This window comes from Psychrobacter sp. PAMC 21119, assembly GCF_000247495.1.
In the GTDB taxonomy this organism is placed as follows: Bacteria; Pseudomonadota; Gammaproteobacteria; order Pseudomonadales; family Moraxellaceae; genus Psychrobacter; species Psychrobacter glaciei.
The window spans coordinates 57,672-115,342 of the sequence record NZ_AHVZ01000022.1; the positions used below are offsets into that span (position 1 = coordinate 57,672).

Annotated in this window: 42 protein-coding genes, 1 tRNA gene and 3 pseudogenes (2 of these 46 cut by a window edge); 22 read left to right on the forward strand and 24 right to left on the reverse strand. The window is 42.4% G+C overall.

Features of this window, described 5'->3' with window-relative positions; all coding sequences use genetic code 11:
- The 4 genes in view from tssC to RH96_RS08885 are tightly spaced (at most 27 nt apart) and all read right to left on the reverse strand, a layout consistent with a single transcriptional unit that may run on beyond the window.
- Positions 1-1,111, reverse strand: the 5' portion of a protein-coding gene (gene tssC, locus RH96_RS08870) for a type VI secretion system contractile sheath large subunit (RefSeq protein WP_010199976.1). The gene continues 380 nt to the left of window position 1, outside the view; only the first 1,111 of its 1,491 coding nucleotides appear in the window; its start codon is at positions 1,109-1,111; its stop codon lies beyond the left edge, outside the window.
- 3 nt (positions 1,112-1,114) lie between these two features.
- Entirely contained in the window at positions 1,115-1,627 is a 513-nt protein-coding gene (gene tssB / locus RH96_RS08875; protein ID WP_010199981.1) for a type VI secretion system contractile sheath small subunit, read from the reverse strand.
- 27 nt (positions 1,628-1,654) lie between these two features.
- Complete coding sequence (locus RH96_RS08880) at positions 1,655-2,443, reverse strand: hypothetical protein (protein WP_010199983.1); 789 nt, start codon at positions 2,441-2,443, stop codon at positions 1,655-1,657.
- A gap of 18 nt (positions 2,444-2,461) precedes the next feature.
- Positions 2,462-2,932, reverse strand: coding sequence for a hypothetical protein (locus RH96_RS08885; protein ID WP_010199984.1), 471 nt, complete (start codon positions 2,930-2,932; stop codon positions 2,462-2,464).
- 227 nt (positions 2,933-3,159) lie between these two features.
- On the opposite strand from RH96_RS08885, the gene RH96_RS08890 reads away from it, so the two are divergent.
- The 6 genes and pseudogenes from RH96_RS08890 to RH96_RS08920 all read left to right on the forward strand — a co-directional run.
- Entirely contained in the window at positions 3,160-6,651 is a 3,492-nt protein-coding gene (locus tag RH96_RS08890; protein ID WP_010199985.1) for a contractile injection system protein, VgrG/Pvc8 family, read from the forward strand.
- Positions 6,652-6,711: 60 nt separating this feature from the next.
- The gene (locus RH96_RS08895; RefSeq protein ID WP_010199987.1) at positions 6,712-7,395 is read left to right on the forward strand and encodes a hypothetical protein; all 684 of its coding nucleotides are present in this window, start codon (positions 6,712-6,714) and stop codon (positions 7,393-7,395) included.
- A gap of 90 nt (positions 7,396-7,485) precedes the next feature.
- Entirely contained in the window at positions 7,486-9,738 is a 2,253-nt protein-coding gene (locus tag RH96_RS14595; RefSeq protein ID WP_010199988.1) for a DUF5675 family protein, read from the forward strand.
- Complete coding sequence (locus RH96_RS08905) at positions 9,739-10,968, forward strand: SH3 domain-containing protein (protein ID WP_010199989.1); 1,230 nt, start codon at positions 9,739-9,741, stop codon at positions 10,966-10,968.
- Positions 10,969-11,209: 241 nt separating this feature from the next.
- Positions 11,210-12,523, forward strand: a complete 1,314-nt coding sequence (locus RH96_RS14600) for a toxin-antitoxin system YwqK family antitoxin (protein WP_010199994.1) — start codon at positions 11,210-11,212, stop codon at positions 12,521-12,523.
- Between the two features lie 124 nt (positions 12,524-12,647).
- Positions 12,648-12,767 (forward strand): annotated as a pseudogene (locus RH96_RS08920) (transposase); the annotation flags it as partial.
- A 129-nt stretch (positions 12,768-12,896) separates the two neighbouring features.
- On the opposite strand, the gene RH96_RS08925 reads toward RH96_RS08920, so the two are convergent.
- Both RH96_RS08925 and uvrB read right to left on the reverse strand, forming a co-directional pair.
- On the reverse strand, positions 12,897-13,949 hold the full coding sequence (locus RH96_RS08925) for a pyridoxal phosphate-dependent aminotransferase (protein WP_010199998.1): 1,053 nt from the start codon (positions 13,947-13,949) through the stop codon (positions 12,897-12,899).
- 249 nt (positions 13,950-14,198) lie between these two features.
- Positions 14,199-16,310, reverse strand: coding sequence for an excinuclease ABC subunit UvrB (uvrB, locus tag RH96_RS08930; RefSeq protein WP_010200002.1), 2,112 nt, complete (start codon positions 16,308-16,310; stop codon positions 14,199-14,201).
- A gap of 408 nt (positions 16,311-16,718) precedes the next feature.
- Between uvrB and dps the strand changes: the two genes are divergently transcribed.
- On the forward strand, positions 16,719-17,201 hold the full coding sequence (gene dps / locus RH96_RS08935) for a DNA starvation/stationary phase protection protein Dps (RefSeq protein ID WP_010200004.1): 483 nt from the start codon (positions 16,719-16,721) through the stop codon (positions 17,199-17,201).
- Positions 17,202-17,484: 283 nt separating this feature from the next.
- Here the strand turns inward: dps and RH96_RS08940 are convergent, their stop codons facing one another.
- The 3 genes from RH96_RS08940 to RH96_RS08950 all read right to left on the reverse strand — a co-directional run bounded on the left by RH96_RS08940 (position 17,485) and on the right by RH96_RS08950 (position 19,612).
- Entirely contained in the window at positions 17,485-17,757 is a 273-nt protein-coding gene (locus RH96_RS08940) for a DUF2059 domain-containing protein (protein ID WP_010200008.1), read from the reverse strand.
- A 98-nt stretch (positions 17,758-17,855) separates the two neighbouring features.
- A complete protein-coding gene (locus RH96_RS08945; RefSeq protein ID WP_010200009.1) occupies positions 17,856-18,992 on the reverse strand; it encodes a cation diffusion facilitator family transporter in 1,137 nt (378 codons plus the stop codon).
- 65 nt (positions 18,993-19,057) lie between these two features.
- Entirely contained in the window at positions 19,058-19,612 is a 555-nt protein-coding gene (locus tag RH96_RS08950) for an acyl-CoA thioesterase (RefSeq protein WP_010200010.1), read from the reverse strand.
- Positions 19,613-20,099: 487 nt separating this feature from the next.
- Between RH96_RS08950 and ampC the strand changes: the two genes are divergently transcribed.
- The 4 genes and pseudogenes from ampC to RH96_RS08970 all read left to right on the forward strand — a co-directional run.
- Positions 20,100-21,275 carry a class C beta-lactamase gene (gene ampC / locus RH96_RS08955; RefSeq protein WP_010200011.1) on the forward strand — a complete coding sequence of 392 codons (1,176 nt, stop codon included), beginning with the start codon at positions 20,100-20,102 and terminating at the stop codon, positions 21,273-21,275.
- Positions 21,276-21,929: 654 nt separating this feature from the next.
- Positions 21,930-22,658, forward strand: coding sequence for a class I SAM-dependent methyltransferase (locus tag RH96_RS08960; RefSeq protein WP_010200012.1), 729 nt, complete (start codon positions 21,930-21,932; stop codon positions 22,656-22,658).
- 74 nt (positions 22,659-22,732) lie between these two features.
- Positions 22,733-23,092 (forward strand): annotated as a pseudogene (locus tag RH96_RS08965) (transposase); the annotation flags it as partial.
- A 37-nt stretch (positions 23,093-23,129) separates the two neighbouring features.
- A pseudogene (locus RH96_RS08970) lies at positions 23,130-23,369 on the forward strand (serine hydrolase); the annotation flags it as partial.
- Between the two features lie 84 nt (positions 23,370-23,453).
- On the opposite strand, the gene RH96_RS08975 reads toward RH96_RS08970, so the two are convergent.
- The 7 genes from RH96_RS08975 to RH96_RS09005 form a co-directional block, all read right to left on the reverse strand.
- Positions 23,454-24,320 (reverse strand): hypothetical protein, encoded by an 867-nt coding sequence (locus tag RH96_RS08975; protein WP_010200015.1) that lies wholly within the window; start codon positions 24,318-24,320, stop codon positions 23,454-23,456.
- 201 nt (positions 24,321-24,521) lie between these two features.
- Positions 24,522-25,307, reverse strand: a complete 786-nt coding sequence (gene truC, locus RH96_RS08980; protein WP_010200016.1) for a tRNA pseudouridine(65) synthase TruC — start codon at positions 25,305-25,307, stop codon at positions 24,522-24,524.
- Between the two features lie 146 nt (positions 25,308-25,453).
- Positions 25,454-25,864 (reverse strand): DUF2177 family protein, encoded by a 411-nt coding sequence (locus tag RH96_RS08985; RefSeq protein ID WP_010200017.1) that lies wholly within the window; start codon positions 25,862-25,864, stop codon positions 25,454-25,456.
- Positions 25,865-25,940: 76 nt separating this feature from the next.
- Positions 25,941-27,335 (reverse strand): SAM-dependent methyltransferase, encoded by a 1,395-nt coding sequence (locus RH96_RS08990; protein WP_010200018.1) that lies wholly within the window; start codon positions 27,333-27,335, stop codon positions 25,941-25,943.
- Positions 27,336-27,467: 132 nt separating this feature from the next.
- Positions 27,468-28,526 (reverse strand): DUF1365 domain-containing protein, encoded by a 1,059-nt coding sequence (locus RH96_RS08995; protein ID WP_051000731.1) that lies wholly within the window; start codon positions 28,524-28,526, stop codon positions 27,468-27,470.
- Between the two features lie 16 nt (positions 28,527-28,542).
- Positions 28,543-30,306 (reverse strand): NAD(P)/FAD-dependent oxidoreductase, encoded by a 1,764-nt coding sequence (locus RH96_RS09000; RefSeq protein ID WP_010200020.1) that lies wholly within the window; start codon positions 30,304-30,306, stop codon positions 28,543-28,545.
- A 67-nt stretch (positions 30,307-30,373) separates the two neighbouring features.
- Positions 30,374-31,111, reverse strand: coding sequence for an SDR family NAD(P)-dependent oxidoreductase (locus RH96_RS09005; protein WP_010200023.1), 738 nt, complete (start codon positions 31,109-31,111; stop codon positions 30,374-30,376).
- A 519-nt stretch (positions 31,112-31,630) separates the two neighbouring features.
- Here RH96_RS09005 and RH96_RS09010 point away from each other — a divergent pair.
- Both RH96_RS09010 and RH96_RS09015 read left to right on the forward strand, forming a co-directional pair.
- Positions 31,631-32,833 (forward strand): pyridoxal phosphate-dependent aminotransferase, encoded by a 1,203-nt coding sequence (locus RH96_RS09010; protein WP_010200026.1) that lies wholly within the window; start codon positions 31,631-31,633, stop codon positions 32,831-32,833.
- A 289-nt stretch (positions 32,834-33,122) separates the two neighbouring features.
- A tRNA-Asn gene (locus RH96_RS09015) sits at positions 33,123-33,198 on the forward strand.
- Positions 33,199-33,650: 452 nt separating this feature from the next.
- On the opposite strand, the gene icmH is transcribed toward RH96_RS09015, so the two are convergent.
- From icmH to RH96_RS15145, 4 genes are read right to left on the reverse strand one after another with little or no spacing between them, the layout of a single operon-like run.
- On the reverse strand, positions 33,651-34,463 hold the full coding sequence (gene icmH, locus RH96_RS09020; protein WP_010200033.1) for a type IVB secretion system protein IcmH/DotU: 813 nt from the start codon (positions 34,461-34,463) through the stop codon (positions 33,651-33,653).
- A gap of 57 nt (positions 34,464-34,520) precedes the next feature.
- Positions 34,521-35,867, reverse strand: a complete 1,347-nt coding sequence (gene tssK / locus RH96_RS09025; protein WP_026037248.1) for a type VI secretion system baseplate subunit TssK — start codon at positions 35,865-35,867, stop codon at positions 34,521-34,523.
- A 9-nt stretch (positions 35,868-35,876) separates the two neighbouring features.
- A complete protein-coding gene (locus RH96_RS09030; RefSeq protein WP_010200047.1) occupies positions 35,877-36,575 on the reverse strand; it encodes a hypothetical protein in 699 nt (232 codons plus the stop codon).
- A 43-nt stretch (positions 36,576-36,618) separates the two neighbouring features.
- A complete protein-coding gene (locus RH96_RS15145; RefSeq protein ID WP_051000732.1) occupies positions 36,619-37,575 on the reverse strand; it encodes a M15 family metallopeptidase in 957 nt (318 codons plus the stop codon).
- A 541-nt stretch (positions 37,576-38,116) separates the two neighbouring features.
- Here RH96_RS15145 and RH96_RS09040 point away from each other — a divergent pair.
- From RH96_RS09040 to RH96_RS09080, 9 genes are all read left to right on the forward strand, one after another.
- Positions 38,117-39,634 (forward strand): hypothetical protein, encoded by a 1,518-nt coding sequence (locus RH96_RS09040; protein WP_141629725.1) that lies wholly within the window; start codon positions 38,117-38,119, stop codon positions 39,632-39,634.
- A gap of 106 nt (positions 39,635-39,740) precedes the next feature.
- Positions 39,741-43,811: a type VI secretion system membrane subunit TssM gene (gene tssM / locus RH96_RS09045; protein ID WP_010200051.1), complete on the forward strand. Its 4,071-nt coding sequence runs from the start codon at positions 39,741-39,743 to the stop codon at positions 43,809-43,811.
- Positions 43,808-44,797, forward strand: a complete 990-nt coding sequence (gene tagF / locus RH96_RS09050) for a type VI secretion system-associated protein TagF (RefSeq protein WP_010200052.1) — start codon at positions 43,808-43,810, stop codon at positions 44,795-44,797. Before tssM ends, tagF begins: the two co-directional genes overlap by 4 nt.
- Before the next feature lie 65 nt (positions 44,798-44,862).
- Positions 44,863-45,696 (forward strand): OmpA family protein, encoded by an 834-nt coding sequence (locus tag RH96_RS09055; protein WP_010200072.1) that lies wholly within the window; start codon positions 44,863-44,865, stop codon positions 45,694-45,696.
- 78 nt (positions 45,697-45,774) lie between these two features.
- Positions 45,775-48,468: a DUF2345 domain-containing protein gene (locus RH96_RS14610; RefSeq protein WP_010200073.1), complete on the forward strand. Its 2,694-nt coding sequence runs from the start codon at positions 45,775-45,777 to the stop codon at positions 48,466-48,468.
- Complete coding sequence (locus RH96_RS09065; protein ID WP_010200075.1) at positions 48,468-49,844, forward strand: hypothetical protein; 1,377 nt, start codon at positions 48,468-48,470, stop codon at positions 49,842-49,844. The genes RH96_RS14610 and RH96_RS09065 overlap by 1 nt, the downstream gene beginning before the upstream one ends.
- 9 nt (positions 49,845-49,853) lie before the next feature.
- Positions 49,854-50,552, forward strand: a complete 699-nt coding sequence (locus RH96_RS09070) for a hypothetical protein (RefSeq protein ID WP_010200077.1) — start codon at positions 49,854-49,856, stop codon at positions 50,550-50,552.
- A gap of 52 nt (positions 50,553-50,604) precedes the next feature.
- Positions 50,605-51,069, forward strand: coding sequence for a hypothetical protein (locus RH96_RS09075; RefSeq protein WP_141629726.1), 465 nt, complete (start codon positions 50,605-50,607; stop codon positions 51,067-51,069).
- Positions 51,066-51,857, forward strand: a complete 792-nt coding sequence (locus RH96_RS09080) for a hypothetical protein (protein ID WP_010200088.1) — start codon at positions 51,066-51,068, stop codon at positions 51,855-51,857. Before RH96_RS09075 ends, RH96_RS09080 begins: the two co-directional genes overlap by 4 nt.
- Positions 51,858-52,051: 194 nt before the next feature.
- Here the strand turns inward: RH96_RS09080 and RH96_RS09085 are convergent, their stop codons facing one another.
- The 4 genes from RH96_RS09085 to RH96_RS09100 form a co-directional block, all read right to left on the reverse strand.
- On the reverse strand, positions 52,052-52,486 hold the full coding sequence (locus RH96_RS09085; RefSeq protein ID WP_010200089.1) for an HIT domain-containing protein: 435 nt from the start codon (positions 52,484-52,486) through the stop codon (positions 52,052-52,054).
- A 283-nt stretch (positions 52,487-52,769) separates the two neighbouring features.
- Positions 52,770-56,507 carry a transcription-repair coupling factor gene (gene mfd, locus RH96_RS09090; RefSeq protein WP_010200091.1) on the reverse strand — a complete coding sequence of 1,246 codons (3,738 nt, stop codon included), beginning with the start codon at positions 56,505-56,507 and terminating at the stop codon, positions 52,770-52,772.
- Positions 56,508-56,745: 238 nt separating this feature from the next.
- Complete coding sequence (gene rraA, locus RH96_RS09095) at positions 56,746-57,261, reverse strand: ribonuclease E activity regulator RraA (RefSeq protein WP_026037251.1); 516 nt, start codon at positions 57,259-57,261, stop codon at positions 56,746-56,748.
- Between the two features lie 88 nt (positions 57,262-57,349).
- Positions 57,350-57,671: the final stretch of an NAD-dependent epimerase/dehydratase family protein gene (locus RH96_RS09100; protein ID WP_010200095.1), read on the reverse strand. Its footprint extends 380 nt past the window's final position; the window shows 322 of its 702 coding nt (coding positions 381-702); its start codon lies beyond the right edge, outside the window — the gene reads right to left on this strand; the stop codon is at positions 57,350-57,352.

The window sequence follows — 57,671 nt, forward strand, 5'->3', positions numbered from 1 at the left end:
TTTGAACTGATTGCGCACCAAAGAAGGCGGCATAATTGGTATTTTTGCAATGGACTAATGGAATGAAACCCAAGTCACTTAACTCTTTTTCACGGCGATCAGTGATAGAGATTTCTGTTGGGCATTTAAGCGCCAAGTCCCCTTCATCAGTCTTAAAGGTATGGACCGGTAAACCTTCAACCAGGCCCCCACCTTCCACACCGCGAATAGCCGCACACCAACGATAGTCAGAAAAGGCAGAAGTCAATCGCGAAGCAAAAGCATAAGCGGCATTCACCCATAGATAATCACTGTGATCATTACCAGAGACTTCTTCAGTGAAGTTAAAACCCTCTACCACTGTGCCATCTTTGGGATCATAAGGCAGACGACCTAAAAAGCTAGGCACTGTCAGCGCCACATAGCGAGCATCCTCTGACTGCCTAAAGGCGCGCCAACGTATATATTCAGCCGTTTCGAATATCTTTGATAAATCGCGTGGGCGGCCAATATCAGTAAAGGAATCGAGTCCGAACATCTCAGCGGAAGCCGCCGACACAAACGGTGCATGGGAAGCGGCCGCAACATGAGACAACTGCTCGAGCAGATACATATCAGAGTTTTGACGAGTAAATTCAAAGTCGCCAACGATTGCTGCATACGGTTCGCCACCGAAACTACCAAACTCTTCTTCATATATTTTTTTGAACAGCGTGCTTTGGTCAAAATCAATTGAAGACTGAAAGTCTTTGGTAAGCTCGCGCTTCGTGGTATTCATCATGCGTATCTTGAGCATGGATTCAGACGGGGTTTGGCTACATAGATAATGCAGACCGCGCCAGCTAGACTCTAGCTTCTGAAACTCAGGTGCGTGCATGACCGTCGTCAGTTGCTTAGAGATCAGCGCATCAATTTGGGCAATTCGCGCATCAATCGATGAGGCTAGATTGTCTGATAATGTCACCGTGCCTTGCATGACTTCATTGGCCAGCTCGGCGATTTGCGACTTCGCACGGTTTTTTTCATCATCGGACTTGGCAACATTGCTTTTATTAACGATTTCTTCGAGTAAGTCATAGCTTTCGCTATTCAATGGATCCGTTGCTATCTGCTGCTGGGCTTGAGCATTCATCGTTTAATCCTCACCGTCAGTTTGGTTTTGTTCCGCCATTTTCTTGACTTGTTCAGTGTTCTTAAGCACATCATCCAATAGGTCTTCAAGTTTTTCGTTGGCCGATATTTTGTTGCGTAAATCTGCCAAGCGATCTCGTGCTTGCACCAGTTGCTTTAATGGCTCAATTTGATCAGCAACCGCTTCAGGGCGAAAATCGTTGATACTATTGAATGCCAAATCAACCGCGAACTCACCGCCTTTGTCACTCAAGTCATTGCTTACTCGGAACGTCGCACGTGGTGCTAGACCTGACATCACCTCATCAAAGGTATCCAAATCCACTTCGACAAACTTTTTGTCTTTAAAGCGAGGTTGCTCAAGGGTAGAATCTCCTGAAAACTCTCCCAACACCCCAACGACGAACGGAATTTCTTTCGTTTCGATCGCATCGCCCACTTCAACGTCATAAGTCAAATGCACCCGAGGAGCACGTACTTTTGCGAGTTTCTTTTGCACACTATCTTGATTAGCCATAATAAGTTGCCTCAGCAGTTTCTGGTTTCAACGTAATATACTGAATGGATCAGTAGATTTGGTGTTGCTACTTCTAGGGGATGATGGTTTAGCCGGTCTCTGAACGGGCTTCGCTTTTGGCACTGGACGTGACTTTTGTTTCACTGCTGCTTTTCTTTTAACAGGGGCGGCTTGTCTTTTGACGGCTGCGCGGCGCTTCGTGTTGGACACGTTTTTGCTTCTAGTCGATCGAGCCTTCACCACAGGCGCAGGTGGTTTTGGCAAAGACTCATCATAGTTAAAACCATAGACTTCACCATATATCTTGCTAAGCGCGTGCTGATACTCAGTTAAAAATGCCGTATCCATATCATCCGTCAAGTAATCTGACTGTAATTGGCTCTGTGAGACAAGGGCACTGCTATTTATAAGGATGCTTTTGAGCGTGGCGGTGCTTTGACCTGAGTCAATTGCTTCGCTCGCAGCGTAGACAGCATAAGCATGATAGCCATTGTTGGCGTAAATCTGAGCCAACAGCTCCCATGCCAAAGAATCCTTCGGATTACGAGTTAGCCTCTGATTTAAGTCAGCAATCAATTGATGCAACTGCGGTGATTTTGCATCCGCATTCTTAAGGGCAGCATACTGATTAATGACACTTGACCCTGGATCTTTCTCTTGTATCGAAAGCTCACTATGAGCTGTACCCATAACCGATCCCATAATAAGTAGACCGGTCAAGATCGTCTTGGGTATTTTATTAGTGACTTTGATAGCGTTTTTAATACTTATCATCGTAAATCGGTGCTCGCTATTATTAATATGAGATGTATGCATCTGTTGACTCGATAATGGTTAATCAGCCGTACTAACCAAGGTCGTCATATTGGTTAAAGTGTCTTTGAATCTCGCTTTATCATTATCGTTCATCACCGCATTGTCACTATAAGCGTCAATATTACTCTCCGTTACTTTGACCGCAGAGAGCATAGCAAGTTGACGCGCTCCTACCAGCTGATCATCGAGACTCAATGCTTCGGTTGCCGCTCTTAATGAACGGGCGTACTTTTTTGATTGATAATTGCTTTGAGCAATGGTCAGCCATTGCTGGGCTGTCACTGCACGCCCATCATCGACTTTTATGGCATCAGAAAGATAAGAGAGTGAAGGCTCATCCAACTGCTTAGCCACTGTTGGCTTAGAAACCGTTAAGGGCTGTGTGTTTTTCTTCGCGGCGCCACCGCACGCTGTCAGTAACACACTGGCACTGAAAATCACAGATAGCAGACCTACCCCTTTCAGCTTAGTACAATCAATAGAATTCATAAGCAAATCATCATCATTAAAACAAAAAGAATAAGAGAAAGTATGACGTTATAATAGAATATATTTAGAACTAAAGTTCTTTAATGAAAAACTTATTGCAAATCGATTATACAGATACTTGACAATATTTCAATAAACTCTATACTTTTCTTAGTATATATTTTAGCAGTGCTTACTTTTAAGCGACCGACTGTACCCTTAAATCTGCAGTCACGGGAACCTCCCTTATGCCTTCGCAAACCGCTCGTCTACACCAGATTACCGTTGAAACCAAGAATATACCCATTACCACCTTATATCCTGCTGCATTCTCTTGGTCAAGTACCATTGATAAAGCAGCTACTAGTCAGCTATTGTTCTATTCGCATGCTTTTTTAGATTCGAACTCTTGTTTATCTTTGATAAATACATTTGTCTGCTTAAACACCCTTTCGGTTTCCCGTGAACCCAGTCATCGCACTGGGCTTATTAAAGCCGTCAACTACCAGCAGTCAGATGGCGCACTGCATTTTTACACTTTAGACATCGTCAGCCCCGATTGGCAGTTAACCCAGTGCATTCATACTCGTACTTTTATCAATCAATCTACGCTCGACATCGTCACTACCCTCTTTGCCGACTATGAATTTGATTGGCAGTTATCTGAGACTTTGCAGTCATCAGAGCGCTTGTCTTCTCAGCTTCCTATGCGCACCCAGTCGGATGTCAGTGATTGGGAGTTTATAACCGGGCTACTTGCTGATAGTGGTGTCAGTACCCTATGGATATCGGGTGATTCATTAGATAATTTAGGCTGTCTGATGCTACTAAGCAGTTTTGATGAGACAGAGTTACGACCATTAGACTATCGTTATGCCCAGTCTTCTATCCAGTCAGGACAAGATACGGTTAATGAGCTACAAATGAGGTCACAGCAACTGGGTAGTCAGACGGTGATAGTAAGAGCAGATGGCTTAAGCGCGGATACTATTTATGAAGGCCAAGCCGCTGATGAGTCAGCACTAGCAATAGACGACACGACTGTGCTCTTAGGTGCACCCTCACGTATCGATAGCGATAGCGCAGCGACGATGTTGGCTCAGCAATGGGTGAATGCCAATCGCTGTCAGCGTGAACATTACCAAGCGACTGGTGCGATGCGAGGCATGGTGGTCGGTAGTCCTGTGAGTATTCATAATTTACCTACTATCGGTCGTTTGACTAGCTACTGTATCAGTACGCAGATGGTTGGGATTGAGCCGGACAGCGACAGCGTGTCTTATCACAACCAAGCCTATATCAAAGCGTGGTTACAACGTACGACGCAACAGAGCGGGATGTTCATCCCCGATCATGGCTACGATATTGCTCGTGACACTGGGGTTTGGGTATCAGCGACGTTACTTGACGCTGCTATTCCTTATTGCCCTTATCCCAGTTCTTTATCCTTTGCCAGTAGCACTTACACGGGTCTCACCCAAGCGAGCACTGGTGACACCAGTTTATCAGCCTCCCCCAGCTATGACTCTAGTGTCAGCACTGACAACCTACAACAAACTATTACTGCGCCCGTCTGGTCAGGCATCAGCCCTCACGATGATGGCACTACCCCGCCCCTGCGCGCATTGCAACTGTCATCCGGTAGCAGTCATGGCTGGCAATTCGCCCCACGGCTTGGACAATCTGTCCTGCTTAACCATTGGTACGGCGATATCGACAGTCCAGTGATTAGCAGATCGCTCTATGACGGTATCGGTATGGGCGATGTAGATGAAAAAGACATCACCACTCGCGATGCGGGATTATCTAATAGACACAACCTACAAGGCGGCGCGTCTCCTAGATGGCATGGCGGTGGTATGGGTCACTCACAGATCAGTGACGATGACGGACACAGCGGCTGGCTATCGGGTATCGCCCAGTATGGGCTGACCTGCGACTCTGAAGTGGCCATGAGCTTTGATGACACGCCAAACAAGATCGGTCTGCAGTGGACGGTGAGTACTGGGGCGCGTGCCAATGCTGATATGCCAACGATTACAGATCAAGCGACCTTTGCCCCTGATGAGCATGTATTAGAGCTTGGCGTGCTGCGTCATCGCTTTAGCAATCATCAATCATCAACCAGTGGTCAAGGGATTAATCTAGCAACCGATCATGGCTTGCAAATCACAGGTGATACCGGTGTCCTACTCTCCACCTTTGATATCAGACACACGCAATCAGAGCATGAATCGGCATGGGTCAATGATGCAGGACAACGCCAGTTAAAAATGGGCACTGAGCTGAGTGAAACCTTTAAAGAGGCAAAGCAGGCACACTTGCAATCAACCGAGGCACTTAGTAATGCCCGACAGTCGATAGAAGGGTTTAAGAGTACAGCACAAATCATAGATGAGACGCTAAACACGGAGGTACTTGGCGCGGCGGATGTGCTACTGGTTAGCAAAGACAGCATCCTCGCATCGAGCAGTAATACCCTATGGACGGCGAAAACAATAGTCAGGCAATCAGGCAGCACCCAGTCGGATGTGGTGGCGGGTAGTTATACTTTGAGCGCAGATAGCATTGCGTCATTGGCTGGGGTGAGTGGTCAGGCAAGCGCATCAGGGCTGCATATGAGTGCGAATACCAAACCGCTTGCGATACAAGCCCAAGGTGGTGAGTTGCAGTTGAACAGTCAACAAGGTATGACGATTGGTAGTGAGTCGGGACAGGTGAATGTGTCGAGTCCGAAGCGTATTAAGCTGCAAACGTCAGCGGGTGCGTCGATTACCATCGATGACAGTGGTATTAAGCTGGTGTGTCCGGGGACGATTAAGGTTCAGGCGGTGAAGAAGAGTTTGGTGAATGGGGCGAGAGCTAACTATGCCCTACCGATGATGCCTAAGACTATCCCACTGTTTAGTAATAAGCTTGATGTTTATGATTTGTTTTATCAGTACAATTTTGATGACATTGAATTTCAGATGCTACGACCTGATGGGCAGCTGATAGAAGGGGTGTTAGATGCGCATGGACGCACCACCCCTGTGATTAGTGATAAAGAAGAAGAGGTTGAGGCTTATGTAGGATTTAAAGATGCCGAATGGGGCGTATCGTATATTTTTGAAGAGGAAAGTGCAGATGATTTAGCTATAGAGCAGACTGACGAACTAGACTTAAACAAAGTCTTTGAAGCAATTGTAAAAGAGGAAGGCTTCTACAATCACATGTATCTTGATAGTGCCGAACCTAAGAGCCTTGTAACCGTAGGCTATGGCAAAATGCTGTCGTCTGCGGATGAAGCGTCAAAACATCCTTTTTATATCGGAAATTTATCAGCAACCGATGCTCAAATAAGACAAGCGTGGCATACAGTTTACAATTCGGTTCAGGGTAGAAATAATAATCGAGCGTCTTACTTTGAATCTTTGACAACAATTCATATGCTAGAGAAAGATGCAAAAGCAATAACACTCGCTCATATTCAGGATAATCTCAATTCTGCTCGAGAAGCATTTTCAGAGTTTGATGATTATCCAGTCCCAGCTCAAGAAGCTATTTTAGATATGGCTTATAACTTAGGTATATCTAGCATGGGTGTTTCGAAATTTCCTAGTTTTAATAGACATCTTAAGAATAAAGATTTCGCATCTGCTGCTACTGAATCGAATAGACCACAACTTCGTAATTCTAGAAATGTGCATGTAAGAGAGCTTTTATTGCTAGCCAATCAACAACAGAAATCGAGACAGTAAATGAAACCTTTTTTAATTTTGATTGCCTCATCGTGTGTACTAACTTTTGGATCAGGATGTATGAAAATACAACCTGATAGTATTGAGCCTATTACTAATACTTTTACAAGCATAGAAGATTCTTTGTCTTCAAATTTAGATAGTGGCAATTCAATCGCAAATACTCCTATTTATAATATTAATGAACTTACAGCAGGATTCATAAAACCAATAAAAAAATATAATCAATTAATTTTTATTGACAAGTTCATTGATGGCGGATTCCAAGATATTGATTATTTAGACCGAAAGATTAAAATCAGTAATTGTAACGATCTGCTAACCTATGATCTAAGAGAGACATCAAACATTGCAAATAGTGATCGAAATATATTATTAACAAGAAAAAGATCTTGTATTCTAATCAAAGATATCACTAATGACTCAAATATTATTGCATTAAATGACAACTATAAAAATAGCAAGTTTATACCTATAGCAGACAAGCATTTAAAAAAAATAGTAGATAGCATTCCTTCTAGAGTTTCTGAAAATCGAAACGTCGACTGTTCTATTGATCAGTACGACAATGTTGCTTGTGTGGACGAATACGAGCCTAAAGAGTATTCCATATATATTAATCAAGTAGCTATTCATAATAATAAAAACTACTACTACCTCACAGTTAATGCAGCATTACCAACTTATTATTACTTGACGACCATTGACGGCGATAAAGTAGAAAGTCAATGGATTTACTATTAATAATCTTATAGTAGTGCTACTGATTAAAAAAATTTATCCACTATAGATTTACTAATTAATTTTCTATAAAAACTCGCAGGAGTCTAATGCGTGAGTAATACTAAAATTATAAAATTCAGAATAAAGTTTGTAGATTTGTATAAAGTGCCACTGGAAGGCTTGTACCATATAGTAACGATAAATGGACGAACCGCTTGTTCAGGAACGTCTATAGCTGGAGGATATACGGTATGGATAACCAGACCAGCAGGTACACTCGTTAATATATCTGTAAAAGATCCTCGTAATGGTTCAATGGTAAGTATCATAAAAGACCTTATCATACCTATTAAGACAATAACATTCGAAGTGCAAGCTCCTTTTGCAAAGCACAAATTTAAACTTAAAATGTTCGAAGGGTCTGCAGGAGACTATTTAAGAAAAACTCACGAAGTTGAAGCTAAAGAAACTTTATCCTCTATTGCCAAAATATATGGAGTGAAGTGGCAGCAAATAGCCCAACTTAATAGTTTAAAAGAGCCTTACAAAATACGACCAAAGGACATTTTAAAATTACCACCCGCAAAAGCAAGGCAAAAAATCTCCATAGATTCAAGCCCCCAAACTAGTTCTAAAGATGGTGATTTATCACTAAAAACCGAACATACCGTAGGAAAAAATGAAACTCTTTCAGGTATATCAGAAAGAAGTGGTGTATCGGTTGCAGATTTAAAACGACTCAATGGCATAACAGACCCGAGAACACTACAAGCTGGGCAGACAATTAAACTGCGTGATAGTAGTTCAGCCAGTTCTCCCGCTGCTCAAACAACAACGAAGCCCTCTACTCCTTCGAATTCATCTAATAGTGAAGGAAAAGGGTTGTTTGATAGAGCGCAAGAAGCTCTTAAAGATGCAGCTAGCAGTCTAAAAGAAGGGTTTGAAGATTTTAATGATGCTATTAGTGATACTAAAGAGGGTGAATCAGCTGATAGTTCTCGTTCTTTTCCAAGTAAATCAACCCAAAGAAAGAATAATGAAGAATCTGATAACTCTAACTCTGCTAATTCATCACAATCTAAGCAACCATCAAATCCTATTGAAACTCAAGCAAGTGATGACAGAGGTCAGACAGGAACACCTAAAGTTGATGTGACAACTGATGGTTGCCCAAGATGTCAAACGCTAACTATTAATGAACTTCATTCTATATTTTCACAAGACTCAGAAACAACTAAAAAATTGCAAATATGTATTGATGCTTTTAATTTTGCAAATTCAAATTTTCTGATGAACAACTGTTTAAATAAAGCATTTTTCTTTGCACATATAATGGAAGAAGTCGGAAATAAGTTTAATATAAAAGACGGAGAAAGTTTGAATTACAGTTGGGAAAATCTGTATAGAACTACAACTATTACGAAAAATGGCAAAAAACTTTTGAAGAGCCCGTTTAAAGCTTTCAGGGGTAACGAGTCGTTATCTAAAAAATATGGTAGATACGATGGAAATCCAGCAAATCAAGAAATGATAGCAAATATCGCATATGCAAATCGATTAGGTAATGGTGACAGGGACAGTGGAGATGGTTGGAAATATAGAGGTAGAGGCATAATTCAAATCACTGGAAAAGATAAATATGATCCAATTAACAAAAACATTAGGGAAAGATTTCCAGACTTTAATCTAGAGATTACTGCTGTTAATATTAATAATATTAAAGAGGGAACAATAGCTTCTATGGCTTACTGGTATGATAACAAAATTTATCAAATTGCTAATAAGGGCTCTACGATATCGAATTTTGAAAAGACTGTCGATATCGTCAACGAACATACGCCATCTCGGAAAGATAGAATAGATCACTTTAAAGAATGCTTAAAAGTGTTTCGAGTCAGTGAATGCCAAACAATACGCCCTCCTACTACGTCAGTTGAAAGTTCTACGGTTGATATAATCATTAATAGAACTAGTCAAAACTCTCAATCAACAGTAGGCACCCTTTCCATTCCAAGTCATAACTTCGACGGCTTTGTACTAGAAAGACCAGGTCCCGATACTACTACTAGGAATATGCGCAAAAGAGTTCCTACAGGAGTTTATAGAGTGAAATGGCATAAAACAACGCTAAATCGCTCTCTAGGGAAGGCTTTTGTTCTTTTTAATGATGATGTTCTTGCTGACAGGTATATATTGATTCATATTGGAAATTATCCAAAGGATACTGATGGCTGTATCTTACTAGGAAGTTCAAAGGGTGAAGACTTTGTGGGTAATAGCACCAATACTGTATTTGCTTTCTATAAATTATTTGAGAATTCTGACCTTAATAAAATTCGAATTAAAATAACTGAGAGCTACTAAATGAAAGCATTTGTATTATTAATTACCCTTGCCTTAGTATCCTGTGATAGTACGGGTAATACCAATCAACCTGAAACTAAGAGTTCTGTTGGTAGTATTACTACACCAAAGCAATCAGCGTCTGATACTCCATTACATTTTAAAAATGCTAATGAATTTAGGCTGTTTCTTGATACCAATCAGTACGGTGATGAAGAAAAAATAGATATGATTAATGACTTTTTCGATAGTATTTCTGATTATTCGACTAGTGAGTTAACTCTATCGTTTGCTAGTATAGGCGCTAATGTTAAATGGGACGTTGATTTAATATCTCAGTTCAAGCATAACATGCAAAAAGCCATTATTAATGACCCTAACTTACTGATAAGCATTAGTGAAAGTCTGAATAAAGATGAGCTTGAGCGTTTTGCAAAATTTTACTTTGGTAATGTTATTTGGAACGATGAATTTCCCAGCGAGCTGTATTACCTCAAGGCAAATAACTCACAGTCTTTTAAAGTATTTATTGACACTTTTTATGAGCGCTATCAAGCAATGTCATCTCGCATACTTAATACAAGCTATATCGTAGCCGATAAAGATGGTAATACTAATATCAGAGAACTACCTAGCTCTAATTCTAAACGTGTAGGTAAGTTTAACAATGGTAGTAAAGTTACTGCTTTATGGATAGAAGGCGATTGGCTTTTTGTTCATAACAAGTCAAATATTGGTTACGTTCATGTAAGTAATTTAAATGCAGCTGATTCAGCTATAAACAGGTTAAAATCTGATGATAACTTTAATAAGGTCATTTTAGAAAAAGAAGCTGACTTAGATATGGACGGCGATAGCGATTTCATAAGCGTTGTAAAGCCTAAAGAACAAGACGATAGAAACTTTGATCTTGAAATTTCCGTATATCGAATGGTCAATAAGGAAGTCTCTCTATGGCAACAGAACACGTTAATGTTTAAGGACCCACTCAATGGCTGCATGATGGACGGTTTGGAAGATATCAGTACAAGCTCAGGTAAGTTTACTCTTGAATATACGTCTTGCTACGATAACAAGTATGCTAAAAGGTTTGTGAGCTTTTCATATAGCCCTCAGTCAGATGATTTTAAAGTGACTAAAAATATAATAAGCTTCTTTAACTCTGAATCGAATGAGATGAACCAAACGTTCAATTGCAAAGATGATAGATATTTTTTTTCAACTTACAATGATGATTGTGATTGGTTGTAGCCATTTTTTTTGAATTTCTAGTAAGCCCAAATCAAATGAAAAATACGCTAAAAATATTTTTTTTATTAATAGTCCCGATTTCAATAGTCGCTTGTAATGCACAATCAACTTCTTCAGAACATCAACCAAGCAATGAAGAAACGATAACCACGGCTGAAGTAGATCTCTTGCATAAGTCATTGCTAGCCCTTGTAACTCCGTCAGTGGAAGTCAATGAACTGGTACTTCTGCAAGAGGTCTAGTGAATAACATTAACAGCGACATTAACGCTAAGAAAAATATCGTTCTGTATATGAGAGCTCACGATTTATCTGGTCTTGAAAAATTCTCTAAGTCAGATGCCCATTATTATAGAGTTCTCATTAAGGAACTACCTAATAACCGTTACTTAGTGCAGGACTTTTTTATCTCTGGAGAAAAGTTTACAAACCCATATATTTTAACAGATGGTAAGCTTGAATATACTGATAATGAGGACGCAGCTCATCCCAATAACTATTATTCAAGAGAAGGAGCAAGAATAGTATGGTTTGAGTCTGGTGACAAAAAAATAGAATCACTCTATAAAAATAATAAGCCGACAGGGACTTGGATTGAGTACTTCGAAAATGGTCAGAAAAAAAGTGAGATCCATTATATTGACGGGGTTTTACAAGGAATATCTAAAGGATGGAATGAGCAGGGTGATCTGATACATGAATGCACTTATAAGTATGGTGTCGAAAACGGTCGTTGTTACGTGAAATACTCGTCATATCCTAATATTTATATTTACGACTTTAAATATAAAAATGGTAATAGAATTGGTATTTCTAAATCATGGAATATAGATGGTACCATTGAAGATTTTGTATTTAATGAACCTCTATCTTTACAGGAAATTAAAAAGGACTTGGGAGAAGATCAGTTTAAGATATTTAATTTCGATGTTACTTCAGATGGTATAGACGATTTAGTGATTAGTCGTATCAATGATAATGCTAATCTATATCAGGGTAACGAGCTTTATATTCTTATTGGAGACAAAGGTGGTAAATACAAATTAAGCTTGGAGACTAGTAGTTTTACTGATGATGGAGGCTTTTTCTTAGCTGAAATATTACCAAGACCTAATAATAACGGTTTTTCTTTATCAACATATTTTTCAAGTAAAGGCTTTCCTTTTAAGGACTATTATTTTATTTTAAAGAATAACAAATGGCATATAAATTATTTTGCAACTGAAGGTTATTTGGCAAATGGTAAAGAATACTATTGTATTGATAATCAAGAATTTAGTTTACAAGGTTTAGATAGCCGAACCAGTAGTTTAGATAAAAGCGATAATGAAATATCGCAAGACTGTCCTCCACTTCCAATTAAGTACACAGTTAAAAAAGAAAAAGCAGAAATACTTGATGAAAGTTTTGAATCGAGAACTAAGCCAAATTATTATATCAAAGGTGATCTGATTGAAGCTTTTGACCAAAACGAAGACTGGGTCAAAGTTTCTTATAAGAATGCCACTAAGTTCGGCTGGATTGATAAGCGTGATTTGACGCCTGTTTCAGACTAAGTCAAAACTTAGCTATATTATTTTTTGGTGATGTTCTAAAAAGTATGCTGTCATCAGACTGAGCTATGCTGAAGAAACCGTAGAGATAAACTGGGTAAACTAACGACTTGATGAAGAGTTTATCATGACCAAGAAAGTAAGAACCTACAGTGACGAATTTAAGGCTGAAGCCGTTAAAAAGATCGCTGACAACAATGGCAATATCTCAGCGACCGCAAAGCAGCTTGGTATCGCCATGCAAACTGAACTGCCCCGAATATATCGGAGACAGATTTACTTGAGTCAGTCTGCAATGCCTAACAAAGTCAAATTCTCATAATACTGTCTTTCAAACTCAGCTAGTTTGAAACTTACCAATCTTTCAATACAGGCGCTAAACCCAACCTTTTTCACGAAATTCTTTTAACACCTTTATAAACACTTCCATCTCATCAGGCGTGCCAAGCGTCAAGCGATTGAAGCCTGTGACAGGTGGAAACTCGCGACCAACCTTAATGCCATTGTCTCGCATTCTATCGATATAAGTTTTTAAATCGCCTTTTATTTCATGAAAAATAAAGTTGGTCTGTGAGGGTAAATAGCGCAGCCCCAGATCGTCTAACACTGTTTCGATCATTTGACGTGATTGATTGGTATTGCGCAAACTTAGCTCTAAAAACTTGGCATCATTTAACGTCGCAATAGCAGCAACCGCACCTGACAAGTTGGTATTGTCCATAGACATAAATGCTTCGACAGTCTCAATAGCTTGCGGGTTAGAAATCGCGTAGCCCACTCGCATACCGGCTAAGGCACATAACTTTGAGAAAGTATGAATAACAATAAGATTGTCTGATAACCCTTGTTTTAACCACTCAATCCCACTCTCAAAGCTTGGATCTGACACGTACTCCAAGTAAGCTTGATCTAATAAAAAGTAATGGCTATCTGGTGCATTACTTACCCAATTTTTGAGCTTTTCCGTTGATGTAATGATGCCAGTTGGATTATTTGGATTGCAAATATAAAGTAGGCTGATGCCATCAAAATCGTCAGCAGCCCTTTGTAGTTCATCAAAATCATAATCATAGTTTTCAGCGGTCAATGGTATCTTAACTACCGGCACGCCAATAGAATTTGCATACATCTCTGCACAATCAAACGTTGGTACCGGAATGACCATCTGGAATGCTTTACCTTCTTTTAAGGCTTTGTGTTGCAGCATTTGTATGACCGCTCGCATATTTTCAGTCGAGCCATTGCCTAATGAGATTTGGTTTTCTGCCACACCATGGATGGTGGCAATTTTGCTAATGAGCGCAGCGCGTGGATTATCTGGATAACGAAAGCCCTCACCTAAAGACTCTATAATGGCTTGTTTGGCAGAGTCTGACATGCCTAGTGAGTTTTCATTCGCATTTAATTCTAAGAATTTGTTATTTTGCATGATGGATTATGTGCCTCAACGTCCGTTGTTATAAGTTCATATTGCTCATTGATATCATATTAAGGGGCATTTGGTATAAACACAAGTTTTGTTACAACCAAGTTTTAGTTATTAATAGCAATAGATAAAAACCATCTTTTTGCAGCTCTAAAAACCATAAAAAAAGGTGAGCTGCCCTACTTGCAACTCACCTTTTTGTCAAACATACGCTATTCAACACACATCATTCAATCACGTTCAAGTTGAACGCTAGATTAAATGCGCCTTTAACTCAAGCACTTTATCACGCGTTTTCGCGGCATCCTCAAACTTCAAATCACGAGACATCTGTTTCATAAGCTTTTCAAGACGATTGATTTCTTTGGCCAGCAAATCAGGACTGCGTAAGATACTAATATCCACATCAGGCAGATTGCTCTTGATGGGAATCACTTGATTGTCATTGGCATTCTGATCGTCACCCGTATCGATTTTATCGGTGATACTGCGACGTGCCCCTTTTGGTGTGATGTTGTGCTCAAGGTTAAATGCCACTTGTTTTTCACGGCGACGATCCGTCTCGTCTATCGCCTTTTGCATACTGTTGGTAATGCGATCTGCGTAAAGAATGGCTTTACCATTGATATGACGCGCAGCACGACCAATGGTCTGAATAAGCGCACGCTCAGAACGCAAAAAGCCTTCTTTATCGGCATCAAATATCGCGACCAATGATACTTCTGGCATATCTAACCCTTCACGCAATAGATTAATGCCGACCAACACATCATGCACGCCAGTGCGCAGTTCATGGATAATCTGCATACGCTCAACGGTATCAATGTCAGAATGCAGATAAGCAACTTTGACATCATATTCTTTTAGATAACTGGTCAAATCCTCTGACATGCGTTTGGTCAATGTGGTAATTAATACGCGCTCATCTTTTTCTCGGCGCTTGGTAATCTCTGATAACACATCATCAACTTGCGTCAATACAGGACGAATCTCAATCTCAGGATCAATCAAACCGGTTGGACGGACGACTTGCTCAACGACTTGCTCGCTGTGCTCAAGCTCATACAATGCAGGCGTGGCACTCACATAAATAGTCTTAGGCTTGATATGCTCCCACTCTTCAAACTTCATCGGACGATTATTCATGGCACTTGGCAAACGAAATCCATAATTGACCAAATTTTCTTTACGCGACCTATCACCTTTATACATTGCGCCAATCTGCGAAACGGTGACGTGTGATTCATCAAGGAACAGCAGTGCATCTTCTGGAATATAATCAAACAACGTCGGTGGTGCTTCCCCTGATGGACGACCAGAGAGATGCTGTGAGTAGTTTTCGATACCGTTACAGTAACCCAGCTGTTGAATCATCTCAAGGTCATACTGGGTACGCTCTTTGAGACGTTGCGCTTCAATCAGCTTATTGTTATCACGGAAATACTCCAAACGCGGCTCTAGCTCAGCGCGAATCGTATGACTGGCAGCTTCCAGCTTATTACGCGGCGTCACATAATGTGATTTTGGATAGATAGTAATACGCGGCACGCTACGTACTGTTTTGCCTGTTAAGGGATCAAACCAAGTGATTTTTTCCACTTCATTATCAAATAAATGCACACGTACAGCCAACTGTTCAGATTCAGCAGGATAGATATCGAGCAGCTCACCACGCAAGCGATACGTACCACGACCAAAATCTAGCTCGTTGCGTGTGTATTGCATTTCAACCAAACGTTTAATGGTAGCGGTACGATCTATCTGATCACCGACCACGACATGCAGTAGCATTTTTAGATAACTTTCAGGATCACCCAAACCATAAATACACGATACAGAAGCTACAATAATCGCATCACGGCGCTCTAATAGGGCACGCGTCGCTGACAGACGCATCTGATCGATATGATCATTGATGGCGCTGTCTTTTTCGATAAAAGTATCACTCGCTGCGACATAAGCTTCAGGTTGGTAATAGTCATAATAACTGACGAAGTACTCCACCGCATTATTCGGGAAAAAAGACTTAAATTCACCATACAGCTGAGCGGCAAGGGTTTTGTTGTGCGCCATGATAATCGTCGGACGCTGAGTCTCAGAGATAACCTTGGCCATGGTATAAGTCTTACCAGAACCCGTCACCCCCAACAGCAACTGCTCATTCATACCAGAATTAATACCATTGACCAGCTTTTTGATCGCTTGTGGCTGATCCCCTGCTGGTTCAAAATCGGTGACCATCTCAAAGGCACGACTCGATATTTGCGTCCCTGACGCATTAACACCACTAATTTCAGCTTCGCCTTGGAGCTGAGTGGCCAATTGGTTTAACTGACGCGATGAGCGCGGTTCGGGCATACGCATAATGGCTTTCTTCTTCTTGAGGTTTATAACAATATGGGGTCTGAGCAGCGGTTTTTAAAGGCTTTTTAACGGATAGTGACGAGGCCTATCTCATGATTACAGTGATATTTCACAGCCCAAAATGCAAGTGTATAAAGATATTTTTATCAAAGAATCAATTTTTTATTAGGTGATAAATCTTATATTGTTATAAAAAACTCACACAATCTTGAATAAATTTACAAAGATTTTCATGGTTAACAAACTCCTTACACGACCACCTCATAAAGCCTAACACTGAATGGTTCAATCACAGATTTAAGCTGTTATTATTCATAACGAATCAACAAGCACTACTAATACAAAAACCAAATAAGAAACGAGTGACCTATTTAATTCAATAAAACAAAATACATAATGGAGTAAGATATGAGAGAACGTTACGCAAGTGGAATTTCCGATGAAACTGCCAAAAAAATGATTGATGTGTTAAACGCTAACTTAGCAAATGTCATTGATTTAACTTTAGATGGCAAACAATGCCATTGGAATTTACAAGGTACTGGCTTTATCGGTGTGCATCAATTATTAGATGACACGTCAGACCGTATCCTTGAAGTATCAGATACTATCGCCGAACGTATCGTAATCTTAGGTGGTCAGCCAAACGGTTTGGCCAGTCGCGTGGTAAAAGAATCTATTTTAGACGATTACCCTACTGACATTACCGAAGTAGATCAGCATGTTCGCGAGCTGACGAGCCGCTACAAGAAAGTCGCGGAAGCTTTGAGAGAAGCGATCGCTACTGCTGGTGATGCAGGCGATGAAGACACAGCGGATCTATTTACAGAAGCCAGCCGTATTATTGATAAAGATGCATGGTTCATCGGTGCAAATGCGCCGAAGAAATAATACCGTTATAAGTTTAGTTGATTATTAACGTTATTATATTAAGTGAAAAGTATTATATGAAGTAAAAATAGAAAAGGTCACCTGATTGGGTGACCTTTTTTTATGCACGCATGTTCTATCATGTTCTATTTAAGGGCTTTTAGTTCTTCTATAGTCAGTTCAGAATAAAATCGATACATTACTAGTTAGGTGCGACTGGTATAAATTTTCCTTGCTTGCTACTATCATAGAGGCTACGAAAAATTCATCCCAGTCGCACTTTATCTGTTTTAAAGTGAATCCACTATATCATAATGGGCAAAGCTTTCTTTAGCTCGGCTGAAACATTCTGTATCATAATAGACTGTTTTTCTATTATGCTAGCCCCTAAGTCGCTTTCGTAAAAATCGATTTGAGCGTTAACTTCTTCTTGAGTAAAATACTTTTTTGCTACATTGATGCAAGCTTTAGTCAGCGTTTCAACATCTGTAACCTCATCAATGTGCAAGACTTTTATTGATTTGACAAGAGAGGCTTCAGTCGGAGCTAATAAATGATTGGCTTGATTATTAGACATAACCGCTTTACTGCTTTGGTTAGGCTCCCTTTATCACTAACTCAGCATTCACCGCTTTATAGCCACAGTAGTTGTTAATAGCACCGTCATCTAGACTGTCATGTAAACCCTTGTTCATTAGCCAAATAATTTTCCGGCAAAGATAATGTTGTGGCATTGGGCACAGACAGTGTCAAAATAGCTTCTTGAAAGATAGGATTACATCGAAACAAATTTTCAATGTCTTCAAATTTTTGCGCGATTTCTTTTTCTTTTTGATTGCCAGTGATGTCTACTGCCGCCACCATAAATATTTTCTTGGGTCCCACCCACTCTAGGTGTAAGTAAGAAACACTATCAATATCTGCATGATTGAGCAGCTCGCTCAACGCATAGGAATGCATCCTATCAGACACCTTGTAACCAATCAAAAAATCCCGATTACGGCTGATCAAAAAGATAGCGACCACGCCTAATAATAGCCCGACGACGATAGAACCTAGCGCATCCCAAAAGGGCTGTCCGGTATAAGCATGCATACCCATCGCAGCCGCAGCGATAACCAAGCCAACTACAGCCGCTAAATCTTCAAAAAATACACCGCGTAAAGTGGGGTTCGACGTATCGACCACATAACCAATAGCGCTGACATTAATCGCTTCACCATGTTTTTTACTTTGCAGGTACGCCTGCACCAACGAAAAGCCTTCTAGCACAAAGGCGACTGCTAATATAATAAAACCAATGGTATAGTCGGTCTCGCTCTCAGCCGCATTCCACTCGGTGATACCAGTATAAATGGAGACAATGGAACCCGCCATAAAGACGCCAAATGCCGCAATCATCGACCAGACGTATGACTCTTTACCGTAGCCGAGCGGATGACTTTCATCAGCAGGTTTGACGGATTTTTTTTCGGCGACAATTAATAAAGTGCCGTTACCTGCATCTGCCCAAGAGTGTGCTGACTCTGCAATCATAGAAGCAGAACCTGTCATAAACGCCGCTACAGTTTTGGCAATAGCAATGATGAGGTTGGCCCCGACGGCAATCAAAACCGTCGTCAATGAGGCAGAATGCTGTTCTTCTTTGTTGGTTGCTGACTTAGAACCATCAAAGCCGGAACGAGAATTACCATCAGAAGTGGCGTCGTTAATGAGCGTACCAGCACCTCGAGCACGACTATTGCGGCGTACTGACTGATTAGGAGTAAGAGTAGGAATATTTGAATGGGTTTTTGATGGCTTCAAACTCATAATAGTCTCAGTAAAATAGCGAATATTTAACCACTAAGCTGGAAACCCTTGGCTACTGTGTCATGTTACTTAGCTTGATTGTCATGACTGCTGGCTAGCTCACCAATCATATTCTCAATATCACAGCTAGGACGGTGTGAGCTTTGCATACGTAGGTTCTTACGTTCTAAGCCTGCATCAAAACGACACTGCTGCATCAAATTTTTGATATCAAGCGGCGGCGCAGGAGTTGGTTTGCCATTGTCATCGATGGCGACCATCGTAAAGTAGCAGCTATTGGTATGACGAACCGTACGCGCCCGCACATCTTCTGCTTCGACACGTATGCCCACTTCCATCGACGTTCTACCCACGTAGTTGACGCTCGCGGCAAAGGTCACCAGCTCACCCACATAGATTGGCTCACGGAACATCACCTGATCAACCGATAGCGTCACCACATAGTTGCCGCTATAGCGACTGGCACAGGCATAAGCGACCTGATCGAGCATTTTGAGTAAATCACCACCGTGTACATTGCCGATGAAATTTGCCATATCAGGGGTCATTAGCACCGTCATATATAGTTCATGGTTCAAAGGGGCTTTTTTGGCGGTGGAGGTAGTATTGTACTGGGGCATAACATTCCTTACGGTGTTCTAAAATTTATTGGCCTTGAGCGACCAAACGGGTTTTGATCACTTGCCTTCAGTAATTTTTTATAAAGATAACCATTCTCATAGTCTATTATAATAGTTTCCATTATAGCAGTCTATTTTGAGTGGTTTGTAAATAGGTTTAAAGGGTGAAATCACTGGTTCCACTTGGGTATACCTTAAAAGATCCAATCAACGGTACGGAATCGCCAAAATTGTCGGGGATTCCGTGCTCTGAGATATATTCAAAATACCTCAAAAACGCGACGATACTGCTGATATTAATTTTTCGTAGCCTCTGTCTGCACAGGCACAGCAAGCAAGAAAAATTGATATTAGCAGTGCGTGATGTATCGATACTGCTTTTCACTGACTATAATGTAAAACGGTATACCCGAACTGAAAGCAAAGCGCTATTTGCATAAGCATTAAATTATTAATACATCTATTAGAATAAATGAGAAACCCTATAATGAAACAACCCTTTCAAACCCTGTTAAATCAAGTCGGACTTACCGCTTTAGTGACAGCATCATTACTATCTGGAACCGTACAAGCAGCAGATAACAATGACCATCTAAAGAGCACAGTTGATCAACAAGCCAAATTACTAATGAATGAGCATAATATTTCAGGAATGGCTTTTGGTATTATTGTTGATGGTAAATCACATCTCTATCATTATGGTTTGGCTGACAAGAAAGCCAAAATACCTGTCTCAGAAAACACTATTTTTGAGCTAGGCTCAATTAGTAAGACGTTTGCTGCTACCTTAGCCAGTTATTCAGAATTAAATGGCACACTTGCATTAGAAGATACCGCTGACAAATATATTCCTTACCTAAAAAACAGCGCCATTGGCAACACCAAGCTTATAAACCTAGCCACCTATTCAGCTGGTGGTCTACCGCTACAAGTCCCTGATGACGTCAAAAACAATGAAGAGTTGCTCCGTTACTATAAATCTTGGCAGCCTGTATTCCCTATCAACTCAAAGCGTCTGTATTCCAACGCCAGTATCGGTCTGTTTGGCTATATATCGGCATTGAGCATGGACGCTGATTACACACAATTGATGGAAGAAAAAATACTGCCGTCACTCAATATGCCCAACACCTTTATCAATGTGCCTAGTGACAAGATGGCTGATTATGCATTTGGTTATAACGCTGCTGGCGATGCTATCCGAGTCAATCCTGGCATGTTAGACGCTGAAGCCTATGGCATTAAATCCACCATTAAAGATATGACGCATTTTATGGCGGCGAATATGGGGCTAGTACCGCTGGATAAAGATATTCAGCAAGCACTAAATAATAATAGAAAAGGTTACTATCAGGCGAGCACTTTTACACAAGGGTTAGGATGGGAGATGTACCCTTATCCTACTCAGCTAGATACCTTACTCGAAGGTAACTCAATGGATGTGGTGCTAAAGCCTCAAACCATTACAATAGACAATCATCCAACGGCTGTCTTAAATAACGTCTGGGTCAACAAAACAGGCGCTACTAATGGGTTCGGTGGCTATATCGCTTATATTCCTGCCAAAAAATCAGGCATTGTTATTCTGGCAAATAAAAACTATCCAAATGCAGATAGGGTCAAAGCAGCCTATACGATTTTAGAGAGTGCGATGACTCGTTAATTAATCTTGAGTCACAAAGCAACCTTATAGAAAACAGCCTTTCATTAATAATCCAGTCCGTAGGTTGGGTGGAGCTTGCGACACCCAACCTAATAGATTAAGATCAACTTTACCCTATCACTCGTAGAGTATCATGCAATATCGAAGGCACTATCATCAAGGAGCGAGTTATTTCTTCACTATCAATCTTGCGGGATCGGTTGTTGGATCACTATTACATGACGATAAAAGGTCAACATAGTCATAGAGTGTCGTTAGATATGATATAGAGCACCAATTGATGTTTTTCACTAAAGTCGTTAAAATAGTGTGTAAACACCCTTATTTTATTGGTTTATTATGCGAAATATGTACGATTCAGATCAGCTCGTTACCCGAGTGAACTCTAACAATTGCTTGCGATGAAGTATTGTTCAGAGCCTGATAAGGAGCTTTAGCTTCCTTACATTCATCGCCACATTACTTGTATGCCTCTTTTATAGGGATGGCGGCGGTTATTTATGTGGCGATTAAATCAGGACCGTGGATGATAATTCATCCACGGTCCTTTTCGTTTGAGTTGTCTAACGGCAGCTTAATAGAGCGAGCAGGGCTTCCCTTGCTCGCTTTTTTTTGCCTCGTTTTTAGGGGATCAAATTACTTTCGGAGTTTATTATGTCTCAAAATATTTACGATAATCAGGCTTTTTTCGATGGTTATGCTCAACTACCACGCTCTCAGTTTGGCTTAAAAGCTGCACCTGAATGGGAGACTGTTAAGACCCTACTTCCAGACATTTCCGGAAAACGAGTCATAGATCTCGGCTGTGGATACGGTTGGTTTTGTCGCAGTGCACGAGAATTAGGGGCTACCGAAGTTCTTGGTATCGATTTGTCCGAAAAAATGCTGGCACAGGCACAAGAGCTCACAAATGATAGTGGCATCAGCTACCAGTGCGAGGACCTCGAGCATCTTTCACTACCGAATCAGGCTATTGACTTGGTATATAGTCAAATGGCTTTACATTATCTGCCTGATCTCGCTCCGCTATTTTCTGTCATCTATCAATCACTGCAACCTGACGGTTGGTTTGTCTTTACTGCCGAACACCCAATTTATACTTGTTCGGTACGCCAAGGTTGGCTCACTGATGATGAAGGTCAGCGATCATGGGCAGTCAACAACTATCAAAATGAAAGTCAGCGCGTAAGCAACTGGCTAGCTGACGGGGTGGTAAAATATCACCGGACTTTGGGCACTATATTAAACGCGCTGATGGCTGCTGGTTTCACTATTCGCCATGTTAATGAGTGGGGCCCAACAGCGCAGCAGATAGCAGAAAACCCTGCGCTTGCTGAAGAAGCGGAGCGCCCAATGATGATATTAGTGTCTGCACAAAGATAAAACGACACCAAAGCGTTTTGGTGCGACTGCCTCCATTTAGGGCTTGATATCAAGTCCTAAATGGAGGCACTGATACGCTTGAGATAGCAGAGGCCAACCTTGAGCACTTTGATGAGGTGTGGGGTGATAAGTACCCGCATGTGGTCACCTCTTGGCGTAATAACTGGGAGGGCTTAACGGTGTTTTTCGAGTATCCTAAAGACATCAGAAAAACGATTTATACCACCAATACGATAGAGTCGCTAAACAGCGTCATTCGTACGGCGGTGAATAAGCGTAAGGTGTTCCCATCTGATCAGGCAGCATTCAAGGTGGTGTACTTAGCAACTCAGCAGGCATCAAAAAAGTGGTCAATGCCCATCCGTAACTGGACGTCTGCTCTTAATCGCTTTATGATTATGTTTGATGACCGCATCAGCAAGCATTTAATCTAAATGGCAGTTACACAGAATTTGGGATACCCTCCCCTACGAAGGTAACTCGATGGACGTGGTACTAAAGCCTCAAGCCATTAAAACAGACAATCATCCAACGGCTGTTTTAAATAACGTTTGGGTCAATAAAACAGGCGCTACTAATGGGTTTGGTGGCTATATCGCTTATATTCCTGCCGAAAAATCAGGCATTGTCATTTTGGCAAATAAAAACTATCCAAATGCAGATAGGGTCAAAGCAGCCTATACGATTTTAGAGAGTGCGATGACTCATTGATTAAGCATGAATCACAAAGCAACTTTATAGAAAATAGCCTTTCGTAAAAAACCCAGCTAGATGCTGGGTTATTACATTCAACTTTTAAGAGCACCCTTCGACCAAATAAATCGCTTCTGGTATACCGATATCTATGCTTTCTACCTTACCTTTTAATAGGTTTTTATTGCCTGCTGTCCACTCAGTCGCCTTAATTGTAGAATCACTCAGCTTTTGACCGCCCTTGATATGATATTCAATTTGTAGAGGCAGCTTGTCCTGTTTATCATTAAGCTCAATATTTTCGTCTTTTAATGATTCTCCAAGTGGGCTTTCTTTTATTACCTTGAAATTAACATTAGCAATCAGGCTATAGTAATCACCATCAACCGCATATTTATCGACCTCGTAGTCAAGCTCATCATTATGTGCTTTCATAACCGCTGTGGCTGAATCACCAACATTTATGTCTTTATAAAACGCTATGCTTGGATCCTGAATACTAATCAGGGCAACTTTACCATCTATGATTTGATATAGCACAGAAGCACGATCACCGTACTCTTTATCGATATAGCTCAATTTTGGATTACTGACGTAATAGCACTGTTCGTTATCACTCTTTGCTCTGGTCATTCCTAGGCTACTTAGCAGCTCAGGGGTAATAACCTGACCAAAGCTTAACTTTTGATACCCTGACGGGCTGACGATTTGCTCATCAGCTATATCTGCTACTTCGTTAGTTTGTGTCTTATCCATAACACTCGTATCTGTAGGCGCTGGATTGACAGACATCTCATCATTCTTAGCCATGTCTTTATCTACAGTATTCGTTTGCACAGTGCCGTTATTATTCGAAGATGAGGGCTGTGAGTCACAGCCTGTCATTAGTTGCACAGTACCGATTAATAAAGTAGAAATCACTGCCGTCTTAATTATTGTCAATGACGATGTTAAATGAAAAATCAACATGGCTGAACTCCATAATCTAAATTATACATATTAATATAAACTTCAATGGACTCAGTATAAACTGTTTTTTTATGCTCAATGTTATTCACAGTAATGTCTGACTATCTCAGGAAGTCAAACCATTGATATTTTAAGCTGCAGCGCCAGTATTTCGACTATTTTGAAATGATTTTATAAGACAGAACCTAAACTTTACGCGGCTCAAACTTCAGCGCTCTCTACCCAAGAAAACGCTTCCATGATACTCATCCATTGATCGTCTAATCCCGCCTTTAGCAATAATGGCTCGCCGGTGACCGGATGGCTGAGCGCTAAAGTTTGAGCATGTAGCAGCATACGTGCGCAGTCGTATTGAGTACGAAAAAATCGATTGTGCCGTCCGTCACCGTGGCTGGTATCGCCCACTATGTGATGGAATAGATGTCTCATGTGCCGACGCAGCTGATGCTTGCGACCGGTCTCGGGGGTTAAGCGCATTAGACTATAGCGGCTAGTTTCATGCTTTTTTGACACCGCAAATGGCAGCTCAATTTGAGCCAAGCTCTGCCAATGGGTCACCGCCTCTTGAGCGGGCTTGTCCAAGTTGGCAAACTTATCGGCAATGGCATCGGGCTTAAAACTTAATGCATAATCAACGGTGCCCTGCTCTGGCATAAAGCCACGCACCACGGCTAAGTATTGCTTGGAAACCTTATGCGCAGTAAAAGCCTCGGTAAGGCTGCGCGCCACGGCTGAGCTCTTGGCAAACAACAATACGCCTGATGTCGGCTTATCTAACCTATGTACCGGAAATACATGGCAACCTACCGCATCACGGGTGAGTTGCATGGCAAAGCGGGTCTCTCCTTTATCCAGCCAACTGCGATGCACTAATAGACCCGCCTCTTTATTAATCGCCACCAAAAACTCATCTTCATAGATAATTTCTATTGGGTTAGCGATTTGATTGGCGGTGTCACTTTCGATATCTATGTTTTCAATGCCCATACTTTAGTTACTATTATTTTAAATAATGTAATTATATATCTACTGTCTTTTATATATACCCTTTTTATTGCCCTTTTTGTTGCCCTTTGACTGGCCTAATAAATTTGGACTGTATTTCAGAGAAATAGGCGGTATATAAATAATGGTTAGCTCAACCAATGAAAACGGTACGCCAGCCAAGCAACGATAGCGCTCACTGAGCCAGTTAAAATTCCACCCCACGCAAAATCTACTAACGCGGTATCTAAAGTAAACCCTTTATACAAAGCTAAGTTGGTAAAGTCATAAGTTCCATATGCCATCAGTCCTATCAGACCACCCAGTAAGAAAATATGACCAACAGACGCTCCTGCCTTGATTTGCGGATACAGAACCAATATACAGAGTGCCAATATATAAAACATATAAAACACGCCAGCGGCCATCATATTTGGCTCATCAGCCAATAGATGACCGATACGCGACTCATAAAAAGCCCCTTTCATGGTCGTAAGCCAAACCGCATCAACGCCCAAAAATATGACAACAGCAGCCAGATAGATAAATACGTAAGCCATAATAATATCCTTTTATAAGGGTTGCTCAGCGTTAGACGCTTTTGCACCAACACGCAACCTCAGGTCAAACAATGCGTTAAGCGGATACCTTGTCTGCCGCTGGCAAATCAGAAAAATGCAGCGTATCGATGTTATTTGGTTTGACCGCTGTTACTTGTACCACGCCGATGGTGCGCTCCAAAAATCCGCCTTCACAGTAGCAGAAATAAAACTCCCACAAGCGGATAAAGGCTTCATCATAACCGAGTGCTTTGATTTCGTTGCGCTGTGCCATAAATGCTGTGCGCCAATCGCGCAACGTATACGCATAATCAAAACCATAATCATGCAATTGTTTGATAACCATATCGGTCTGCTCAGTAAACTGAGTATTGAGCTCTTGGTTGGACAACAGACAACCACCTGGGAAAATATGGGTCTGGATAAAGTCGACCGAATCGATATAGTCTTGATAGTTCTGATCATTAAAGGTAATCGCTTGCAGCACCATCAGCCCTGTTGGCTTAAGCAAACTATTACACTTAGCAAAAAACGTCGGCAAGAATTCATGCCCGACCGCTTCAATCATCTCGATACTGACCAATTTGTCATACTGCCCAGTCAGCTCACGATAATCCTGCTTGAGGAGGGTGATTTTATCAGACAGTCCAGCAGCTTCGACTCGCTGCTGTGCCTCATTATACTGCGCATCAGAAATGGTCGTTGTCGTTATATGACAGCCGTAATGCTTGGCGGCATAAATAGCGAAACCGCCCCAGCCAGTACCGATTTCAATGACATGGTCGTCAGCACTCAGTTGTAGACGTTGACAGATAAGCGCCAGCTTATGCTGCTGGGCATCGCTCAGTGTCGTATCAGGCGACTGATATACTGCCGATGAGTACATCATAGTATCGTCCAAAAACCGCTCATACATATCATTGCCCAAATCATAATGCGCTAAGATATTAGACTTGGAGCCAGATTTATCATTACTACGTAGTCGGTGCTTGGCTTTTTCAAAAGTTTTGCTGACCGCAGCGAAGCGGTTTTCTAACTGGTTAAGCACAGCTAAGTTGCGTGCTGCCAACCGAATCAAGCCGGTCAGATCATCCGTATCCCACTCACCATTGATATAACTGTCTGCTAGGGCAATTGAGCCACCAAATAGCAGCTGACGATAGACGGCACTATCATGAATCATCACAGTCACATTTAAAGGATGGCGACCCACTGCTGAGCTGCTCGTAGCCTCAGCGGCTTTGCTACCAAAGCTTTGCTCTTTAGGCGCGTGCTCATTGAATGCTTCGATCAACGTAATACTGCCGAACTGCACGTGCTTTAACGCGCGAAAGATCAACTTTCTTGCCAAACTATTAATACGGTCATTGACTGGCCGCAATACAGCACTGTCATTAACGGCCTTATTAATACGTGCGGTAAATCTTCCTAATGTCGAAGCTGGATTTCTGCTGGTCGGTCGTGCTGACATCGTCTACTTATCCTTATCTAAAGGCCTTATGTTTGGACATTAGGCTCTTGAAGTCGCGTGGCTTAATTCTGAAACTTGATTTCAATTTTGTACTGAGTTTTACATTTATACTGAATGTTAACTTTGCGCTGGTTAAACACTGTCTTTTTTATTAGCGGGTTGTCGCTGTTTGCTATCCGCTAGCTTTTCATCATAATTAATATAAGGCACTTTTTTAATCGCATATAGCTTAAAAGCATGCCAATAAATACGCGTTAACGACGTCATATTCATCAGCGGATTTTTGCGCAAGCTATCACGCACCGTTGCCTCGGTCATTGGTACGCCAGACATCTTGATCCCAGTCTTTAGCACCTCTCCCCGCTCGTCGCTGATATCGATGGCAATGCGTACTTGTAAGCAGTTATCTGGCTGTTGTTTAACCTTAACTTGCCAGCGATAGAGCTGGTCGATAGGATTAAATGGCGAGACATGAAAGTCTTTATCATGGCAGAATTCGGTGTCCGTCCCATCTAATAAAAATCCGTAATAGTGACGTTTATTCCATGGTGTATTAGAGACCTCAGCCAATAAATGCGTTGGCTGTTGCTGCTCATTGAAACCCAGATAAAAATTGACAGGGCTAAAATATATACCTACATTGCGGCAAACGACCAAACCTAGCATGTCACCACTTGGCGTGCTACCAGCATGGGTCATAAAAGCCTGACGCAGTTTTTGCTCAAGCTTTTGATAGCTACTGACGTTAACTAATTTATTGTTGGCTACTCTATTATTAGCTTCTTTACTGTTTTTAGCGTTTACATCGAGCGATTTTTTAGCATCATTTGGATTATTATTTTCACTTAGGCTATTTGGCTCTTGCGAACTTAATTCTTGTGATATGCCTTGTAAATAATCATCAGGATAGAACTGCTGTAATGCCTTTTTTCCTGTGGAAAATAATGGCAGTCCTTTTAAGCGCTTACGTTTACCAAAGCCTGCTGTATCGACTTCAGGGAGCGCCTGCCCTGCTGCTAACGCGCTAATATTGACACCCCAATAGCGATACGGATACACAAACTTATGCACATTTGGCAGTAGCCGACTGTGCCACGTAGTCCCATGAAATAACTGGTGCGGCAAGCTGTCAGAGTTACAAGGTAACTCATGCTCTGGCATTGCGTGAGACGGATGCGCTGGGGTCGTCATAGGACTCTCTTTTATTTCACTCATTACTATGCTGCTTAATACTATGTTGCTTAGTACTATGCTGCTCGGCTTTACGTCGACCAAATAAGCCACGTTTTTTCTTTTGTGTCGAGTCATTAGTGGCAGACTGTAAACGGTGAACGTAATCAACCAATTCCTGATTGGTCGTTGCCGTCACTACCTGACGCTTCGTCAGTTTACGTGACTGTTTATCCGCTTTTACTGGCAAGTCTTTATAACGAAACGGTGTGTGTGCGCTATCGCTATCCGGCAAGTGACTTGGGTCGACTTCATCTTTTATGTCAATATTATGACCGAGCGCTTGGCAAACTCTTAGACCACTACGCACGCCATCTTCGTGAAAACCATTGAACCAATATGCGCCGCAAAAATGCGTATGCAAACCACTGCCAGAGATGTCTGACCAGTTACTTTGAGCATCAATCATCGCTAGATCAAACACGGGGTGGCTGTAATCAATACGTTTAACAACCTGCCTATCGTCAATATTTTCATTAGCTGCGGTTGGATTCAATGTGACCAAATAATTATGCTTTTTGGTCAAGCGTTGCAGAATATTCATATGATAAGTGAGTACAGGTTTTGAGGCGGCCTCTACGCGCTCAGTCTTTGTAGAATCAGTCTTATCGTCTATCAGATAATTCCAGCTTGCCCACGCTAGAGGTTTTTTGGGCAACACTTGGGTATCAGTATGCAGGACAGCCGTATTTTTGGTAAAGCGGAAATGACTCAACACGTCAGCTTCATCGGTACTGGCATCTTTTAGAATCTTGAGCGCGGTATCTGCATGGCAAGCAAAGATAACGTCATCAAACACAAGGTTTTCCATACTGTTATCAGCATTATCTTTGTTCTGAACCATCAATAATACTTTATCACCATCACGAGCCACAGACTGTACCGGAGTATTGACTCTTACCTTGCCGCCTGCTTTAACGAAGCGGGGAATCAATTTATTAACATATTGTTTAGAGCCACCTTTAATCGTAAACCATTGCGGGCGGTTAACCACATCAAGCAGGCCGTGGTTATCAAAAAACTGGGCAAAAAACACCAATGGAAAATCTTGTACTTCGTCCAGACTGGTTGACCAAATAGCAGATACCATCGGCAGTAGATAGTTATCGGTAAACAGCTGACCATAGCGTTTTTGCGCTAGATAATCGCCCAATGTTTGCGCAGTAAAGCCGCTGACATCTTGCCCCTGTGCACGCGCCGCATCATAATCTTGACGCAGCTGCTTGATATGCTTGTTAAACTGTAGGATATCTTTGATAAATTGCCAAAACTTAGGATTGAGGACATTTTTGCGCTGCGATAATAGTGTGTTGAGTGTATGACCATTATATTCAAAGTTACGCGCGGTATTTTTTACTGAAAAACTCATATCCGTTGCTTGAAACGGCACTTGTAACTCATGAAGCAAGCGAAAAAAGTTGGGATAAGTACGCTCGTTAAAGACAATAAAGCCGGTGTCTATCGCGCTGTTTTCTACTTTACTGCTCTTTGCTTTTTTGCCATCTTGTAGCGCCACATCGATGGTGTTTACATGCCCACCAATATAATCATTGGCTTCAAATATCGTCACATCATGCTCTGCTATCAGATAATGAGCACAAGTCAGTCCTGACACCCCCGATCCGATGATAGCGATACGCTTTTTCACGGGCGCATTAGCTGAATCTTTGAAGGCGTTGGGCTGTTTTTTATTGGTTGACACTGTATTCGCACTGGCACGCTTACGACGATTGAACAGCATAAAAGTATTCCTTTCTATATTATTTTTGCTATTTTTGGATAAGCGATATTTTATAAATCTCAAAGTCTTATTTTTTATTCATTTTTTCACTGACCCGTTGCCAGACCAAATCTGGCAACGTAGCCAGCACTTTTAATGGTAAGGTAAGTTTTTTGGGGAATTCGATTACATCATGCCCACTGGCAATACCATCGCGTATCGCTTGGCTTGCCTGTTTTGGTGTCTGTATAAATGGCATAGGAAAATCATTTTGTTTGGTCATCGGCGTTTCGACAAAGCCCGGAACCACTAAGCTCACCGATACATCCTGCGGAGCAAGACTAATCTGTAAGGTTTTCATAAGATAATGGATAGCCGCCTTTGAGCTACCATAGGCTTCGGCACGAGCAAAAGGCACATAAGCAGAGGCTGAGCCAATACCGACTAAGCGACCTTTTGAGGCAATCAGCTTTGGCAACACCCCTTCGATGGCGTGCGATAACGTGCCCATATTGACTGACATGACTTTCATAAACACACTACTGTCAAAGTTTGGCATGTCTAAATATTCACACATGCCAGCACCGCAAATCGCCACATCAATCTGGCTAATCTTGTCAAAGGCTGCAATGACTTTTTCTCGATCCATGAGATCCAAATCGATCGTCTCTGCCCCTAGTGCTTTCAGCTCAGCCAGCGCTTCATCATCACGCCCAACGGCATGGACATAATGACCGTCTAACAGATAGTCTTTGACCAGTTGCTTACCAATACCTGAGGTCGCGCCAGTGATAAGTATGTGTTGTTTTTCGGGAGCGTTTGTCATCGTTAATATCCTTTTTAACCAGTTTTATCATATAGAAATCTTAACCGCCATAATGCATTAATCGCTCATTTTTTATGTTTATTGATAGTGAGTATTAGTAGCATTTACATTAACCAAGCATGGCGCTTATTTACCAAATCTAAATAATTATAGTATAAGGCTGCATCTCTATTGTTGTGACTTCGCAATCAATGACGCACAAGTCATGGTATCAATGTGACATATACTTGATCAAACAAAGGTTAAAACTCTCTGCAAAAGCGTCATTTTCTGTTACCGCCTCTATGAGACAGCGTAATAGCAGCATGCTACAATGCCAAAACTGGCAACCTTTATACTGAGCGCTAACGACTTATTATTCAGTAATGCGCGCGTATCATTCAGCAGTAACCAATACGCATAATAAAATGACGCTAAAAACGCTTAAACCATCTTATAACGTGTCCTGATAACGCTTAAAACGTTATATAATTACCAGCAGATTTTCACCAACCCATTCCCATACAAAAAGGAGCTCTCATGAGCGAATTGCAATTGTCTGACCGTGTCAACAACATCAAACCATCCCCTACCTTAGCAATCACCAACAAAGCCAAAGAGCTAAAAGCCTCAGGCAAAGACATTATTGGTCTAGGTGCTGGCGAACCTGATTTTGATACACCAGAACATGTCAAAAAAGCAGCAATCGATGCCATCAATGACGGCTTCACCAAGTACACTGCTGTCGATGGCACCCCAGAGCTCAAAAAAGCCATCATTGAAAAGTTTAAGCGTGATAACGACATCAGTTATGAGCCAAACGAAATCTTGGTATCGGTCGGTGGTAAGCAATCCTTCTTTAACCTTGCCCAAGCTTTTATCAATCCTGGTGATGAAGTGATCATTCCAGCACCGTACTGGGTCAGCTATCCTGACATGGTCATCATCGCAGAAGGCGTGCCAGTTATTGTTAAATGCCCAGCTGAGCAGGACTTCAAAATTACCCCAGAGCAATTAGAAGCTGCTATCACTGACAAAACCAAAATGCTGGTATTGAACAGCCCTTCTAACCCAACGGGCATGATTTATACGCTAGATGAGCTAAAAGCCATCGCTGAAGTGCTGAAAAAGCACCCACAAGTCTATGTGGCCTCTGACGACATGTACGAGCACATTCGCTGGACGGGTGATAAGTTCTACAATATCTTGAATGCTGCGCCTGAGCTTAAAGACCGCGCGATTATTCTAAATGGCGTGTCAAAAGCATATGCGATGACTGGCTGGCGTATCGGCTATGCTGGTGGCCCTGCTAAGCTGATTGGTGCAATGAAAAAAGTACAATCGCAATCAACCTCATGCCCGACCTCTATCAGTCAAGTCGCCGCCGAAGCTGCTATCAGTGGTGATCAAAGCGTACTAGAGCCTATGGTCGCGGCATTTGAAAAGCGTTGTGATTTGGTCGTTGATGGTCTAAACGCCATTAAAGGCATTACTTGCCTACGTCCTGATGGCGCATTTTATGTCTATCCTGACATCAAACCACTCATCAAAGCCGCTGGCCTATCGTCATGTACTGAGTTTTCAGCATGGTTGTTAGAGAAAGTTGGCGTTGCGGTCGTTCCTGGCGATGCCTTCGGTCTGGGTGGTTATATGCGTATCTCTTACGCCACTGATGAAGCGACGCTAAAAGATGCCTTATCGCGTATCGAAAAAGCAGTTGCTGATTTAGACGTTGCTGAATAACGATTATATTTAATCTACTATAAACAGTAATAAGCATTAGAAATATGTAAATAAAAAAGACGCTCACATAAATGATATGTGGGCGTCTTTTTTACTGTGGTTTTAACAACTATCGGTAATGAAAAACGTCTTAAAAGCCTTCATTATCCTATTAAAAATCATTAATGTTGTTAATTATGCAAAAAAAGCTTGACGTATTTTTTATCTTTGCTAGAATACGCCCCACTTAGCAAGAACTCGTTAGAGACTTTCTAAGCTCGTTGTAAGCCATTAAACACTTACAGCTTATTCTCCAATAGCTCAGTTGGTAGAGCAACGGACTGTTAATCCGTGTGTCCCTGGTTCGAGCCCAGGTTGGAGAGCCATATTTTAGTAGTAAATTTTTTGAGTCATCTTTGATTCGATTATGGCATTTGCCAAGACCCTCATCACTTTGATGGGGTTTTTTTATGGGTGTTATTTATTGCTTTATGTTTTAGATGGTATAGTCATTGGAAGGTAATATCGATACATCACGCACTGCTTATATCAATTTTTCTTGCTTGCTGTGCCTGCGCAGACAGGAGGCTACAAAAAATTGATATAAGCAATACCGTCGCGTTTTTAGGATATTTTAACTATAGTCAAATACATATAAATCCGCTACATCGTCATCCTCGTTAAGCATACTAATGTATAACTTGCACTCGGTTTCCTTGTATCGAAATTATTTGAATTCAACTATATCCTAAAAATATTTTACTACTGACTCATGAAAACGACCGTCAGTGCTAAACTAACGGCCGTATTTTACATTATTATCGGTAAATACAAGCAGTTACGGCAAGAAAATTGAAATATGCGCTTGTTCTTTATTTTCTTGGATGACGTTATCATAAGCTGAGAGTTGATGATCCGTGAAGCTATTGGTCAGATACCACATGGTTGTAAATATCGCGGTCAATAGCACTGCCATTACGGCAACGATGATCCATAGCGGTGTTTCACTGGTCAGTGTGTGCTTAATCTGATCAGGAATCGCCCAAAATGGCGAAAACTCATTTTTATTACCACGCAAATGCTCAATCTCATCACCCAAACGCGAGATAAGATAGCGAATCTTTTCTGGCGCCTCCAAACGATACTTTCCTTGAAAGCCAAGCAACATCGCATAATGATAGACTTCTAACGCTGGCAGACGCCTCTCCCCTTGTTCACGCAGACCATCTAAGCGCTCAAAGAACTCATTGCCAGCGATTTGCGAACCAAACAAATCTAACTGTAAAGGGTTTAGCTCCCAAGCGTCCTTTAACGTTTGAAACTCTAGCTCTTGCGACGTCATGATTGTCTCATCAATCAGCGCACAATAAGCATACTTGGCTTCGTGAATATCTTCTGACAAAAAGCCTTTTTTACGAGCATTCATTTCGAACTTATCTAAAAACTCGTATATTTTTTGACGGAACTTACGCGGTTCGGTACTAAAATAATGATTACGCAATAAAAAAACCAAGTAAAAGCCGTCATACATAATATCAACCAGCGACTGGCTGTTGATGCGTCTATCAAGGCCATTCGCTGATACTTTTGATGCCACCTCGCCTGAATCTAGCAATGAAGGCGCAGAACCCATTGAATTGTTTACTGACATGATGGTTCCTAATACTTATTAGTTAAAAATGCTATTTGATACGAGTAATACACAACGCTACTGTACGATGGCCATCAGCTCTATTTTTAAGTCATCAAAGCCGTTAGGTACATAAATACAGATAGACTCAGACTTAATCATCTCATCATACAGCTCACCGACTGGTTCAATAGTGAAATAGCTAAAGCCTGGTCTTACCGGTATCGCACTAGGTACTTGGGTGACATGCGAGACTGGTGACCCCGGTAGTGCTGATAGTACCCGCTTCTCTACCGCGTCTGGCGTTGCCACTTTGAAGCGTCTTGGCACGATATCAATGAGCTCATGCATCGGTAGCGATGAACTAACAGACAGATACAGCTGTGAGCTGCGAGTAATCTTGTCACTGCTCAGCTCCCCTGTGTAGTAAGACGGTTTATTTTGACGCAAAGGAATAGAGATAAAGTTGCTAGCAATCACCGTATTAAGAAGCTCACGAATGATCAGAATGATATTAATAAAAGACTCATTGGCATTGTCATGCTGATAAGACGGCAAATCACCTACTTTATATAATGAGCTAAAGGTCGCCAATTGACTGGCAACATTCAATAGCGCCTCATAAAGCCGTTCTGGATGTAGCTTGGCATTATTGTATAAATGGCTGAGCTGAGAGTATGCGGTATTCAGCGTATGCAAAAGCCAAAAAGACGCAATGTCTGATGAGCGAAACTCTAGCAAATCATTGTTGGATTGACGATGATGGTCATAGAGAGAGGTGGACTTGGTATTAATCATCGTCATCAAGCGATAGACTTGGTTGACCAATGCAGGATTACTGGTGATATGGACGCTAGGTACAATATAATCCTCGTCCACTTGGTAGACACCTTGGGTGGTACGTAGCAACTTAGCAACTAGTAAAGAGACGGTATCTTGACTGGGCGCTTGAGCAGAATGGCTCAGCTGCAAGCTTGGTGACAGTTGAATAACATCGATCATCGCTTCGGCAGCTTGACTGTACAGGTCTTGTGCCTCGACCGTATTTCTCACATAGCGTGCTGGGTTATCGCTTTGTTCTGTCTGTATATTGCTACCGCCACTATGAACAATCTCAAGGCTCAAAAACACAAATATCTCATCGTCGTTACTGTGAGCATCAAGCGTAATGGGCTTTGGCAGCGCATCGATACGTGGCGCTTGATAGATAGTACCGTCTGGCAGCACACCGTAGATGCTTTGGAAGCTTAATAAATTGCTCTCTAGTAATTGCTTATCAATTTGCACGTCTGCTATGCCATAAGCATAAGGGTGCATCAGTGTCATACTTAGTGCACGTTGCGAGTTATGATAGCTGTCTTGAATCTGAAAATGCTGGGGTCTTAAAAACAGTCCCTCTCCCCATAATACTCTATGTTTACTCAAGGCTATCTCCTACAAGCAGCTAACCAGCGGTTGCTGATAATATTTAAGTTTGGTGGTAAAGTCAGGCACTAACTCTGGATTGACGCCTTCTTTGATATTGATATCACAAGCGCCAACATTTAAAACCAGTGCTTGGTCAAAATCGATACTATCAAGTGGTATCAATACCTGCGAGCGTTTTTGCGTATGTCTCAGTCCAACCTTGATGGCAATAAACTGTGCATCCTGTGGAATACTTAGCTTAAGACTCGTGGCACGATTGGGAATGACGCTAACTTCTTTAGCAGCCCGCTCCTCTACCTCAGCGAATTGATTCTCTTCTTCTAAAAATCCAATATAAGCCGTGCTCGCGGTGCCTTGTTTGGCACGTCCAGCATTGGCATTAGCCGCAGGCAGAATTTGTAGAGTAATACTTTGACGTTTTAGCTGTTCTTGTAATGCTTTTTGCTCGTCATTCATTGACTCAAGCCGTTGTTGCTGCTGCTCTAGTTGCGCTTTTAGACTTTGCAAATCTTCATTCATTGCCGTGCTTTTATGGCTAATAACGTCTTTCATGCTATCGATGACGGAGGCTTCGTTATTGTTGCCTGACTTGCCTGCCAGTACAGACGCAGTACTATCAGACTTACTAGCACCACTGAGGCTACATCCTGATAGCGTGGTCGTTAATACCCAACCAAGAGCCACTGCCGCTATAGATAATTTCATACATTTGTCCATATTATTTCTGTATTTTGCTTTGTTATTGTCGTTATTGACTGGTCAAAATCTCTGCCATTTGCGGGCGACCAAGCACGCCTTTTTTGCGCAGCTCAACATGGCCCAAATCCATCATACGCCAGTCTCCACCCCACACTAGTCCAGCCGATTTTGCTACTTTACCATATAACTTGTAGCCCTGCATCGCCCATGGATCCTTTTCAGTAATCACAATTTTACCATTTCTAATAAAGGCGCTATCACCTGCTAGACCAAACTGATGATAGCTCTTATAAGATCCTGCCTTGGTGACATTTGGGCCTTTTTTGAGTAAGCGTGCTTGCCTTCCCGGACTACGATAGCCCTCTAACAGCACCATGTCATAACCATACTGATCACTCATCACCTTATAGACAGTCAACAGCCGTTGGACAAACTCAGAGTTCATCTTATTCCAATTACGGTCAGCATTTCTGATGTTAATGTGCCCATTGCTGATATGCGATGCCAAAATATCACCCGAGTAGCCCGTACTATGATCTTGGGTATTTAAATCAGACAGGTCAGGTTCAGGGAGCATTATAGGCCTTTGTACTGGTGACGCGTCTGTCACCACCTCTGGCCAATAGCCCTCGTCGGTTTGCGTGGCTTGATAGCTAGCAATCTCTGCTTCTAGCTCAGCGAAAAGCTCGGCGGGCGGCTCAGGTGGCGGTCGTAAACGCTCCCCGACCAGTAGTTGACTGATTTGCGAATTGGCGATATTCAATGAGTCATCTTGAGCATGATAAACCTCAAGAGAGTTATGCGTAATCAGAAAATAACACCCTGCTGTCGTCGTAAGAATGGCTAAGACAGATAAAGCAGGAACGATAGGAATGCTGTGATACGAGATACGTGGCACAACTGGCAGCTTGAGCGTGGGGCTTCGAAATTTGATCGCTGAGATGCCTTGCCAAGCAGTGCTCACCTTATTAAACAGTCGCTCATACAGCTGACGATCAAAAAGCATGATAATCACTGTAATGGAGACAAGCGTAAAAAGGATAACGACCAAATAAATCATAGGGAAAATAATGGCACAGTGAGGCATAAAGAAAAACAGCGGGCAAAGTATTGGAAAATACTAATGTTCAGCCATCAGCATGTCGTAGCTGGCTATTATATAGACAGATGGAATGTTTTTTTATAAAAAACCCAACTTAATTGTATTTTTTATTAACTGGCTATATTGACTAGCGATATAGCATGGCGATGAGCAAAAATCGAGAAGAAAAACCATTCTAAGCTATTTAACCAAGCAAAGTAATGATACATGGTAGCGAGAAATCTTCAAATACCATAAACTACCTCTAATAAAATTATGTAGATAAGGGGTATGGCAAGTGGGCGTAAAAAAGCTAATAACTTACGGGCGCTATGCTCTTGCACTTTTTTTAGTCATTTATCTGTTATTGGTTTGGATGTACTTTAAAGATAATACGCTGCAACTTACCTCTGCAAGACTTCTCTTATGGTTTGTGATTATTCCAATAACTTTGTTTGGCTTTATCATGTTTATCAGATGGCGACAAAAAAAATCAGAAGCAGAAAAACTAGCGCCAACTCAGAAATTAAGCAAAAAAATAAAGACAACACCTATCGATTCCTATCAAATGTTTATAGATAGCAGCATCTGTCTGCCCGAAGGGACTAGTTGGTCTGAGATCATAGATAATGATGACGATCTCACGGTATTGAGTGAGGCGCTATCAGACTTTGACGGCTTACCAATATTAACCAAGCCGATTGAGGGTGTCATCACCGAACAAGCAGCGCTCTACGCTCATGATGATGAGCTAGATAACGAGGCATATCCTGAAGATGCGGCTGAAAGCCTAAATGAGCTAACAGTGCGTCTATGGGCATTGATTGATAATCAACTTACCGCAAGTGATGATGCACTAAGTGTACTGGCTCAGCATTTCGAGCGCATTATGCAACAAAATAACCATGAGCCAGATTCCGCTCTCAGTATCCACCCAGAATGGCAGCAACACTATATCGCAAGCGCACAGGAAGACCCTTCTGCAGATACCAACCTCCCCGTTACCTCATTGTCTACGCTGTCTGTTTATTTGTCTATTCCTGAGCTGGCTGACGCTAATTATCTGGTTGAAAGGCTAAAACAGCAATTGGCAACCTATGGCATTCCCGAGCAGCTACTCACTATTCAGACCATCATCGCTGATGAAGACCCAAATCTTCCTAATAAAAATGCTCGTCATACCAATTCTTCTCATAATAGCCATGACGGGGCTGATAGCGAGTCCTATCAGCCGCTGCAATTCATTCATGAGCAGCTTATTACCCTAACCAAAGCTGCGACCCCCGAGATTTGTCTTTTTATCACCGTCGACTCGCAGATTAATGAGCAATGGCTTGAAACAAATTTATATGCAGACAACGCCTCCAATCTCTTGCCTACCGAAGCCGGTGTATTGCTGATTTTTTATAACAAAGCCGCCAAAGACCTTCTCGATCTAGATCACAAGATCCGTTTTTCCATGACTGAAATTGGCGAGGCGCTACCCAATGACGCCAGTAGTATGGCCGCTGAGGTGCCGAAGCAGGCTTATAGCCATACTCGCCAGCATTATTTAGCAAATTTAAAAACGATAAAACAGCTGTTACTGGATAATTCATTTGCTCTATTAGATCGCCATGACGATAAAACCAAGGCAGAAGAAAAAAAGTCAGCGCAGGCCATTGACAATAAAACAACAATGACAGATGCGTTAAGCGAAAATAGCATCACCCTCTTGTCAGACATTAATCCAGCAACACAACCTTACGACTTATCCCTACTTATGACATTTATCGATGAATTTATAGCGCAAGGGGCGCTAGTAAATGACCATCATTTAGGGCATTATATGCCTCTGAACTCATGGTTACAGCCTTTTTTAAGTCTCGCACTGTTGGTCAGCGCCGCCAAAAACCAGCCACAGGAGCCTGATATTAAACTCCTTATTACCCAACATAAGCATTGCTGTGTGTTGTGGCTTGCAGAGTCTAACCAAACACTTTAGCCACTTTTAGTTCAGTTAATATTGCTCGTTTTATCGCTTATATCAGTCATTGTTTATGATGAAATGATGACTCTCTATTATTTTAAGATCACATTAGGTAGCAGGCATGTTCTCAAGGTTTTTTCATCTCATCTACAATCCAAGAGTGTTATTGGTCTTAGCTATCATAGTCGCTCTGGTCTTACTCTATGATTATGTCGCGCTACAAACCTTCTTCGTCATTATCGGTGTCTCCATAACCTGTCTGCTGCTGGGATGGTTTGGCTACTACTGGTGGAAAAAGCGTAAAAAGGCAGCCGCTGAGCTCGCAGATTTAGTAGAAGACAATAACGATGAAGGCGCTAATAGTGTCAATAATAGTGCCGCTAAAGACGAGAATGCACAAGAAGTACAAGCCTTACGTCAGCAAATGCAAGACGCCATTAAGACCATACGTAAGTCAAAAATTGGCGATCAAACTGGCAAAGCTGCATTGTACGAGTTGCCATGGTATATGGTCATTGGTAACCCGGCAGCGGGTAAAAGCTCGGCGGTACTTCACTCTGGGCTAAAATTCCCGTTTATGGAAAAAACCAACAAGCTGTCGGTACAAGGTGTCGGCGGTACTCGTAACTGTGATTGGTTTTTTTCTACCGAAGGCATACTACTCGATACCGCAGGACGCTACTCTGCCTACGAAGATGACCGCTCAGAATGGCTGTCATTTTTAAACCTATTGAAGAAGAACCGCCCTAAAGCGCCGATCAACGGTATTATTATCGCCGTTAGTATCGCTGAGCTTACCAAAAATGATCCCAGTTACGCGCTAGACTTGGCTAAAAACCTGCGTAGCCGTGTGCAAGACTTAACAGAGCAATTAGAAGTTTATGCCCCTGTTTATGTCGTATTCACAAAAATGGATTTGGTATCAGGCTTCCGTGACTTTTTTAATGATTACGAGCAAGAAGAGCGCGGGCAAGTATGGGGCGCGACGATTCCCTACCCCGAAGACCCTGATAGCATCAATATCAGCGATGTGTTTGAAGAGCATTTTGGCGTGCTGGTCAACGGTCTAAAAGATCTTAGCACTACTAAGTTGTCTCTGCGTCACCAACGTACGGTGTCTCCGAGTCTGATGACTTTTCCCATGGAATTCCAATCATTACGTCCGATGATTAGAACGCTGATGCACGCCTTATTCGAAGACAACCCTTTTCAGTTTAAGCCCATACTACGCGGATTTTACTTCACCAGTGCCTTACAAGAAGGGCAAGTCAGCAGTCAAATGACCTTGCAGATGGTGCAAAATTACGACTTGCAACCGCCAGCAGTGCCTTTAAGTGCTCAGCAAGAAGCTGCTGACAAGCCTTACTTCTTGCATGATTTATTTTCTAAAGTCATCTTAAAAGATAAGCATTTGGTCAAACAACATAAAAACCGCAACAAGCGTAGCCATCGCGCGCTAGCCACCCTCGCCTCTGTGGTGGTGCTATGTACAGCGGTTGGTTTATGGACTTGGTCTTATGCCAATAACAAGCAATTGACTGAACGCGTAGAGGCTGACTTACAGCAAGTCGCGCTGATGCAAAAAAATGCTAATGGTGATTTGCAGTCGCAACTTGAGTCGCTTACTATCCTGCAAAGCCGAATAGAGCAACTCGAAGGCTACGACGAGGATCGTCCGTTGTCGCTGAGCTTCGGGTTATATCAAGGAGATAAGCTCAAGGAAAAACTGCTATCTGAATACTATAATGGTATAGGCATTATCGTGTTAGCGCCTACCAAACAGAACATTGAAAGGTTTCTGACCGACGTCAATACGAATGCGGCAGATCTAAAAGTGCAGGAGGCAGCAACCTCAGCAGTCGAATCTGAAACCGTGAGTAACGACGCTTATATACAATCTGACCCTACCGATGTAGAGGATGCTTATAATGCGCTGAAAGCTTATCTGATGCTGGGCAATCATGAGCACTTAGAAACCAGCCATTTGAGTGATCAGATGACACGTTTTTGGCGCACTTGGCTTGAGTCCAACCGTGCTGATATGCCGCGTGACAAGATGATTCGTCAGGCTGAGCGCATCTTAAGCTTTACGCTTGCTCATGTCGACGACCCCGCCTTTCCATTGATTCAAAATGACTTGGGACTGGTGGATAAAACCCGTACGACGCTGTCTAAAGCCAGTAAAGGCCAGCCTGCCCGTGAGCGTGTCTATTCTGAGATTAAAATGCGCTCCTCTGCTCGCTTTCCATCGGTGACTGTCGCGCAAATTACTCAAGACAGTGCCAATGAAGTACTGCTAGGCAGCTATGTGATCTCCGGTACCTTTACCAAGCAAGCATGGGAATCGTTCGTGAGTGATGAGATTGATAGAGCTGCTACCAATAGAGTGGTTGCCGACGATTGGGTACTTGCGACCAGTAGCAAAGATGATTTGACACTGACAGGCAGCCCTGAACAAATACGTCAATATCTGGTCAATCGCTACAAACAAGAGTACATCATTGAGTGGAAGCGCTTTTTATCACAGGTCTACATCCGTGATAGTAAAGGCTTCGACGATCATGCGCTCTTATTAAATCAGCTGTCTAACGCCACCGAATCACCGCTAAAAACACTATTTGAGACGGTAGATCGTCAGACCCAGTGGGACAATAAAGCCGCAAACCAACCCGCAGCGAATGGCTCCAACTCTCGGCGCTCATTTGTCAATTGGTTCAAGCAAACGATCCTGCGTCAAAGCCCAGCTGAGCTTCGTCAAGCAGAAGCGGCGATGAATAATGGCAGTAATAACAGTACTAATGAGGCAGCGGCCGTCCCTGCCAGCACCGGCATGGTAGCGCAGGAGTTCTCCTCAATACACAACCTAGTCACCCCAAGAGAGGACAATCAAGACTTATCGCTATTGGACAACTATTTGGCAAGCTTAGGAGATATTAGAACGCGGTTCAATAACATAGCCCGTAGTGATGACATCGGTCCTGATGCCTTGTTATTTGCTTCGCAAACGCTCAGCACTGAAGGCTCAGAGATGACCAAGTCCTTGCAGATATTAGATGAGCAAATACTTAGCCAAGCCAACTCTGAAATAAAACAGCTGGTACGTCCATTATTAAGCGAGCCACTGACTCGCTCATTTACGATGCTCCTCACCCCGACTAAGGCTGAGATTAATAAAGTCTGGCAAGCACAAGTATACAAGCCCTTTTTGGATAACTTGGGCAATAAATATCCATTTACCGCCAATGCTAACTTGGAGGCAACCCCTGCTGAGATTGGACAATTCTTCGGGGAAGATGGCTATGTTGCCAAGTTCGTCAACGAAACCTTATCGCCTTTTATCATCCGCCGAGGCGATCAAATCTCCAGTAAAATTTGGAATGGTGCAGGCTTAGGTCTGAATCCTAAGTTCGTCGCTGATTTTGGCAGATATTTTGTCAACTATACCGGTGGCAATGCTGGGAGCACGTCAGGTGCGAGTGGTGGCAGTGCGACGGCTAATCAAACCACATTCCAAATCATGCCTTTACCGGTTAGCGGTTTGACCGAATATACGATCGTCGTTGATGGGCAGCAGCTGCGTTATCGTATGGGTACGCAAGCATGGACGACGTTTGTATGGCCGAATCCAAGTAGCCAACCAGGAGCCAGCATCAGAGCCAAAAACTACGATGGCAAGGATTACACCATATTTGAGGAAGCTGGTAGCTTTGGCGTTGAAAGACTGATTAATAGCGCCCGCCGCACTGAGCTTGGCGACAATATCTTTGAGATGGCATGGTCAGGTGATGGCATCACTATTCCGGTACGTTTTAGAATCATCAGTGGTAGCAGTAGCACAGCCAGTCAAGGGCGCTCTAACAACCCCTTTACTGGTATGAAACTCCCTAACGAGGTGATTGCCCTTGGGGTCACACGTACGGCAAAGCCCATTGCGGATAACAGTACAGCGGCTGACAGCCCTAACGGTACTAATACCAGTGAAGCAACAGGGCAAAATACTGAGCAAACGAGCACAGCCCCTTCAGTAGCAGGCGTGTTGAACTTGACTCCTAGTACAGACGCCAATACAGGTGTCAACACCAGTGCTACCACGAGTAACGCTCAGAACACTGAGGACAATAGTGGCAATGGCACACGAACCGCCTCGTCTCCAACTACGGCTACCTCTGCGCCGCAGGAGCCAACGCCATGACTCCTGAATCACTACCCTTAGTTTATTTTGGCAAATTGCCAGCTCGTGGAGATTTTATCAGGGCGCGCGCTCATATCGCTGAGACCAATGCAATTGATCAATGGGTCAGTCAAGCCTTGGCGATATCAGAAAACTTATTCAGTGATGCGAGTGACTCGTTGATAGACAGCCCACCGACGAACAACATTGCTTTTTTGAACTTTAGTCACGTAGATACGGTATCTAACGAGATTATTACTGGCGTCCTGCTTCCTAGTCATGACGGTAGCCATAGAAACTATCCGCTTATCGGTTTTGGTGTGCTTCATCTCGATAAACCAAAAAGCTGGATGAACTATCTGCCCGTTAAGTCGTTAACGCTGTGGAATGAGACTTATGAAGTCCTAAGCGTGGCTAAATCTAAAACCGATAGCGCTGAGGTTATGGCGGGTTTGAACAACGGTCAGCTTACCGTTAATAAAAACGCCAGTACCCACTATTACGATTTTATCAATACCACCACATTGCACGATATCGCGATATTGATGAACATCAGTAAATCACAACTGATACAACAAATCATAGCCACAGGCTTGTTATTCTTACCGACTTATAGCAAAGGCTTTAGCGGTCTGAATAAAGCTATATACTGGACCCTGACCTCCGATAGAGAAAACGCCATACATATAGCGACTTTTTGGCATGATCTTATTAGCAGTTTTTATCAGCCACACCAGCTCTATCTGAATACGTATCTGTACCGAGTTTCGAGCTGCTACCGCCTCCTATTGAGCTTTACCAAGCCGGACGGTCGCATGCTTAGCCAGCTGGCAAGTAGTGAGGACAGTCATCCCGATGATTGGGTAATCATTGCTCATAGTGACTGGACACAAAGCTATATCGATGAAGATATCGGCTTGACTCGGTTTAACAAAATATTGTTGCAAGATGACCTTTATCTGTACGATACTAGACAACTGTTTAAAAAAACTTTCTTGGCACAGTAGCTATTCGATAATTGATCGTTAACAAGCATGCTCTCAATAACAGTAAGATTAAAAAAGGTATTTTTATGTTAGCCCAAGTCTCAACCACAATACCTAAATTAACACGTCGTAAAAAAAGCTTATTATTCGCTGCTGTTACTTTGTCTATGAGTGCTGCGGTGTTTGCGGCTCATAATGATGCTCATATTAACAATAGTCCTGAAAATGTGCCTGTGGTCATTAAAGGTGTCGTGGCTACCAGCTCGGATAAGCAGCAACTCCTTGAAAAGCTAAAGGCGCAATACCCTAACAAGCCCGTCAGAGATGAGATCGAAGTGCGTTCTAACATTAGCATACCGACCAACTGGCAACAGGTAGCGACGGCTATTATCGACAGTGATATCTCCAATATCCGTCAGGGTCGTATTGATATTCATGGGACTACCATTAGCTTGCATGGCAAGGTGAGCAGCATTGAGCAAAAGCAAGCCATCCAAAACCGGATACACACGCGTCTCACCGATCTTTACCAATTAGAAAATCAATTGGTCGTCGTAGAAGGTGAGCAGCGACTTATCGATGACACCTTGGGCAACCGTATTGTCGAGTTTGAATCCGGCAGCGCGAAATTGACCTCAATGGGGCTGGGTATTCTAGACGATATGGCAGGGGTGTTACAGCGAGTTGGCGATAAGCCAGTGACCATCATTGGACATACTGATAATGTGGGCAACCCAAGTGCCAATCTGGTCTTATCTAACAAGCGTGCCGAAGCAGTTAAGCAGTACCTCATCGGTCGTAACATTGATGCGGCCCGTCTAAGTACCGCTGGTAAAGGTGACGCTGATCCTATCGCGAGTAATGACAATGAAGAAGGACGTACTCGTAACCGCCGGATCGAATTTACCCTTGGTGAATAACGCTGCTATATACGTTGATTATGGCAGCCAAGCACTGATGCTTATGATGCCGTCTCTGACACAAGAGGGACTACCCCTATGTTACGCTTGACCAACACCGTGCTTCCGATGCACCCTGATAGGCTGTATGCGATTGAAGGCAATAGCCAAGCCCCTTACGCAAGTGCTCGACAAGATATTGCTGCTCACCGAGCGTGGCTACAGAAACTGACTCATGCTCATGAGGAAGCACACATCATCGCTCAGCTAAACCCGAACGGCTGTCACCAGCACGAGCAGCACGGTATTGATACCTATCTATTACACGTCTATATCCATGAGCGCCATCATCCCCCTTTCACACCGTTAACGGCTTTAATCGGTAGTGCATTAACCTTGAGCTTTGATACTCCGAGCGGATTGACCTATCGTCATCTCTATATCACAGCCATTCGTCAATTGGATCATGATGGCAGTTATGGCTATTACCGTCTGCTGGCACAGCCGATTACCTATCACTTGCATCAGCACTTACATAGTCAAATAGACACCAACTTATCTGTTCTCACTATGGTCTCAGAGCGCCTCAGCACACTAGATGTGGACGTGGTCGATGACAGCAGTAACGGTGAAAATGATACGAACTGGATACCCGCTCGTATGACTCAGTGGCAAATGAGTCACTGGTCGCATATTTGTGAGCGGCTCGCGCGTCAAGGGCTAACCGCTTATCTGCGCCATGAGCAAACGGACGATCACAGCCCGCCAAAGCTCATTATCACCTCCGCTCATCCCAGCGATAGCGATGGCGTCAGCCTAAATATTGGCGCATTACGCTATCAACAAATATTACACGACCGTGTCCATGCGCCTGTCTTGGCCATCAGTGAGCAGGTCATCACCCAACCAAACTCAGTAACGCTGCAGCGCTTCAATGCAGCAAGTGTCGCACACCCAACCCAGTCAGCCGATATTGCGATGAGCAATAATGGGGATAAAGAAAATAATCAAACGAGTAGCCATTCACTCACTTTAGACAGCCCAGCCGCCTTTGCACCAGTAACCGATACCGAAACCATAGATGAGGCAAGCATAGTCGCTAACAGTCATCAAAGCAGATATAGCGTCTATCACGCCCTCGCCCATGCTACAGATTTGTGTGTTGCTGATACTTTTATACTTGTCGATCACAGTGCGCTCAATCAACACTACCGTGCTACCCATATCGTTCATTTGGCACGTAATAGTCTGGCACATGTGACTGGACTCACCATAAGCCGCCGCCATCATCAGCGCCATGCCTCAACCCTAGAAGCTGGCAGTCATCTCACTCAGCTCAGACTGATTACTGCTGCTACCCCATGGGTCGGTCCTCTATACAGCAGACAGGCTCTACCGCCGATGACAGGAATTACTGACAGTCAAAGCGATACAGACAGTCGCAATCATATAACCCCGACCAAAAGCTACTTACTGGATAGTCCAGCCCAACCTATCAATCGCCTTGAGGCACAAGCTGGCGCTAACTATGGCACACACTTCACCCATCGAGCGGACGACCAAACCCTGATGCAGTCTATCGGGGATAGCGAGCATCTGATTAATACCGGTAGCCTGCTATCATCGAGTCGCCCTAGCCTATTTGCTACGGATAACGAACAAGCGGTTGAAAGCGGCTATCGCAACACGGGCAACGGCCTATCTGAATGGGTGACTGACCATCGCACAGAAAAAGCGTACTCTCAGCTAAAAGTAGACAGTGCTGGGATATCCGCCAGTCTAAAAATGGGCATTATCAATCCATCAGATACCGCCACGCGTCAAGGCATCAATGCGGCCACTAATGCCCAAATCAACATAAAATCAGGTGAAGCACTCGTCCTATCCACTCAACCGCAAACCCACGCACAATCTGGACAGCATAACTATCAGCAGCATACCCCGACTTTGACCCAAACTGCATTAGGTGGTCAGCACTTAGCGGAACGCTTAACGCAACTGGCAACCGGGCTTGGTAGACAAGTGAATGATCATAAAGCGATTAAATCGCAACTTGAGACTATCGCAGAAGAACAGCAAACCAAGACCCATCAAACAATGCCATTCGCGTTGATCGATAGCGCAGCAGATACAAGCTATGTCGGTACTGATACCCTGATTCACAGAACTATGGGCGAGATGATTAATACCACGCAGCAAGATATGATGATCAGTAGTGCCGATAGTCATAACCAAGTCAGTAGCGAATCACTCAATATAGTAGCCGATGGTCAGTTTAGTATGACAAATAGCAAGGACAATATTACTCTGTCTGCACATACAGGCAAGCTTGAAGCCACCGCAAAGCAAGATGTAAACATCGCCTCCTCAACTAAAGCCGTTGAAATAGTCGCAACGAATAAGATCACGCTGACGGCTGGGGGTGCGAATATCACTCTGGATGGCGGTGATATTACCATCAGTGCAAAATCATTTACGGAGAAGGCGGGTAAGCATAGTAAGGCTGGGGGTGGTAAAGATGGGCTGGGATTGGCAGTGTTGCCTAGCATAATTCCTGAGAAAAAGACGCTGATGGATGGTGTTTATAGTTTGGCGTATCAGTTTTTGGATGACGATGATGAGCCTTATATTAATACGTCTTACACTGCTATTAATAAACAGACGGGCGAAGAGTTCAAAGGTGTCACTAATGAAGACGGATGGTCAGAGCGCTTTCACTCTAATAGCGAAGATGAGATTGAGGTTCATCTAGAGCTTGGTTGGCAGGATGATGAATTAAAAGGTGCAGAATAATGAGTCAAAAATCTAATGGTAATACTGGTCCTTCTGATCCTTTTAAAGTTCTTAGGATCAGCCGTCGTGAGTTTACGGTTCATTTTAGACAGCCAACCGACATGGCTGGACGTTATGGCTTTGACTATCCGCGAGATGCTGACAGATATCCAATAGAAGAGGTAACAGAACCCACAACAGGTAAACGTACTCACAAAGCATTATTTAGAGGTAATCTTTCTAATTTTAAAGATATTTACCTCAAAAATGCTATGTACTCACCATTTTTACATAAATACAATTACTTACCTGCATGGTTGGCTATCTTTCCTTATACCACTAACAGTGTTTATAGAGGCGGCTCATCCATGCATAAAGATGGAGTAAAACTAGATATTGAGCTTCAACAACTAATTGGAGACACCTCTAAACTATCAGCCAGTAAATATACGAAGCTAGAGTTTGTATCTTCAAACCCAAGTAAGCTTACTGTTTCGCCTTCAAGTATGTCAATTAAAGACTTTATCAGTCGAGGACATAAAACTACCGTAGTTGATAGGGCTAATAAGAAAGCTCGGAAGGATTATATTCTCAAAAGAGCGATATTGATTAAGGGAGTAAAAAACCAGCCACTTAGCAAGCATGAAAGTATCACTGTTTACGCTATTTCTGCTAACTCGAAAGACTTAGTAGGAGAGTTGATGGTTCATAAAAATAGCCAGACATACAAAGCCGATTTAGTATTGGTGCCTACTAAAACATCTACAGGTATAAACAAAAAGGCCTCAGAATCTATAGAATGGTATTTGAAATACAAATCATTCAACCAAGCACTCATAAGAGCAGAGATTAAAACTGAAGAGCCATTCGATTTGAACAAATTTGATACCAACACTGATATAGAGTCTTATATAAAGCATGCAAAGACAAATAGTCATACTCCTAAATCAGCAAGTGATGGAATTATTACTGCATATGATAAATATGGGCTGGGAAAACATAAAGATAAGAGTGGTAATACTTTATCCATTAATCAAAAAGGGCATAAAAAAACTTACATTTTTTTATTAGATTTTGATATAACAGGATTAAATGGTCGAGCACCTCCAGATTATTCTACTGGGAAATTTTCATTTGGCAACGTTGTTTTAATTTTCAAATCAGGTCTAAGCAATTATGAGACTTTAGTTCATGAAATAGCCCATAGCCTGGGAGTACCCCACATATTTGAGCCTAGCTTTGCTAACCAATATAAATTCTATCAAGGGTTTAGTGATAAAGTGATGGATTATACTTGGCAACTTGGTACTGGAAACGATAATCCAAATTCACGTATTTCATTTGCAAGGTATCAGTGGTATCTAATGCAAAAAGATCCCAGTATATACAAGCTATAAGAGGTCTATATGAAAACAATAAAGCTCGCACTTACTCTAGTAATTACTGCATTATTTGCTGCCTGTGACGCCACCTCTTCTGACTCACTCACTCTCGATTCAGGTAAAGCAGTCAAATCGACTGTACAACTGGATGAAAAGAGCAGCGCTGAGAGCGTATTATCCTCTAATATGGAACCCCAGATCCAAGAGGATTTCAATACAACAGACTGGGCTCCGCTTATTACCAGAACACCGGCAAAACAAGCTCATGAACCATTTTTCCTACCTGACGAAAACGTAAAAAAGATTAGAGATTTCTTTAACAAAAACCAAAATAGAAAACAAATAAAGAACAGACAATTTGAGGAGACTGCATATGGTTTTTTTAGTGTCATTCAGTATTATGATGACACTATCTTAGATTACTCGTTGGATAAAGTGAATAATAAATATTTTGTCAAGATGTCTAACTTAAGAGGTAACTATCAACCACATGAACCGTTTAATAACACCCATAAAGATGCCGTATATAAAATGTTAAATATAAGCGGGGCAGATAACCCGGAAATATTTTTTCAACAGCTCATAAGTAGCCCTAAGATTACCAAATACAAAGGATGCATTGTTCAACAAAAACAATCAAAATATGCGATGGTGGATTTGACATCATGTGAGTTTGATAATAGAACAGATTTGTCTTTATATAACCCTAAATCTAAACCTTAGAATGAGGCAAGTCATACCAAAATAGCTACGCCAGTCATGTAGCAGTTTGATAGTGAAGAAGGATAAAAATATAAAATTCTATTATTCCAGCAATCAAGGCATGTTTGATATTATGTTTAAAAAAATTTTCATTACTCTAATCTGCTTTAGCTTTCTTTTCTTAGCTACTGCTTGCCAAGCAGAAAAAGAGAGCACTATGCCTGATAAACCACTAAAAATTGCCTTAAACATGACTGCTAAAGAGTTATACGACACAAACCCTGAGTATAAAGCTTTTCAAGAAGCGGACGCTCAGCCTATGGGCGTTACTTTCCAAGGTTACGACTTTCCAAGATATAAAGAGCCTACTGTCATTATTAAATATCCTAATGGTGAGTTAAGTATTGACGGTGTTATGTCAGTCTTGGCTTACGACGATGACAAACAAGCAAATTACAAACTCTCAAAAATCAATCTTGGCTTTTTATTCAACCATAAAGTAAGCGGTATATCAGACGAAAACGCTTATAAAAAATGATGTCTTTCTTTAAACAGCTACAAGATAAAGGTTGGACTTATGCTAAAAGTTTAAGTGAACCTCGTTTAAGCCCTAAAGACAGCTTTACATTTGCCACAAAAGAAGGTGGAAGTGACTTTAATCTTGATTACACCTACCCTTTGAACTTTGAGCAATGGATGCAGCTCAGTGATTTACAAATATGGCAACTGCGACATGCTACAGATGTATTTATGAATATTAGAATAAATAGGCAAAGTGACCCTGAAACAGGCAACCGTCATTACCTGATTAGCTTAGATGTTTTCGATGAGTTGGAATTAATAAAACAAATAATCCCTAATAACTATGATGAATCTTTGACTAAAGAATATAGTAAGCTTTATGGTGGACTTCCTGAAGCTAGACTTTTTTTCGAGACTAAAGCCATCAAAATGGGATTGAAGATTCAGCAAAACCAACCTGACTATACTTTACCACTAGTACTTAAAGAAACAGGCATAGATACTAGTGAGTTTGTCTCTATCGACCCTTACAAAATAACTTATGAAGAGTTTATTAAGCGTCAAGAGGCTGGAGAAGACATGACGCCCTACTACGAAAATAAAACCAAGCCTAATAAACCCGAAATCACCAGTCAAGCGAAAGGCCGCTGCCTAGCTGGTCAGCCCTGCCCTAAATCAGGCTACTGGTTCACGCAAGCAAAATCTGATAGTCGTGCTTACTTTAAGCAAGACGACATCATGCCGGATTACCCTAATAACCAATGGGGTGAAGTCATTTGGCAGTTTGATGGTGAAAAAGGGTAGTTTTTAATATTTCGTTCTAAACCACCTTTGGGTGGTTTTTTATATTTATTACTCTCCACTCAAGCTCAAACCCACGCGCAATCTGGACAACACAATCACCAACAGCACACCCCGACTCTGACTCAAACCGCATTAGGCGATCTAACCCCTTTCGTTTGATCCCTCAGTATACTTTTTGAGGCGCCATTTAAGTTTTACTGCATTTGCCAATCAAACGGCATTTGATGATGACCACGTAACGCCATCATTAGCGTCTGTTGCATCTGCGCCAATACTTCTTTGGTATACGGTATAGCAGGGACACCCCATACTGGATTTGGCCATTGCATGTCGTTCTGATAGCGAACGATATGATGGAAATGTAGCTGCGGTACTTGATTGCCCAGTGCTGCCACGTTCATTTTGTCGGCTTGAAAGGTCTTGGCCAGTTGGCTTGATAACCAGCTCGACTCACGTAAAAACTGCACTTGGTCTGCCTCAGACAGCTCATATAACTCTTTGATGCCTGATACTCGTGGCACCAATATCAACCAAGGAAACTGGCAATCATTAATTAGACGACAAGTCGATAAAGGGAAATCCCCCACTAAGAAACTATCAGCAGCAAGTTTATGATGAAGTTGGAACATAATGACGGTTCTCTTGTTATGACGCTTGAATAAAAGGAAATGAATTAAAAACTTAATGGGTTATAGCCAGTTCAATATGAAAAAGATACGACAAATAAAGCATCCAGCTGGGATGACTTTTATATTGAATCGACTGTATAAAGATAATAGGCTAAATATAGAATGTCGCTATTTTATCAGTTATCCAGTTGATAAAATAGCACCATGACTGATTGCCTTGGAATGTTCGTTTGGCGTAGCATAGTTGACGCCTGTACCTGCTAAGCCGTTGCTTAGAACAAAGCTAAACAGGCTCTGTCACCATATGCTCACTAAAGTAGCGTAATAGCTCTTGGATCACAGTGACGCGCTGCTGCGGTGTTGCCAGTTTATCGGCATCTTGGTAACGAATACCAGAAGCACCATTCATACGATAGCGCTGCCCGTTGCTCTGAATCAATTTAATAATCGCTAACGCATCAACGGGTGTATCAGGCGCAAATTCCAACGTCATACTATTACTATTGGCATCAATTTTATTGATCTTTAGTGGTTCGGCTTGTATACGCAGTCCGTGAATGGCAAAAAGCTGCTTGGTTTGATCGGGTAATATGCCAAAACGGTCAATCATTTCGGTACGGATATCAGTGAGCGCTTCTTTATCATCGGCATTACTGATACGTTTATAAAACAATAAACGCTGATGCACATCGTGTAAATACTCTTCTGGTATCAATGCCGAGCTATGCAGATTAATCTCGCTGGTCAGTGACAATGGCGTACTCAAATCGGGCTCTTTACCCGCTTTAATCGCTTTTGTCGCGCGCTCCAGCATGTCCATATATAAACTGAAGCCAATCGCTTGCATATTGCCGCTTTGCTGCTTACCAAGTATCTCACCAGCCCCGCGAATCTCTAAATCTTCACTTGCCAGCATAAAACCTGCACCCAGCGTATTGGCGCGTTCAATGGCATGTAAGCGTCGCTTGGCATCACCTTTGAGACCCTTAATAGACGGCACAAGTAAGTAACAATACGCTTGATGATGGCTACGACCTACACGACCACGCAGCTGATGCAATTGCGCCAAGCCAAACTTGTCAGCGCGCTCAATGATAATGGTATTGGCATTCGGCACATCAATACCGGTTTCAATAATAGTCGAGCATATCAGGACGTTGAATTTTTTATGATAATACTGCTGCATTACTTGTTCAAGTTGGCGCTCTTGCATTTGACCATGAGCGACCCCTACTCGCGCCTCTGGTACTAGCTCGCGAATGGTCTCAGCCATACGCTCGATACTGGAAACATCGTTATGAAGCAAATACACCTGTCCTCCACGCAGTAACTCGCGCAAGATAGCCTCTTTCATTAATGCTTCTGTTTTTTGCATGACAAAGGTTTTAATCGCCAGACGACGAGCAGGTGGCGTAGCAATAATCGACATATCACGCATACCGGAGAGCGCCATATTAAGCGTTCTAGGGATTGGTGTCGCTGTCATCGACATACTATCTACATCGGTCTGAATCGCCTTGATACGCTCCTTATGACGCACACCGAAGCGATGCTCTTCATCGACAATCATCAGGCCCAAATTAGAAAACTTCACATCGGGCTGTAATAATTTATGCGTACCGATAACAATATCAACTTTACCAGCCGTCAAGTCAGCCAATACCGTATCTTGATGCTTTTTACCGCCAAAACGCGACAGCGTTTCGACTCGTACCGGCCAATCAGCAAAACGATCGCGAAAATTGTCTTCATGCTGACCTGCCAGCAAAGTCGTCGGTACCAATACCGCTACTTGATAGCCAGCACTAACCGCAATGAACGCAGCGCGCATAGCGACTTCAGTTTTACCAAAACCCACATCACCGCAGATAAGGCGATCCATTGGTTGGTTTTGCCTCATGTCTTCCATAACGGCATGGATAGCATTGGCTTGATCGGGTGTTTCTTCAAAAGCAAATTGACTGGCAAACAGCTCATACTGTGATGAGTCGATTTTAAAATGAATACCGACTTTGGCTTCACGCCTTGCTTGCATATTGAGCAGTTCAGCAGCGACATCATGAATTTGCTCCAAAGCTTTTTGCTTGGCTTTGTCCCATTTGCCGCTACCGATTTTATGCAATGGCGCAAGTGCAGGATCACCGCCACTATAACGGCTGATCATTTGTAGATTGGCGACTGGCACATAAATACTGGCATCATCAGCGTATTTCAAATGAATAAACTCTTGCTCGCCATCACCCACATCTAGTGTAATCAGACCATTATAGCGACCGATACCGTGCTCGATATGCACCACAGGGCTGCCTTCGGTTATCTCGGTGACACTCTTAACCAAAAACTCTTCTGACACACCGCTTTGACGACGGCGACGCGTTTGCAGTACTTGCCGACCAAATAATTGTGTCTCACTAATCAATACCAAACGCTCAGGGACATATACCCCGCGTTCAATGGGTGCAACCGTGAGACCAACCTGCGGCAGATTTTTAGCATTGAGCCCAGTAGTTTTATCGGCGGCTAAAAACGCCTCAAAGCTATCATAAGCATTGATGTCTATTTTACCTTTAAACAGCTCAATGAGAATCTCACGGCGACCTGCTGTTTCGGCAACGATTAATACTGGTGTCGCCGTTTGCGCTTGTAGCGCTAAAAATTCTAATAACTCTGTGAGAGGTTCAGCTTTTTGATGATTCACTGATAATTGCGGTGGCTCTAGCGCGCTTAACGTCACCAAGCCTTGCTGTTTATTTGCCGCAAGCGGCAGTTGTGGCTGTAAATCTGATTGTTGTTCAACCTCTAACCGTGAATCATCGCTGTCAATCGCAGCGACATCGGTCATGGTAGCCAATTCATTACGGGCACTGAGAATCACGCGTGGATAATGATTAAGGTGCTCGTTTAAAGTATTTGATAATAAATACAATAGCTCAGGGGCGACGATAGGCTTATCAATATCATGACGACGTTCTTCATAACGGCGCTGAATCTGTGACCAGTAATCTGCTTGCTTTTCGTTAATTAGCTCATCTGTTATAAATAAGGCATCGCTTGGTAAATAGGCAAATAAGCTACTCTCCGCCTCCCAATCCTTTAAATCAAAAAATAATGGTTGGTAGTATTCTAATCCGCTACTGGCGATACCTGCCATCACATCTTTATGCAGCTCAAACTTACGACTACTGGCACTAGGGAACATGGCAGCAAAGTTAGTGCGGAAAGTCTCACGCCCTTCATCGAGCGGAAACTCTTTCGCCGGTAGGATTTGAAATTGCTGGATAGGCTTTGAGATATCTGGCAGTTTATGCAGTAGCGATAGTGACTCTTTTCCCATGCTACTATCATTGCCGCTCATCATGGTTTTTAGGTCGTCGACGGTCAACGTCCGCTGGGTCTGCGGATTAAAGAAGCGAATGGTCTCGATTTCATCGTCAAACAGATCTAAACGTAGCGGAAATGGCTGACCCATCGCAAAGATATCAATGATGCTACCACGTACCGCAAATTCGCCCGGCTCAAAGACATTCTCAACCGCACGGTAACCTGCCTTTGCCAATAGGCCACGTTGAGTGTTGATATCAAATCGATCACCCACACTCAAATCAAAATGCTGCCCAATCAGCCAACTTGGCGGGGCGACCCGATGCATCAAGGCTTGAACCGAGATGAGCAGCACCCCTGTCGTTGGCATATCGGTTAATAGATTGATACGCTCACTGACAATATCTTGATGCGGGGACAGCTCATCATAAGTCAACGTCTCCCAATCGGGGAACACATAAGCATCAACCCCGCAAAATGCCAATTCCGTCTCTATCTGATTGAGCTGGTTTTGGTCACGGGTTACCACAACCTTCAAACGGTCAGCAACATTCCATAGCGGTGTTTGTACCAGACTTGCCAACCATAAACTGCTGACGGCCCCATGCACAGGAGCCAGCCAACGCCGCTGGGCATTCTGGATAGGAAACAACTGCTGGTTAATCGGGTCAAAGGCGTCAGTCAAAGCAGTGATAGGCATAAAGGATAGGATCAATGTTAAGAGTCAGAAAGCTATTATACGAATATTTCAGCAATTACCAAAATTTATGCCGTAACGGTTTGTCACTTAGCATTTTTATTAAAAAACCAACAGCTAAATAGTTGATAAAAATCATATTCGTACATAAAGACAGGATGATTAAATGTAAAAACCTCAACGGTTAAGCTGAGGTTTTTGAGTTATATTCATTAAGCTGTTTTTAAATTATAAGCTGTTTTTAAATTAATGGCTTGTCGCTAGCGATAATGCCGTTATTGTCTGCGTAGACAAACATGCCAGAATTTAGCGTCAAATCACCAAAGCTAATTTCAATGTCCGTCTGGCCTTCATCGCGGCGATTTGACTTGCGCGGGATACAACCAAGCGCCATGACCCCGATGTCCATTGCTGCCATATCATCGACATCACGAACACAGCCGTACACCATGACCCCTGCCCAGCCATTATCAATTGCTGACTGCGCAATCATGTCACCTAACAGCGCGCAACGCATTGAACCACCACCGTCGACCACCAATACTTTGCCATTACCATCTTTGTCTTTGCCATCGCTGTTCAGTAATGACTTTACACGGCTATTGTCTTCAAAGCATTTCACCGTCACGATTTCACCGCAAAATCTGTCTTTGCCACCAAAACGATGAAACGACTTGCCTTCGATACTAGGCAAACATACCTGCGACTCAGGATTGGCATCCAATAAATCACAGGTCACAAAGTTCTCTTTATTCATCGTGGTTGATTCTGGCATCGTGTCTGACATGATCAGGCTCCCTAACTACTTATGATTGATTTTAACTTTTTTTGATATACTACTTAGGCTATTTTTTCACTCTGGTCATCGCCAGCATCTGCTTATTTTCGATAATATCAGTATGCTTAATTAGCGGTTCCGTACGGTATTTACTACGCTGATAAATATCATTGGCGCTCATCGCCATTGCACTAGCGACGCGTTTGGCAGAAATGGGATGCAATGATAAAGACTCTGACAATAACGGCGAGATAAGTTTAAAGGCTTTTTGACCAAGACTTTCAAGCGGACGTCCCTTGTGTTTGCCAAGTAACAATGACGGGCGAAAAATCACTAGCTGCGCAAAATCCAATGCGCTAATTGACTGCTCAGTTTCAGCCTTTACTCGA

Excerpts from the sequence above, each read along its gene's own strand:
- tagF (WP_010200052.1), top strand. The coding sequence starts at position 43,808 with ATGACTCCTGAATCACTACCCTTAGTTTATTTTGGCAAATTGCCAGCT.
- uvrB (WP_010200002.1), bottom strand. The coding sequence starts at position 16,310 with ATGCGTATGCCCGAACCGCGCTCATCGCGTCAGTTAAACCAATTGGCC.
- RH96_RS09055 (WP_010200072.1), top strand. The coding sequence starts at position 44,863 with ATGTTAGCCCAAGTCTCAACCACAATACCTAAATTAACACGTCGTAAA.
- icmH (WP_010200033.1), bottom strand. The coding sequence starts at position 34,463 with ATGTCAGTAAACAATTCAATGGGTTCTGCGCCTTCATTGCTAGATTCA.
- ampC (WP_010200011.1), top strand. The coding sequence starts at position 20,100 with ATGAAACAACCCTTTCAAACCCTGTTAAATCAAGTCGGACTTACCGCT.
- RH96_RS09010 (WP_010200026.1), top strand. The coding sequence starts at position 31,631 with ATGAGCGAATTGCAATTGTCTGACCGTGTCAACAACATCAAACCATCC.
- RH96_RS08990 (WP_010200018.1), bottom strand. The coding sequence starts at position 27,335 with ATGTCAGCACGACCGACCAGCAGAAATCCAGCTTCGACATTAGGAAGA.
- RH96_RS08985 (WP_010200017.1), bottom strand. The coding sequence starts at position 25,864 with ATGGCTTACGTATTTATCTATCTGGCTGCTGTTGTCATATTTTTGGGC.
- RH96_RS09080 (WP_010200088.1), top strand. The coding sequence starts at position 51,066 with ATGATGTCTTTCTTTAAACAGCTACAAGATAAAGGTTGGACTTATGCT.
- tssM (WP_010200051.1), top strand. The coding sequence starts at position 39,741 with ATGTTCTCAAGGTTTTTTCATCTCATCTACAATCCAAGAGTGTTATTG.
- RH96_RS08890 (WP_010199985.1), top strand. The coding sequence starts at position 3,160 with ATGCCTTCGCAAACCGCTCGTCTACACCAGATTACCGTTGAAACCAAG.
- RH96_RS15145 (WP_051000732.1), bottom strand. The coding sequence starts at position 37,575 with ATGCTTTTTGATCGTCAGCTGTATGAGCGACTGTTTAATAAGGTGAGC.
- RH96_RS08885 (WP_010199984.1), bottom strand. The coding sequence starts at position 2,932 with ATGAATTCTATTGATTGTACTAAGCTGAAAGGGGTAGGTCTGCTATCT.
- RH96_RS08995 (WP_051000731.1), bottom strand. The coding sequence starts at position 28,526 with ATGACGACCCCAGCGCATCCGTCTCACGCAATGCCAGAGCATGAGTTA.
- RH96_RS09005 (WP_010200023.1), bottom strand. The coding sequence starts at position 31,111 with ATGACAAACGCTCCCGAAAAACAACACATACTTATCACTGGCGCGACC.
- RH96_RS08950 (WP_010200010.1), bottom strand. The coding sequence starts at position 19,612 with ATGCCCCAGTACAATACTACCTCCACCGCCAAAAAAGCCCCTTTGAAC.
- RH96_RS09065 (WP_010200075.1), top strand. The coding sequence starts at position 48,468 with ATGAGTCAAAAATCTAATGGTAATACTGGTCCTTCTGATCCTTTTAAA.
- truC (WP_010200016.1), bottom strand. The coding sequence starts at position 25,307 with ATGGGCATTGAAAACATAGATATCGAAAGTGACACCGCCAATCAAATC.
- RH96_RS08945 (WP_010200009.1), bottom strand. The coding sequence starts at position 18,992 with ATGAGTTTGAAGCCATCAAAAACCCATTCAAATATTCCTACTCTTACT.
- RH96_RS08880 (WP_010199983.1), bottom strand. The coding sequence starts at position 2,443 with ATGCATACATCTCATATTAATAATAGCGAGCACCGATTTACGATGATA.
- RH96_RS08960 (WP_010200012.1), top strand. The coding sequence starts at position 21,930 with ATGTCTCAAAATATTTACGATAATCAGGCTTTTTTCGATGGTTATGCT.
- RH96_RS09040 (WP_141629725.1), top strand. The coding sequence starts at position 38,117 with ATGTTTATCAGATGGCGACAAAAAAAATCAGAAGCAGAAAAACTAGCG.
- RH96_RS09000 (WP_010200020.1), bottom strand. The coding sequence starts at position 30,306 with ATGCTGTTCAATCGTCGTAAGCGTGCCAGTGCGAATACAGTGTCAACC.
- RH96_RS08905 (WP_010199989.1), top strand. The coding sequence starts at position 9,739 with ATGAAAGCATTTGTATTATTAATTACCCTTGCCTTAGTATCCTGTGAT.
- RH96_RS08895 (WP_010199987.1), top strand. The coding sequence starts at position 6,712 with ATGAAAATACAACCTGATAGTATTGAGCCTATTACTAATACTTTTACA.
- RH96_RS08940 (WP_010200008.1), bottom strand. The coding sequence starts at position 17,757 with ATGTCTAATAATCAAGCCAATCATTTATTAGCTCCGACTGAAGCCTCT.
- RH96_RS09085 (WP_010200089.1), bottom strand. The coding sequence starts at position 52,486 with ATGTTCCAACTTCATCATAAACTTGCTGCTGATAGTTTCTTAGTGGGG.
- RH96_RS14610 (WP_010200073.1), top strand. The coding sequence starts at position 45,775 with ATGTTACGCTTGACCAACACCGTGCTTCCGATGCACCCTGATAGGCTG.
- RH96_RS08925 (WP_010199998.1), bottom strand. The coding sequence starts at position 13,949 with ATGCAAAATAACAAATTCTTAGAATTAAATGCGAATGAAAACTCACTA.
- tssB (WP_010199981.1), bottom strand. The coding sequence starts at position 1,627 with ATGGCTAATCAAGATAGTGTGCAAAAGAAACTCGCAAAAGTACGTGCT.
- rraA (WP_026037251.1), bottom strand. The coding sequence starts at position 57,261 with ATGAATAAAGAGAACTTTGTGACCTGTGATTTATTGGATGCCAATCCT.
- dps (WP_010200004.1), top strand. The coding sequence starts at position 16,719 with ATGAGAGAACGTTACGCAAGTGGAATTTCCGATGAAACTGCCAAAAAA.
- RH96_RS09030 (WP_010200047.1), bottom strand. The coding sequence starts at position 36,575 with ATGAAATTATCTATAGCGGCAGTGGCTCTTGGTTGGGTATTAACGACC.
- RH96_RS08975 (WP_010200015.1), bottom strand. The coding sequence starts at position 24,320 with ATGTTGATTTTTCATTTAACATCGTCATTGACAATAATTAAGACGGCA.
- RH96_RS09070 (WP_010200077.1), top strand. The coding sequence starts at position 49,854 with ATGAAAACAATAAAGCTCGCACTTACTCTAGTAATTACTGCATTATTT.
- mfd (WP_010200091.1), bottom strand. The coding sequence starts at position 56,507 with ATGCCTATCACTGCTTTGACTGACGCCTTTGACCCGATTAACCAGCAG.